Raw genomic sequence first — 54,350 nt, 5'->3', positions numbered from 1 at the left:
CATTTTTTGACAGTGCAACATCATTTGCAATAATAAGAGGAGGACATGTAGATGTTACTGTGCTAGGAGCACTTCAAGTAGATGAAAAAGGAAATCTTGCAAATTGGATGATACCAGGTAAAAAAGTTCCCGGAATGGGAGGAGCTATGGATTTAGTAGTAGGAGCTAAAAAAGTTATAATAGCCATGACACATACATCAAAGGGAAATGTAAAAATACTAAAAGAATGTAATCTACCACTTACAGCTAAAGGTCAAGTTAATCTCATAATAACTGAAATGGGAGTTATGGAAGTTACAGATAAAGGATTAGTATTAAAGGAAATAAATCCTGAATTTACTACTGATGAGGTTCAAGCAGCAACAGAAGCTAAATTAATAATTCCAGAAGATTTAAAACACATGCAAGTATAGATTAGAAAGTATATAAACAGGTACTGTCTTTATCTTCATATACAGTACCTGTTTATATTAACATAATAGGAGGGATTGATATGTTTAAAAAATTTACTAATGGATGCGTTACACTAGTACAAAAATACTTACCTGACCCATTTTTATTTGCTGTAATATTAACTTTTATAGTACTTATTTTAGGTATTTTTCTTACAGGTCAAACTCCAATGGCCATGATACTACATTGGAGTAATGGCTTTTGGAAACTTTTAGCTTTTTCAATGCAAATGGCTTTAGTTTTAGTTACTGGACACACTTTAGCTAATGCTCCAATAGTAAAAAAAGGTTTGAAAAAATTAGCAAGTATGAGTAAAACTCCAACTCAAGCTATATTTGCTGTATCACTAATTTCTGCAATAGCATGCTGGATTAACTGGGGTTTTGGTCTTGTCATAGGAGCTTTATATGCAAGACAATTAGCTAAACAAGTAAAAGGCGTAGATTACAGATTATTAATTGGTGCTGCTTATTCAGGTTTCCTAGTATGGCATGCAGGTATTTCTGGTTCAATACCTTTAAAACTAGCTACTGCAAGTGCAGATTTAGCAACTGCAACTTCTGGAGTTATTACAGAACCTATATCTACAAGTCAAACAATTTTTTCATCATTCAATTTAATAATTTCAGCTGTTATTATTCTTACACTACCTCTAATCAACAGAGCTATGCATCCTGAACCAGATAAAGTAATAACCATAGACCCTAAATTATTAGAAGATGAAACAGAAACTGCTATAACAAAAGAATTAACTCCAGCAGATAAAATGGAAAATAGTCCTATTCTCTCTATGGCAATAGGTTTCATGGGATTAATCTTTATATTTTATTATTTTTCTAAAAACGGATTTAAATTAAATTTAAATATTGTAAACTTCATATTCTTATTCACAGGAATTATACTTCACGGAACACCTAGAAGATTTCTTAATGCAGTTACTAATGCTGCCAAAGGAACTGCAGGAATTATACTTCAGTTTCCATTTTATGCTGGAATAATGGGAATGATGACAGGCACAAGTGCAGGAAGTCCATCTCTTGCAGCAGTAATTTCAAATGCATTTGTAAATATCTCCAACCAAACAACTTTTCCATTATTCACTTTTTTAAGTGCAGGTATTGTAAACTTCTTTGTACCATCTGGTGGTGGTCAATGGGCTGTTCAAGCTCCTATTATGATGCCTGCAGGAGCTCAATTGGGAGTTCCAGCTGCTAAAACAGCAATGGCAATTGCTTGGGGAGATGCTTGGACTAATATGATACAACCATTTTGGGCTCTACCAGCACTTGGTATAGCGGGTCTTGGTGCTAGAGATATAATGGGCTTTTGTGTAATAGATTTAATATATTCAGGAATTATAATAGCACTCGGTTTAATGTTTTTGTAAATCTAAAACTAAAAACCTCTACAAAAATAAGTTAAAATGTACCCTATAGATAAGAAAAAATCTTCTCTATAGGGTACATTTTACTTTTTATTTTTTAAGAGTATTGATTTTATTTGTGGAAAAGGACTTAATGCTCTTTCTAATACTCCTGTTACATAACCAATTAAAACTCCATAATTAATTATCGGCATTCCATTTTCTTTAGCTTGATTTATTCTAAATTCCATTTCCTTTGGATTAAGCATACAGCCTCCACAGTGAACAATCAAATCAAATTCTTTCATTTTCTGAGGTTCAGGATAAGCTGTACCTGAAGTCCACTCAAATTCAAGTTTTCCACCTACCATATTTTCAAGCCATTTAGGTATTTTATCCCTTCCTATATCTCCTTCTTGTCTATGATGAGTACATCCCTCACAAATTAAAACTCTATCTCCCGATTTAAGCTCTCTAATTTTTGTCAATCCTTCTACTAAAGTCTTTAAATCACCTTTATATCTAGCAAACAATATTGAAAATGAAGTTAATGGAATATCTATTGGTGTATCTTTGTCCACTCTCTCAAATGCCTGTGAATCTGTTACAACTATACGAGGTTTTTTTCCTAAACCCTTTAATGTTTCAGTTAATTCTGTTTCTCTAGTTACAACTGCAATAGCACCATGATCAATTACATCTCTTATCGTCTGCTGTTGCGGCAAAATCATTCTTCCTTTTGGTGCTGCTTTATCTATAGGTGTAACTAATACTACAAAATCATTTGGCTTTATTAAATCTCCTATAATTACTTTTTCATGCTTTCTTAAATCTGCTTCTCTTATAATAGTTTCTTTCAATTTTTCTATACCTATCTTGTTTACTGCACTTACCTTAACAAAAGGAATACTGTATTTTTTACTCCATCTATCTATTATTTCATCATCAGCTTTGTAAACATCTATTTTATTAACTACACCTATCAGAGGAATTTTCTTTTCTTTTACTCTCTTTATTATATCTTCATCAAAATCTGTAACACCATTTTTCATATTTACAACTATTATAGCAAGTTCTGTTTTATTAAGTACTTGATAAGTCTTTTTAATCCTTAACTCACCCAATTCTCCTTCATCATCAATTCCTGCAGTATCTATTATTGTAACTGGTCCTATTGGAAGAATTTCCATAGCTTTATAAACGGGGTCTGTTGTTGTTCCTGCAACATTTGAAACTAATGCAATATCTTGATTTGTTATAGCGTTTATAAGACTAGACTTACCTGCATTTCTTCTCCCAAAAATAGCTATGTGAAGTCTGTTACTCCTCGGTGTTTGCTGCATATCTTTTTTCCTCCTACTTTAATGTATTATTCGATACATTTATAAAAAATTTAGCTTTACCTTTTAAGTTTTATTTAAAAATACAAATCTCTTTCTCCTTTTTCTATTCTCTCAAGTCTTTTAATAGTTTCTACTTTTACTTTTCCATCTAATATTTTTTCAAGTTCTCTCTCTATCATCTTCTCTCCTGCTTCTCTAGTTTCTTTACTTGCATAATCTAAAAGATATTCTTTAAAAGTCAGTATTGCATTTGGCTGACAAAATTCATGTATATGTGCATCTTTAGCAAGTTCCATAAATGCTTCTCCAGTCCTTTTAGCACGATAGCAAGCTGTACAAAAACTTGGAAGATGTCCTTGTTTTATAACAGCACTAAGCACTTGATCTACATCTCTTTCATCACTCGTTTCAAATTGTGTAGCTTCACAATCTTCTTCTTCATATCCACCCGGATTCGTTTTTGAACCAGCAGATATTTGAGAAACTCCAAGTTCTAAAAGTTCATCTCTTAAATCTTTATTTTCTCTAGTCGATAAAATTATCCCCGTATATGGAACTGCCATTCTGTAAACTGCAACGATTTTTTTCAAATCCATATCTGATACTGGATAAGGTACTTCTTTAAGTGCAGAATTGTGAGCAGGTCTTAATCTTGGAATAGATATAGTATGAGGACCGACATTATATTTATTATCTAAATAATCAGAATGAATTAGTGTAGCCAGTACATCAAATTTATAATCATAAAGTCCAAGCAAAACACCTATTCCCAAATCATCTATTCCTGCTTCAAAAGCTCTTTCTAAAGCTGTTAATCTCCAATCATAATCTGATTTCAAACCCAATGGATGCATTTTCTTATATGTTTCTCTATGATATGTTTCTTGGAATATTTGATAAGTACCTATTTGAGCAGCTTTTAACTTTTTAAAATCTTCTACTGTCATTGGTGCAGCATTTACATTTATTCTTCTAATATCACAATTATCATAAATCGCTTCAACTGACTGAACAATATGATTTATATTTGTCTTTTTCTCATCTTCACCACACACTAATAATATTCTCTTATGTCCTTGATTTTGAATAGCCCTTGCTTCATTTATTACTTCTTCAACAGATAATGTCCTTCTATGAAGCTCCTTATTTGCTGCTCTAAATCCACAATAAAGACAGTTATTTGTACATTCATTACTCGTATAAAGAGGAGCAAATACTACTATTCTATTGCCATAAATTTTATTTTTAATAAACCTAGCTGCTTCAAACATTTTATCCAATAATTCATCTTCTTTTACTTGAAGTAAAACAGCTGCCTCTTCAAAAGTAATACCAAAACAATCTTTAGACTTTTCAATAATATCTATTACTTCTTCTTTTGTATAATTTTTAGCACTTTTTAAAATCTCTTCAATATAATTTTCATTGATAATTTTTGTAGTATCCAATTTAAAATACCTCCAATTTTTATATCATCTATTTTTAATGATTTTACTTCTTTGTCAACGCACTCTTTACTGTTACCCCACTTAATCTTCCAAGCTTTCCAGTCATAGCTCCTATATTATCTGTAGTACCATCAACTATTACTGAAATCACATTTACATTTTTTTCCTTATAAGGCACTCCCATTCTTCCTATTATAATTTCTGAAAATTTAGAAAGTATAGAATTGACTTCTTCAACACTTTCTAAATCTTCAACTAATATTGCCACTACCCCAATTCTTTTATCCATAGACACTCCTCCCATATATTAGTTCCAAGTTGCATGTTCCATGTTGCAAGTTCCAAGTCTTTAGGTCAATCCTTCAAGGTCTTAAAGAAATTTGTAACTCTTAACTCTTAATTCTTAACTCCTAACTAATCCTTCCCCTGCCTAATTTTACCTTGATTAAATACTTTATTTTTATATAAAAAAACTTCCCAAAAGATAGAAAAGTAATATCTTTGGGAAGTTTTAATTAACAACTGCAAATATAATAAATATATTATATTTAACTTAAAGTTATCAGCCCAATAATTGTACTTTTTCTACCTTTTGCTCAGAATAATTCCTCGCAATCAGTATATAAATTTTTTTCTTTTCCTCCTAATGAATAAAATCCATTAGTCAGAAATACAGTTTACTTTTTATTATTCACAGCATGAACATGCTACTTCTTCACTTGATGAGCAACAACAATTAGATTGTGTTGGATATATTTCTCTAGCATGATAATGAGTGTGTAGTAATTCATGTGCTTTATGACTATTTGGCTTACCTAAAAATTCATCGTAAATTTTCTTAATCATTGGATTTTGATGAGATTTTCTATAAGTTCTTAATTCATCTTCTTCATATAAAGCCTTAGCTCTTTCAACTCTCACATCTATTTCCATTCTCGTCTTAGCATCAACATGTGGCTGTCCTCCACCATTTACACAACCACCACTACATCCCATAACTTCTATGAAATGATAATCTGTTTCTCCAGCTCTAACTTTATCCAAAAGTTTAGCTGCATTTGCAGTACCGTGAACTACAGCTACTTTTATAGTCTTATCAGCTATATTAACCTTTGCTTCTTTAATGCCTTCTATACCTCTAACTGCAGTGTATTCAATTTCTTTTAAATCTTCTCCAGCTAATACATCAGCTACAGTTCTAAGTGCTGCTTCCATAACTCCACCAGTAGCTCCAAATATTACACCTGCTCCAGTATATTCTCCAAATAATTCATCAAAATCTTCATCTGGCAACTCTAAGAATTTTATTCTAGCTTGTTTTATCATTTTAGCAAGCTCTCTAGTTGTAAGAACTGCATCTACATCTTTTAATCCATTAACTCGTAATTCTTCTCTTTCCTTCTCAGTTTTCTTAGAAGAACATGGCATTATAGAAACAACAAATATCTTTTCTGGGTCTAAATTATTAAGCTGTGCATAATAAGATTTTAATACAGCACCCATCATTTGATGTGGTGATTTACAAGTTGATAAATTATCAATAAGTTCTGGGTAATAGAATTCACAGAATCTAATCCAACCTGGTGAACATGAAGTAATCATAGGCAGCTTGCCGCCATTTTGTATTCTATCAAGTAATTCATGACCTTCTTCCATAATAGTAAGGTCTGCAGCAAAGTTAGTATCAAATACTTTGTCAAATCCTAATCTTCTTAAAGCAGCAACCATTTTTCCTGTTACTCTAGTACCTATTGGCAATCCAAATTCTTCACCTAGTGCAGCTCTAACTGCCGGTGCAGTTTGTACAACAACATGCAATTCAGGATTTTCTAATGCATCCCATACTTTTTCCATTTCAGATTTTTCTCTCAATGCTGCAACCGGACATGCATTTATACACTGACCACAGTAAATACATGGTGCATCAGCCATGCTTTTACCAAACGCTGGAGCAACTTCTGTTTTAAATCCTCTATTTGTAAAATCAAGAATTCCAATTCCTTGAACATTTTTACACACACTAACACATCTACCACAAAGAATACATTTACTAGAATCTCTAACTATAGAATGTGAAAATTCATCTATAGTAGCTTCTCTTTTAGCACCTTCAAAACTTATTTCATCTATACCTAATTCTTCTGCCAATTTTTGCAGTTCACAACTTCCATTTCTAAAACAAGTTAGACATTCTCTATTATGATTTGCAAGAATTAATTCAACAGTAGTCTTTACAGCATTTCTAACTTTTTTAGTATTAGTTTTAACAACCATACCATCTCTTACAGGCAATACACATGAAGCTTGAAGACTTCTCGCACCTTCAACTTCAACTAAACAAACTCTACAAGCTCCCACTTCATTAATACCTTTAAGATAACAAAGAGTTGGTATATCTATTCCCACTTCTTTAGCTGCTTCAAGCACAGTATAATTACTTGGAACTTCAACTTCTATACCATTTATAGTTAATTTAACTTTCTCCATTTTTCACCTCTCCTTTATATGAAATATCCGACTATTTCTTGATTATAGCACCAAATGGACATTTTTCTAAACAAGCACCGCACTTAATACACTTATCTTGATCAATTTCATGTACTTTCTTAACTTCTCCACTTATCGCATTTACTGGACATGCTTTAGCACAAAGTGTACATCCCTTACATGCATCAGTAATAATATATGAAGTTAATGCCTTACAAACACCTGCTGGACACTTTTTATCATATACATGTGCTTCATATTCATGCCTAAAGTACTTTAATGTTGATAATACTGGGTTTGGAGCTGTTTGTCCAAGTCCACATAATGATGCTGACTTAATTGTATTAGCAAGGTTTTCTAATCTCTCTAAATCTTCTGGTTCTCCTTTACCTGATGTTATTTTTTCAAGTATTTCCAACATTCTCTTAGTACCTTCTCTACATGGTGTACACTTACCACATGATTCATCTACTGTAAAGTCTAAGAAAAATCTAGCTATGTCAACCATACAGTTATCTTCGTCCATTACAATCATACCGCCAGAACCCATCATTGAACCTAGTGCTATTAAGTTATCATAATCAATTGGCGTATCTAAGTGTTCTTCTTTCAAACAGCCACCTGATGGTCCACCTGTTTGTACTGCCTTAAATTTCTTACCGTTTGGAATACCTCCACCAATCTCAAATATAACTTCTCTTAAAGTAGTACCCATTGGTATTTCAAGAAGTCCTGTATTGTTTATCTTTCCACCTAAAGCAAATACTTTAGTTCCTTTAGATTTTTCAGTTCCTATACTTGCAAACCATTCTGGTCCATTTAATATAATTTGTGGAACATTTGCATAAGTTTCAACATTGTTAAGAAGAGTTGGCTTATCCCATAAACCTTTTATCGCTGGGAATGGTGGTCTTGGTCTTGGCATACCTCTTTTACCTTCTATAGACTGTAAAAGTGCAGTTTCTTCACCACATACAAATGCTCCTGCTCCAAGTCTTATTTCAAGGTCAAAATCAAATCCTGAACCAAATATGTCTTTTCCTAATAATCCGTACTCTCTAGCTTGATCTATTGCTATTTGAAGTCTTTTAACTGCAATTGGATACTCAGCTCTTATATATACATAACCTTGATTTGCTCCTACTGCATAACCTGCTATAGCCATTGCTTCTACTATTACATGAGGGTCTCCTTCAAGTATACTTCTATCCATAAATGCACCTGGGTCGCCTTCATCTGCATTACATGCAACATATTTTTGATCACCCGTAGCTTTAGCAGTAAATTCCCACTTTAATCCTGTTGGGAATCCTCCACCGCCACGACCACGAAGTCCAGATTTCTTAATTACTTCAATAACTTCTTCTGGTTTCATTTCTGTTAAAACTTTACCAAGAGCTCTGTATCCATCCATTGCAATATATTCTTCTATATTTTCAGGATTGATTACACCACAGTTTCTGAGTGCTATTCTCTTTTGCTTTTTATAAAATCCTACTTCATTTATTGATTTTATCTTATCTTCATCTACTGCTTCTTTGTGCAATAAATCTTTAACTATTCTTCCCTTTAATAAATGTTCTTCTGTTATTCTTTCAACATCCTCTAATTTAATTCGACTATAAAAAGCTCCTTCTGGATATACTATTACTATAGGACCCGCTTCACATAAACCAAAACATCCTGTTTTTACCAATTTTACTTCCTTAGTAAGTCCATGTTTCTCTAGTTCTTGTTCAAATTTCTCTAGTATAGTCATTGAGCCTGAAGAAGTACATCCTGTACCACCACATACAAGTACATGTGATCTATAAAATTCCATTATTTTACCTCCTTTTAATCTTTGGGAATTCATCCACAAATTTAAAACTGTTTTGTAAAAATTTTATTTTTCATACGCCCCTATTGTATATTCATTTACAACCTTACCGTTCACAATATGTTCCGCTATTACTCTTCTAGCTTTTTCAGGTGTCATAGCTACATAAGTTACTTTTTCTTCTCCTTCTTTGTAAACCTCTACAATTGGTTCAAGTTTACATACTCCGATACATCCAGTTTGAGTTACTTCAACATCTTGTAAATTTCTCTTTTGAACTTCTTCCATCAATGCTGTAAGTACAGGTCTTGCTCCCGCAGAAATTCCACATGTTGCCATACCTACAACTATTCTAGTACCTTTTCTTTCTTTTCTTATATCAACTTTTTTAAGAGCTTCTTCTCTTATTTTTGCCAACTCCTCTAAAGATTTCATATATTTACCCCCTTATTAAATGGTTTACTTCCCAAAATTAGTCAATACCTATAATTTACAAAAAAGTCCAGAAACGAAATTATCATTTATATCTTGTATCGTTTGTTAAATAACAGATTAACATTTTTAAAATTTTTTAGACCTTTAAAATTTTCTAACTTAATACTTCTTCAAAATGTCTGGTATATCTGATTCAACTAATTTTCCGTAAACATCTTCATTTATTGTTATAACAGGTGCAAGTCCACAAGCTCCTATACATCTTGTTGCTTGTAATGTAAATTTACCGTCTGGAGAAGTTCCACCAACTTCAATATTTAATTCTTTGCAAATTCTGTCGATTATTGCTTGTGCTCCTTTAACATAACATGCAGTTCCTAAACATACACCTATAACATAATCTCCCTTTGGTTCAAGTGAAAACTGCGAATAAAATGTCGCTACACCATAAATTTCAGCCAATGGCACATTAAGTTCTTTTGATATAACTTTTTGCACTTCTATTGTTAGTGCTCCAAATATTTTTTGTGCTTCGTGAAGTACAGGCATTAATGCTCCTTTAGTGCCTTTGTACTTTTCAATTACTTGATTCAGTTTCTCAAAATTCTCCTTAGTTAAAATGTTTTTTGCCATAGTACCTCCCCTTTTCTTAAAAATAAAAATTAAAATTAATTAAGGAAATTGCACGATTAATATTTATACTTAAAACTGTATATAATTCCGTTTAAAATATTTATGCATATTCAGTGTAAAATTTATACAGTATGCAATTTCCTCAACTGGCAATACTTTAAAATAATGATATTTGTTTTAACATAACAATATAGCTATATGATAATAGTATATTTATATGACTGCTTTGTCTATACTTTGGTTAATTTTCGCAATATTCAAATTTTATAATTCTTAGTTTTTTCTACATTTATCGACAAAGTTAGATAAATTAATACAAATTGAAAACGTTGTCAAATATTAGGAAAACATTTTCAATCAAAGCACATATCATAACATAACAACATAATTATAACATTTATTTGCAGTTTTGTGTACACTAAGTTCACATTTTTAAAGAATTTATACGATTTATAATTTTGAGAAATATTTAAATCTAACTAATAATTATTCTCCATCTGAATAATTAAGGCTTAAAAATCTCATGTTCAACTCTTCTGCTGCATTATATCCCATTTCTTTTTGACGGTGATTTCTTGCAGCTGCTTCAATTATTACTGCTAAATTTCTTCCGGGTCTTACCGGTATAGAAATTCGTGATATATTTACACCTAATATTTCCATAAAATTTTCTTCCAATCCCAATCTGTCATAAGAGCTATCACTACTATATGATTCTAATTGAACCACCATATCTATTACTTTACTATCTCTTACAGCACCCATACCATATAATTTTGCTATATCCATTATGCCTATTCCTCTTATTTCTAAAAAATATTTGATAATTTCCGGTGCAGTTCCTACTAATTTATTCTCATCAATTTTCTTTATTTTTACTGCATCATCTGCAACTAATCTATGTCCCCTTTTTACAAGTTCAAGAGCTGTTTCTGATTTGCCTATACCACTTTGTCCAAGTATTAAAACCCCTATACCGTTAACTTCAACTAAAACTCCATGAAGTGTTGTAGTTGGAGCAAGCCTATCTTCTAAATAATTTATCAATTTACTAATAAACTTTGTTGTAGATAAATTTGTTCTAAATATAGGTCTATTAAAATTTTTAGCTTCTTCAAGAAATTCATCAAAAACTTTCATACCTCTAGAAATTATAAGACATGGAATATCATATTCCATAAGTTTTCTAGCTCTACTTTTTCTTTCTTCTCCTGAAAGTTTATTAAAATAACTCCATTCTACTCTCCCTATAATTTGTACTCTTTCATATGCAAAATGCTCATAATATCCTGCCAATAATAATCCCGGTCTATTAACTTCACTCGTAGTTATGGATATATCTACTCCCTTCCATTCATTAATGACTTCTAAATTTAAATCTTTTACAAACTTATTAATAGCTATCTTCTGCATAAAATATCACCTCTGTATAAAATATATTTGTTATAACTCTCTCCTAATTAGATTGTTTTTATAAAAGTACATAATTTATAAAACATAAATTCTATCTTTTAATCAAACTCATTGCTTCTTACTATTAAAAAAGTTATATACATTTTCTGCAACTTTTTTATTCATACCTTTAACAGCTTCTAAATCTTCAACAGAAGCATTTTTAATATTTTCTATTAAGCCAAAATGCTTGAGCAGTTCAGTCTTTCTCTTTTTACCAATGCCCGGTATCTTGTCAAGAACTGACTGTATCATTGCTTTATCTCTAAGTACTTTATGATAAGTTATTGCAAATCTATGCACCTCATCTTGAATCTTTGCAATTAACTTAAAGCTAAAACTTCTCTTATCCAAAAGAACTTCTCTATTTTCATATACCAATCCTTTTGTCCTGTGCTTGTCATCTTTTACCATACCAGCTATTGGGATATTAAGCCCAAATGCTTTTAAAACATCTTTTGCTGAATTTACTTGTCCTTTTCCTCCATCTATAAATATTATATCTGGCAAAACTGAAAATTTCCCTTCTTCTACTTTAAGCCCATGTTTTTCAAGCAATTCACATTCTTCAATACCTTTTTTAAATCTTCTATATAAAACTTCTTGAATACTACCATAATCATTTGGCCCTTCTACTGTCTTTATCTTAAATTTCCTATAAGCACTATTTACAGGCTTTCCATCTTCAAAGACAACCATTGAACCGACTGAAAATACACCATGCATATTAGAAATATCATAAGCTTCTATACGCTTAGGTAATTTATCTAAATTAAGTAATTCCTTAATTTCTTGTAACGATTTTTGTAAAAATTCTCTTTCCTTATTAATCTTTTCTTCAAATTTTGCTAAATATTCCTCTGCATTTTTATATACCAATTCCAATAATTTTCTCTTTTCGCCTTTTTTAGGTTCTTTTATGATTACTTTACTTCCCTTTTTTTGTGAAAGCCACTTTTCTATAACTTCTTTGTCTTCTACTATCATTTCATCAATAATTATCTCTTTAGGTATAAAAGAAGTCCCCGAATAAAACTGCTTAGTAAATGTGCTTAAAATTTCATCTCTCTCTATATCTTCTGTTCCTTCAAGTATATAATGTTCCCTCCCAATCAGCTTACCACCTCTAACAAAAAATATCATCACACAAACTTTATCATTACTTCTAGCCATAGATATATAATCTTGATCGCCATCAGATGTAGATACTACTTTTTGTTTTTCAGATAATAATTTTAATGCATTTATTTTATCTCTATATTTAGCAGCCTTTTCAAAATTCAATTGACTAGCTGCATTATTCATCTTTTTTTCAAGTTCCCCAATCAAAATTTCTTGTTTTCCACTTAAAAATAGTATTATATCATTAATCATTTCCATATATTCATCATAATTAACATTGCCGGTACAAGGTCCTATACACTTTTTTATATGATAATTTAGACAAGGTCTATCTTTATTGTTTTCTAAATTTTTACTGCATTTTTTAAGTGGATACATTTGCTCTATAGTTTCTAACATCTGTTTAACAGCAAATACATTTATATATGGTCCAAAATACTTTGCCTTATCTTTCAATATCTTTCTAGTCATTAAAACTCTTGGATATTTTTCATTAACAGTTACTTTTATATAGGGATAACTCTTATCATCTCTTAAAAGAACATTAAACTTCGGTCTGTGTTTTTTTATCAAATTTGCTTCTAATATCAAAGCTTCAACTTCCGTATCTGTAATTATATATTCAAATTCTCTTATACTTTTTACCATAGCTTGAACTTTGGGTGGATGACTTTTTACAGCTCTAAAATAAGAACTGACTCTATTTTTCAGCGATTTAGATTTTCCGACATATATAATTTCCCCATTATCATCTTTCATCAAATACACACCGGGTTTATCAGGAAGTTTTCTAATCTGCTCTTTTATATCAAACATCATAAGCACCTCTGTTTCATTTTATCAAATTTGATTTAATCCTAAAAATTGAATATAATTACATTATCATTTAACTGATATATTTAATTTGAAAATTAGGAGTGAATAAAATGAACAACAGTAAACGCGTCATGATTTTTACAATAGCTCTCATGTCGGTAATTATTTTACTTCCTTTTATTTTAACATTTACATATACAAATAAAACAGCCTATTTACAAATTAGATATTCAAATATTTTATTTTTTTCATTTGTAATAATCTTTTCACTTGTACAATCTTTAGTAAGAATTTTTATAACATCAAAATACTATATAAAAGATAAAATCCTATTTTCTTTAAAACTGTCACCATCTAAACTATACAACAGATTGGTTTTTTATTTCCAATTAATTGCCATGTCTATTATTCCACTTATAAAAAATAACTCTTTTAATAATTTTTCATTTTCATTATTGATATTTAATTTTACTATATGGATTACAATAATTGAATTATTTTTATATATAAGCTATAAATATACAAAAGTTTACTTTATGACTGATGGAATACTAATTAGAGGCTTAGACTTAAGAATGGATTTACCTATAAATGATGACATACGAAGTCATTCTGGCTTTTATCCATATTTTGATATTGAAAATTTCACGATAAAAAATAACATTTTAAAATTACAAATATACGGAAATAGAGGATATATTGAAGTAATTATTCCTTCTGATAAAATTAAACACATTAAAACATATCTTGAATCAAAAAAAATTTACTGCAAAAATGCTCATTAATTATTTTTTGAAAATTATTAATTTTACATTTTCACTACTTTCTTTTCTACTTCATATATGATAAAATTTAATTAATAATAAAAGAATTTTGCTATCAATTATAATATAAAATTTAGGCTATTTGCCAATAGACTAATAAAAAAATATTCTTATTTTAAGGAGTGTGATTTTTTTATATGTCTAGTGACAGGCCCGTCGTCGTCTCGCCTAAAATAAAAAACTTTTTAGCATGTTTGATAGTTTTAATAGCTACTTATTTATTTCAATCTATAACTTCATCTATTTTTACTATAGGATTTAATGTGTTTAATTAATTTTTCAGTGAAATTTTTTAAGGTGACTTTTTCGTCATCTTTTTTTTTGTATATTTTTTATAAATCTTGCCTATACTCCAGATAAAAATAATTTATATAGGGGGTATAGTTTTATAATGAAAGTCAAATTTAAAATAATGATAATTTATTTATTAATTTCAATCTTTATTATATCTTCGATTTCAAGTTTTGCAGTAGATAAATGTGATGAAATACAAGTATTCTTTAAAAACATAACTTTTAAACTAAATAACAAAAATATTAAATTATCAGAAAAACCTTTCATATATAAAAATAGAATTTTTGTCCCTTTAAGATTTATTTCTGAAAAATTAGGCTTCAAAGTATATTGGAATAATAAAAAAAATATTATTTCTATTTCTACAATTGAAGATTTTCCAGAAGCAGATTATATTAACGGAGAAAAATTTATATATGGTGAAATACTTAAAATTGACAGAAAAAATAAAAAGTTAAATATTTATCAGCATATAGATGACAATTCTGCTTCCACTGAATCCAATTTAAAAATTAGTAACGATATAAAAATAATTTTCCAAAGAAATGATAAAAAAATGAACCTAGACTTTAAAGACTTAAAAATTGGAGATAATGTAGGCATTATTTTAAATAAAGAAGGTCTTATAAGAGGAATAATAGTAGGTAGTTAAAATAAAACGGATGTGATAAATATGAATCAATCTCTTACAAGTAGACAAATTGCATTTTTAATATTCGGAGCCCTAGTAGGATATGGAATATTAGTTCTTCCTAAAGTAATTGCAGAAAATTCCGGTACAGGCGGATGGCTGTCTTTAATTTTTTCGACATTAATAGCTATGTTTTTTGTATACATAATTATAACCCTAAATTGTCATCATGAAAATAAGACAATATATGAGTACAGCTATCTATTAACAGGTAAATTTATAGGAAAAATCATAATTTTTATTTATATAGTTTACTTTTTCACAGTAACAGTTGCCGAAATCAGAATAACTTGCGAAGAAATAAAATTGGCTATTCTACCTAGAACTCCTATTTTAGCAACTAGCTTACTTTTTGTTCTAACTTTATACTACATTTTAGTTAAAGGACTTAAAGTCATAGGAAGAATTTGTGTGTTATACGGTGTAATAACTATTTTACTCATACTTTTAATTCAATTTTTTATGCTTGGAAAAGGAGAATTAATAAACTTAAAACCTTTTATAGAAACAAATAAAATGATAGATTACATTAAATCTACATCAAAAATAACACTTTCTTTTCTAGGTATTGAAATTCTCGTTATAGTACCACTACATCCTAAAAACAAAAAAACAGTTTTAAAATATTCTATTTTTATGATTTTATTTATCGGTCTTCTATATATATTGATATTTGAATCCTGCATATCTGTCATGTCAGTAGAAGGAATTATTCGATATAAAGACGCTTTACTTGCAACTATAAGAAGAATAGATATAGAATTTCTTCAATTTTTTAGAAGACTTGACGGTACTTTCCTGATAAGTTGGATAATGGCTATTTTCTGTACTATATCAGTTTTCTCTTACGGATTTGTATTTTTTCTCAGTAAATGTTTTAAAAAAATAAGCTTTAACAAACTTGCATTTATTTCAATGGCAATAGTTTATATTTCCGTTCAAATACCTTCAACAAGAGAACAAGTTGAACTAATATTTGAAGATTTATCTGTTTTAGGTATTATTGTATCTGCTGTAATTCCAACAATATTACTTATAATTACAAAGGTGAAAAAAAATGCTCAAAAAATATAAATCTATTATTTTATTAATAATCTTTTCAATATTATTAACAGGTTGCTGGGATTTTGAAGATATAAGTCGAAGAAGCATATTATTGTCCATAGGAGTAGATAAAATTGAAAATAAAATAGAATTTATAACTGAAATAGCTAGTCTAACTTCCCTACTAGCAAGTGGAAAAGAAGATAAAACTCAAACAACAAATGTATACATAACTTCTTCAAAAGGCAAAGACTTTGAAGAAGCAAGACTTTACCTTAATCGAGCCATACCCTTTCCTCTATTTTTAGGAGCTACTAGAGTTGTTATATTCAGCAAAAACCTTGCAAAAGAAGGAATAGAACCATATCTAAACAGAATAGATAATATATACGATTACAGAAAAACGCTTCTACCTGTTGTCAGTCATGATGCACCTAAAGATTTATATAAATTAAAAATTATTAAAGATATTTCCGTAGGCTTCTTAATCGAAGACATCATTTATCATTTGAAGAAAAATGGAATGGCGCTATATCCAAATGTCGGTGAAGTACTTTCAAATATAGCCTTTGGAAAAATAGGTTTTCTACTTCCATACATTGGTGTAAATAAAAATACTATCGAATATCTTGGACTTGCAGTCTTTAAAAATGCTAAATTTATAGGTGTAATATCTATTGAAAAAACTGATGGAGTTTTATATCTTTTATCTAAATATCCTACTTTTGTAGAATCAATTGTATCTCCAGATGAACATAAAAACAATAAATTTTCTTTTAAAGTTAAGATAAAAAAGAGAAAATTCAAAACAAATTATTCTAAAGAAAATAAACAAATAGTCATAGATGTAGATTTAAATTTAATAGCTGAATTAAGATATAGATACTATATCCAAGATTTTTCAAAAAAATATGCTCAAACATTGGAAAAAGAAATTTCCAAAAAAGTAAAAAATGAAATAAAAGAAGTTATTGAAATGTCTCAAAAAGATTTTAAATGCGATATTTTTTCTTTTGCTAAATATTTTAAAGCTCAGCATCCGAAAATTTATGAATCAATTGATTGGGAAAAAAACTATCCAGAAATAAAATTCAATATAAATGTCAAAACGAAAATTATCAACTTAGGTTCTATTGAAAAAGAAATAAAGAAAAAAATCTAGGTGGTAAACATGAAAAAAAATCAAGAAAAAATTAATCTCTACAAAAAATTTGCAAATAAAATCAAAGAGTTTAACAATCCTCATCTAGGTATTACTATTAGAAGATTAATAATTAATAAAAAAGATATATACATTCTTTTTATACCTCAAATAACTGATAAAAATAAAATATCTAATGATATAATTAAACCTTTGATAAATCATAATGAAAAAACAAAATTAAACATAGAAAAAATGTCAAACTCTTTAATTTACTGTGAAGATATTTTTATAGATCAAGACGAAAATAAAATTATGTATTATATCTTAAAAGGTTATTCAGTTATTTTCATAACTGGAGAAAAAAAATACATTGTAGCAAATACTACAAAAATTGAAAAAAGAACAACATCTACTCCCGAACTTGAAAGTCCCCTGAAAGCTCCCAGAGATTCTTTTACTGAAAATTTTGATTCAAATTTATCTCTAATACGCTACAGAATAAAAGACCCTTCATTAAAAATTGAACACTTTACTTTAGGAAAGAGAACGAAAACTAGTGTTGCAATGATTTATTTAGATGATGTTGCAAATCCCAAATACGTAAATGAAATAAGAAGTAGAATAACTAAAATTAATGTAGATGGAATTTTAGAATCAGGTTATATCCATAAATTTATCCGCAATAATGCATTCGATCTATTTCCACAAGCTGGAATAGCTGAAAGGTCAGATTCGGCTTGTACTAACATACTTGAAGGAAAAATTTGTATTATCGTAGAAGGCAGCAACTTAGCTCTTATAGTTCCAAAAATTTTTATTGAATTTTTAGATAGTGCAGATGATTATTATGGTAATTTATATCTGGCTATATTTGCAAAATTTCTAAGAATTATTGCATTACTTATTGCTCTAACATCTTCATCACTTTATATCGCACTTGTAAGTTTTCATCCAGACATATTACCTCCAAAATATATACTAATGCTGGCATCATTTAGAGAAACTGTTCCATTTAACTCTTTTCTTGAAGCCTTAGTAATGGAAATTATATCTGAACTGTTAAGAGAAGCAAGTATAATTTTACCTAAACAAATAGGTCCTGCAATAGGTATAGTTGGAACTATAGTTATTGGCCAAGCTGCTGTAGGTGCTGGACTTGTAAGCCCTCTTTTAGTTATTGTCATAGCTCTATCAACTATGTGTTCATTTGTTGCCCCAGACTACACCATTATGAGCCCTATAAGAATAATAAAATTCTTTTTACTTTTCATAACCGGCATTTTTGGACTATTGGGATTTACGCTAGGATTAACATGCATAGTCATTAATATAATATCTCAAACATCTTTTGGTATACCATATTGTTCTCCTTTTACTCCATTTAACTTTAAAGATTTCAAAAATTATTTTCTAAGTGATATTACCCTTTCAAAAAAACGACCTAAATTTTTAATTCCTAAAGATACTAGAAGAAGTAAATAGCTGGAGTAGAGATTTTAAATCTTCGCTCCAGCTAATAAATTTTGCATCACTTTTTCAACTATTTCATGTGAAGCCACAAAACCTATATTTTCAGTAAAAATAAATTCATGCTTTACTTTTTCTCTATAAGTATTATAAAGTTCTCCATGTCTTGGCGAAATAAAATAATCTGCTATTTCTGCCATATCTAAATCTAATATAGAATCTCCAGCTGCGATAATAATCTCTCTTCCCTCCTTTTCTGATATATAAGAAAGAGATTCTCTTTTATTTACACAATTTGGTATAAAATAAAGCTTTCGTCCATGCAATACACTTCTCCAATTTTTATTTCTTAACCACTTTACAAAATCATTTAATTCATTCATAGCCATCTTTTCTCTATCAATAATATAATACAAAAATAAATCGTCTGCTTTTCTTGATTTCAAAATCCATCTATCAGATGCAATCTCTTTAAATTTATTTATAACCTCATCAATACTCAAACATTCATGTTTTATTTTATTTTTAATCTTTTTGTTCCAATTTACATCTAATCTGCCATCTTTTAATATATTACCACCATTAGTTACTATGGCATATTGGGGCTTAATTAAATTCTTAAAAACATCTATTCTTTCATATTGTTCAATAGTCCTAGTAGTAACTGGAATAAAAAGTACATTTTCACTTATACTTTTTAATTTACTTATAACTTTTTCACTCATATAAGATATAATTTTACCTTCTTTATATTCTACTGGCCTTATTTTTATTGATTTTTCAGCAAATCCTACTATAAATTTTTCCGAATAAATCAACGTTCTATCTAAATCACTTGCAAATATCATTCTATTCTCTCCTCAAATTTTTTATTATGCCACAGCAATTATAAGCCTTTAAAGGATAGACTTCAACAGGTACGTTCCTTTCTTTTGCCAAAAGCAAAATATGCTCTAAATTTTTACTGTCTTTTCTTATAAGTATTTTCCACGGAATTCTCCTCAAAAGAACTCTCGTAGTTTCTCCAATTCCGGGCTTTACAAAATTTATATTTTCTATATTAAAATCTCTCTGTATTTTTTCGACATCTTTAAGCCCCAACCAAGTTGGAGTACTATCTTTATTTAATATTTCTTTTAAATTTTCTTCAATATCTTTTAAAACATATTTAAATTTAGATGAAATAGTATCTACATAAAAATTTGACAAATCTTCATCTATTAATTCTTTATAAAATTTGGCACCATGAAAATCATCTTCTTTAATTAAATCCTCTCTATGAACTGTTCTACTCACAAGACCTGAAACTGTTGAGTTTAAACATGCACTAGGGATTAAAAAATCTTCTCTTGTTCCAAAAGTACTCACACAATATCCCGGGTCTGCTAAAACAGCTAAATCATCATTTAATTCAACTGTCCACTTCTTTTTAAAATCTTTACAAGCCATTTGAAGAACCTTTGTAATAGCTCCTTTGCCTGTCCATCCATCTATAAATTGTATTTCTTTACCTGGATGATTTAAAAGAATATATTTTATTGCACTTTCATCTATTCCCTTTCCTCTAATTATAGAAATACTGTAATGAGGTAAATCTAATTTATATTTATACTTTATATACCTCTTTATTAAAATTCCAATAGGCGTTCCCGCTCTAGCTAATGAAGCTAAAACTATATCCTTTCCCCTTTTTTTTAAAATCAACTCTCCAACTACTCCAACAGCTGTAGCAATCTTTTTATCATATTTTTTTAAAGATTCATAAAAAAGTTTTATATATTCTTCAGAAGGTCTATATTCAATAGGCAGCATTTCTGAATAATGAACTCCAGATTGTATTGCCTTTTCTCTCTCGTCATTATCTTTTTCTTCTATCATATCACTTATATCTTTTAAAAGAAAGATTACATCATTTTTTGAATAACTTCCCATAATATCAGGTTCTCTTAATGAAAATTTCTTTAAACTACTCGTCATTTCAATACTCTCCTTCTAATTTCTAGTACACATAACTACAAAAATCTTTCTAACACCTAATCTCTTTAACTGCTTTAAAATAGAATTGAGTTTATCTTTTTCTATATATCTCTCTAAAAATAAAAAAATCTCATCGTAATATCTATATGGAGCATTGTAAAAATAATTTTTAAGTTTTTCATTATTTGGACTTACAAATGAAAAAGCATTTTTTGCTCCATATTCACTCTCATCATATGGATATATAGGACTTCGAGTTGTAGATTGATAATAAACATCTTCACCAATATAAGCAGAAATCATCATAGGTATATACATAAATTCTTCTGTACCCATACACAAAATTTTTTTACCATTACAAATATTTCTCAAAAATAATCCTGCTTCCTCTATTTTATTATCTATTTTTCTTTGTAAATCTAGAGTTATTCCAAATCTACCGGTCCATTTTAAATAACTTTCATCATTGTATCTGTAAATTTCATCAAAATAAGAATCTAAATATATATATTCTACTTCTGTTTTTTCTATATTATCTATCTGGTTTTCTTCTTTTCTTTCAACACTTTTTATAGGCTGTCCAATAATCTCTATATTACCTGAAATAAGAGAAATTACTTTTATATTTACCCCTAACATATCCTCAATACTTTTAAATCTTTTCTTATCTTCATCACTTCGCCAATCTAAAATAGTAACTACATAATAATTTTTTCTCGGATAATCTTTATGAATTGATTTTATTATATTTAAAATAGTTTTTCCGGTTGTAATCTCATCATCTACAAATACTATAGGACAATTAGATTTAAAAAAGGAAAAATCTAAAGGATATACTCGATGGGAAGTAGCATGGGAATGTTCTTCTTCAAATTTAATAATATTATCAAAATCATCTATTATTTCTCTAGTAGTATGTATATAATATCCATTTCCCTCAAAACTAGCAAATACTGAATGACCTAAAGCAGTAGCTGTTTCTGCAAATCCAATGAACAAAGTTTTTTCTGGGAGTTTAAAAAGATTTCTCTTTATTTTCTTATAATTTTTTTCTGCATTTTCTCCAGTTTTCAAAGAATAAATTATATCTTTCATTTCAGGTAAACATATATCATATACCTCTTCTAAATATCTTGCAGCTAGACTCATACCACCAAGTAAAGATATATATGGATTTACTGGAATATGCTTACCTAAAATTTTACTTATAAATAAAAAACTTCTCTTTGGATTTATTCTTGCCGCCATTTTAAATAATTTTTCTTGAGGAATATCATAGGGATTTTCTTTTATCTTTACTTTAACTTTTATTTTATCTAAAAGATTATACTCTTTTTCTTCTATGTATTTCAGTCTAATTTCCTCCCTTCCTTTTCAACACTTCTACTTATTGAATTTTAACTAATAAATGTTTGACTTCACAATACAACAAAAATATTAAAATCTGTAGTCTATTTTATCAAACTAGTAAAATCTTGATTCTTATTATAAACTCCATATATCTTTGCTCTCTGCAAAATTTTCTCTGCCCAATTTTTATGAGGCTTTACTTCATTCATCTTGTTAGAGTAACTACTTTTGAAAACTCCTATTTCTCCATTATTATTATCTAAAATACTTATTGCATCTATATATTCTTCATGACTTACAGCATATAGAGAATTTACAGGTAAAATATGACTTGGATGAATAACTGTTTTTCCTATAAGTCCATTTGCTCTATCTAAAAGCACTTCATTAATAAGTCCATCAATATATTGATTTAATAACTTCGTACGTATTAATAATCCAGTTTTTCCATACTTTTGTGCAAATGGAGTAACTCTGAGCTTAGGTTTTAAAATTCTATCTCCACTTGAAAAATACTCCCATACAGGTCCAGATAAAACATAATCTCTATCTACTCTACAAAAAAAGTTTATAATATCTGTTATACAGTCTCTTATTACATGTATATCATAAACAGTAGTATCACAACTTCTTCTAATTCCAAATAAACTGGAAAAATCTGTAGCACCAATCCTTATATTTAAAACCAAATCATTATTTTCCTGTAAAATTTCATTAATTTTATATAATGTTTCTCTTCTAAGTTCTATATAAATTATATCTTCAGTTTCTAATATAGGCATTCCATATAATGTCTTTTTTAATTTTTGATTTATTTTTTTCAATTCATCAAAATATTTTTTTCCGTTTTTACAGGAAAATTTAGAAAAACAAAATCCAGTAAGCAACTTTAATAAACTCCCGCATTTATTAAAAAGTCTTAAAATTTGTTCTGAATTTCGCACCCTTACAAATATAAAAGGCACATCTTGATACTCTACTTCTCCATTTTCAATAGCTGTTTTTATTTTCTTTAAATTTTCTAAAAGAGCATTTTCTGCTTTTTCAATTTCTCTATCTCCAATTGCATCTTCAAGACATAAAACCATAGAAGTTAAACCAACATGTTTCTTTTTAATTATATCTTCTGCAATTTTTCGCTTTGTAGCAGGCATATACAAAGTAGCTCCTAATGCTCTAGCAATTACTTCTCTACTGCTGTCTCTATCAATAAATTCAGGCTGTTTAAAAAATATTTCTTTACTCTGCTCCTCATTTAAAAAATTAAAATGTTTCATAAATTCACAACCTCTTTGCTTAAAATTTATATAGGAGATGAATAATCTCATCTCCCTTTACGCAAACCTTTGAACTATATCCTTTAATGAAGTATCATTTGTTCCTTCACCGATAGCTGCAAATTTCCATTCATTATTGTGCCTATAAATTTCACCAACAAATAGTGCTGTTCTTCCACTGTATTGTTCAGTTAAATTGAACCTTACCAGTTCCTGATTGTTTGCCATATTTACAATACGTATAAATGCATTTTGTATCATTCCAAAATCCTGTTTGCGTCTTACACAATCATAAATATTTACTACAAAAACAAGTTTTTGAATATTTGCAGGAACTTTGTTTAAATCTATCATTATCTGTTCGTCATCTCCTTCGCCTTCTCCTGTAAGATTATCTCCCATATGACGAACACTTCCACATTTACTTGTCAAATTTCCAAAGTAAATTATATCATTCTTATCTTTTATCTTATCATTTGCATCTAGCATAAGTACTGAAGCATCACAGTCTATATCTGGAGCACCCCCACCAAACAAAGCTCCCAATAATCCACCGCTTCCTTTTTTAACTGGGTCCCATCCCAATCCTACCATTATTTTTGATAAACCTTGATTATCTTTTGTCAAACTTATTCTCTGACCTTTTTTTAAATTAATGCTCATAATAATTCCCCTTTCATCTTATCTGAATATTATTCTGATTCAGCATCTAAACCGTAATTTTTACAAAGAGCTGCCAATCCACCTTGAAATCCACTTCCAACTGCACTAAATCTCCATTCTCCCTTATAACGATATAATTCACAAACTACAAGAGCTGTTTCAACTGAAAATTCTTCAGTTAAATCATATCGTAGTATTTCTCTACCTGTCTCCTCATCTACTACTCTTACAAATGCATTTGATACCTGTCCGAAATTTTGTCCCCTTTTAACAGCATCATATATAGTAACTGTTATAGCTATCTTATGCACATTTTCAGGCACTTTTGAAAAGTCTATAAGTATCTGCTCATCATCTCCTTCGCCTTCTCCAGTTCTATTATCTCCAGTATGTATAACTGAACCACTTGAATGTTCTAAATTATTATAGAATATAAAGTCCTGTTCGCTTCTGACTCTACCATTTTCCCCACACAAAAATGCAGAAGCGTCAAGGTCAAAATCAAATCCTCCTGAATACTTATTTGTATCCCAACCTAATCCAATTATAACCTTTTTAAGTCCCGGATTATCTTTAGTCAAATCAACTTTTTGCCCTTTTTTTAAAACTATTGTCATATTTAATAACCCCTTTCATAAAACATAAAATATAATTTAGTTATATACTTCTAAAATTTAAATATATAAAATTTTAGCTTAACAATAAGAGTTAAGAACTCTGTTCTTAACTCTTATTGCCTAAAAATTTTAAAACAGACTATATATTTATTCCAAAGTTTCTACAAAGAGCTGCTAAACCACCTTCAAAACCACTTCCAACTGCACTAAATTTCCACTCTCCATTATGTCTATACAGCTCTCCAACTACTATAGCAGTTTCTATACTGAAATCTTCACTTAAATCATATCTGATTAATTCTTCATTTGTTTCTTCATTAAAAATTCTAATAAAGGCATTTGATACCTGTCCAAAGTTTTGATTTCTTGCCTGTGCTTCATGAATTGTTACAGTAAATGCAATCTTTTGATAATCAGCAGGTACTTTACTCAAATCAATTTTTATCTGTTCATCATCTCCTTCACCTTCTCCAGTAAGGTTATCTCCAAGATGAACAACAGCTCCTGATTTATGATTCAAATTATTATAAAATACAAAATCCTCATCTGATAATACTTTTCCATTTTCTCCTAATAAAAATGCAGCTGCATCTAAATCGAAATCATGTCCTCCATCATATTTATTTGTATCCCATCCTAGTCCAACTACTACTTTAGTAAGTCCCGGATTTGTCTTTGTCAAATCAACTTTTTGTCCTTTTTTTAAACTAACAGCCATAATATTACCTCCCAAATTAATACTTTTTATTTTATTTTTTTACAAAATAAACCAAATTAACAAGTTTACTCTGTTTCTATACCATAATTATCACACAATGCCTTCAATCCACCTTTAAAACCTCTTCCTACTGCATTAATTTTCCATTCATCTTTATATCTATATATCTCTGCTACAACTATTGCAGTTTCAATTGACAACTGCTCATCAAATCTATATGTTAATATTTCAGTTTTATTTTCTCCATCTATAACTTTAAAATATCCATCTGAAACTAAATTGAAATTTTGATTTCTTTCATCTGCCTGATCTATTGTCACAGTAAATGCAAGTTTTTGTATATGCGAAGGTATCTTATTCAAATCTAACTGTACCATCTCATCAAATCCCTCTAATAATCCAGTACTGTGGTCTGCTTTAAGGACTACACCTCCACATCTGCTTTTTAAATTATTATAGAATATAAAATCCTTTTCTTCTGTTTTATTATTTAAATTAACCATAAATATTGATGTATCGAGTTCTAATGGATATTGAGTTGTATTTTTCAAATTCCATTCTAATGCAACTAGTAACTTAGATAAATTAGGAATTTTTTGAGTAAGGCTTATTTTCTGCCCACTTCTTAACTTTATACCTTTACTTTTGTCAATATTAACTTCCTTTTTAACTTTTTTAGGTACAGCAGTTTGATAATTAAAACCTGTTTGTTTTTTTACATCATCATAAATATTTGGCTTTATACCATCTATAAACTTTATATTTGGATTTCGTCTTGTTTTTATGCCTACATCTATTGTAACTTTTGAATTTTTGTACTTACCTTCTTTAAATGGAAAGCCATCTCTTTTTCCCACATCAATTTTAATTGCCATTTATTTCAATCCTTTCAAATGGTCATTAATCTATACCTATATCTAAACCTGAAATTCTCTCAGAAGGTTGAATTATAACTATTTCACCCGGCTGTGTAAATTCAAAACAATAAGACTCTCCTGATGACTGGCCTATAAAAGTTTTCCAATTCACATCAAATTTAAACTGAGGGTCTGGTCCGGTCCAACAAACTACAGCATCAGGGTCTACTACACATGGCGTTTCAAGAACTATCGGGTTGCCTTCTGTCGTAATAACTACCTGAGGATTTTTACCTATCGCAGTTAAATTAGTAGTAAACAATCCCTTTTGAGATACAACTCCCACACCTATGAAACGAACACCATACTTACAATCTTCCGTAAATGCTAAGAGATTTTCACTTTCTACACCTATACTTTGTCCCGGCTCTAGTGTTATTACACTTATATGACGAGCCCTATTTGCCATATAATACGTTCCGCTACCACTAACCCTCATAAGCGGTATATTTTCACCCGTCAATTTTCTAGATGCCAAATTCATTACTGACCTAAGTAATCCCTGATTTCTACTGTTTGGGTCTAAAAGCACTTTTTCTGAAGTAAAATTTCCCTTATATGCTACCATAGCTCCAACTCTACAATAAAATTGACCACTTCCTTCAGCTATACAAGTTAGCTCTTGATAAACACTAAAATTAAACATTTTACCCCTCTTTTCTTTTAATAGTTCCTAACTACATGTTCCACATTCCAAGTTGTTAGTTAAAATCTCCAGTGCCTTTTAAAAATTCTTACTTTTTAATCATTTTAATTCTTTAAGCAAATAAATTTAATGCAACTCCTATAACATAGCCTAAAAATAAGATATAAATTCCAAGCATAATATATGCATCTTTTTTAGTAACTCCTTTTTCTTTTAGTAATAATAGTGCTGTCGTAAACATTGAAACTATTAAAAATATAAACGAACCTATATTTTGTCCAAAATTGGCAGGTATAGTTTTTCCTGCAATAATCATAGGCAATCCTAAACATACGCATATATCAAATATATTTGAACCTACAGCGTTTGAAATAGCCCCTTCAGCATCACCCATCCTTGACGATTTAACTGACAAAAGTGTATCTGGTATTGAAGTACAAGCTGCAATAATTATTACAGAAACTACATACTGAGGAATATTGAGAGTTGAAGATATAACTATCGCAGACTGAATAATGGCATCTATACTAATCCAAATAAAAAATATACTTATAGCAATCCACAGTACAATTGCACCATAACCCATATCTACTTCTACATCTTCTTCCTCTTCTTCTTCTAAAAATTCTTCTAATTCTCTTTTTTCCTTACTTATTTCATTTTGTGTAAGCTCTCTTCTATAACTTTGAGTATTTCTGTAGAGAACACTTATGTAAAAAACATATATTACCACAAGTACAACACCTGTAAAAGGTGTATATTTTCCTAAATAAGTAAACAATGCAAGTGCACCAATAGCTATTGTATAAAAAATCATATCTCTATATATTACTTTCTTTTCCACCTTTAGCAATAAATCTTTTCCTTTAAATGCAAAAATACTTGCCATAGGAATAAGTAAAATATTAAAGATACCTGAACCCGCTATTGTTGGCACACCTACATCAGCAAATCTTTTATAAATTAAAACTGCTATCATAGCTGTAGTAAACTCTGGAAATGATGAACTTATAGCATCAAATGTTGCTCCACGAACAGATGTAGGAATTCTAAGTTTTATTCCTAGTACATGCAGTACATCGCCTAACTTGTCGGAAGCTTTACTAACAACCCATGACATAAATATTAGTACAACCACTGCTAAACCAAAATTATTGATCCAACTAAACACTGCAATTCCTCCTATATAATTTTATTTTTTACAACACAGCAACAACGATATAACATACTTATTCTATAATATGCAAAAAAATCCTTCTATAAAAAACTTTTTTAACCTCATCTTTAACTTAAAATTTTATTAAATTTATTACAGGCATATTACATAATAATTCAGCTTCAAATTTCATGTTCTAAATTTCAAATATTAACTTCAACTTTAATATTTTTTAATTTTTAACTGATACTATATGCATATTTTCTTTTTTCTTAAAGTTTGATACTGTTTATCAATATATATGATATACTAATAATTATAATATACTGTAAATTTAAAACCTTTAAACTCTTTTGAAGGGAGGCATTAATTTTTGATAAATTACAGGAAAATTATTAATCCAATTTTATTGGAATCAAAAAATATATTAGAAGATATATTATTACCTTTACACAAAAGACAAGGCTTTATACAAAATCCAATTCCTTCAATTCCACTTTATTTTTATAGATATATAGGCATTAAAGAAAACGAAAGAGAATATTTTGATGATTTACATAATCTTGATATGAAACTTTCAAATTTAAATAATTTATATTTGAAAATTACAAACGGTCTACCCCTTCCTATAAATAATGAAATAGTAAATAAAACTATTCCTATGTGGAATAATATAAAAAATTTTGACATGACTAAAAAAGATTATATAATGACATCTCTTATAAATTTAAATACTCTGCCAAAATTTAAAGATAATCTATTAAACAACTCTGTAGTCGAAGCATTTAAAACTGTGTTTAATTTATATATTATAAGAGAACAAAATATTAATATTACAAAAATAAAAAATTTTTCTCTAAAATTACTAACTTGGATAAATAAATATACTCCTAAGCTATTTAACAATTTTGAATATTCAAATTCTAAAACTGAAATATACAACCCAAAATTGATTTTTTATGGAAATATTAAAAGACATGAAATATATTTTTTAATTTTTTTATCTCTGTTAGGATGTGACATATTATATATAAATTCTCATTCTGATGGAGATTTCGACCTAATCGACAGAAAAAAAACTTACTCGAAAGTTTTCAGACTGCCGAAAACAGCACCTTTGAAAAAATTTCCTGAAAACAGTAAAAAAGAAAATGTACTTTCAATTAAAAATAATAATATAATTAATACTTCAAATAAAAATTTAAAAATTACTGAAGAAATAAATTTTGAAAATATTATTAATACTTCTCTTAAAACATCTAATAATTTGTTTGAAGATATTACAACTCCACTTAATAAGAGAAGTGGTTTTATTTCACATCCTATACCTATTATACCTATATATTTTTATAGATATATAGGTATAAATGAAATAGAAGAAGAATATTACAATGAACTGTTTAGACTTGATAAAAAACTATCACAATTTGAAAATCTATACATAAAATTTACAGATAGAATACCTGCTATAGCCAATAATGAACTAATTAACAAAACAAATAGTATTTGGAAACATTTTGACAACTTTGATTCTTCTCAAATAGATGTATTAGTTTATCTTTTTAAAGAATCTGATGCATTTATTAAAACGAAAGATAATATACTCAACAACTCAATTATTCAAAATTTTAAATACATATTGAATTTATATGTACAAAATGAAAAAAATATAAATTTGACAAAAATTAAAAACTTCAGTCTCAAATTGTTAGGCTGGATTTATGAATACGCTTTAACACTATTCGATAATTTTAATTACTCAAATAGAGAACAAATTGATATTTATAATCCTAAAATTCTCTATTATGGTGAAATAAAAAGCCATGAAGTATACTTTTTAATACTAATGTCGAAGTTAGGATGTGATATTTTATATATAAACTCTTTTTCTGATAGTAATTTTCCTTTAATCGATAAAGATAATAAACATTCAAAAATCATTGAACTGCCTAAAAAATCGGCACTAAAAGAATTTCCAAAAAGTGAAATACTCATAAGATACGAAACTGAAGCTTTTAAAGCATCTAGAGAAATTTCAAATATTATATACAGTGAACAAGATGGACTTTATAAACCGTGGCAGTTTGAAACGTATTATATTCAGCCTGTAACCTTAAAAACAACTTATGATGAATTGAAAATTCTTTGGAATGAAGAAGCAAGATTACGAAGTGGATTTAAAATAGAAAACAACACTGTATATATTCCAAATTTATTTGCTAAAATAAGTGGAGTTTATAAAGATATTCAAACATATTGGAACGAATTTGTAAATTTCAAAAATTCAGAAAACACTTTGTTTATACCTTCTATTCCATTTACTAATAAACTTTATTCGGGTTCAGATTTATATTTTTCTAAAAGTCTATTCAATAAAGATGGTTCAGTAGATAAAAATCGTTTATTTGAAAGCAGTTTATACAAGTTTTCATATTTGAAAACTCCACTTCAAAATACTATAATCAATAAAATAAATGATTTATTTAAACTACCTATTTTTAATAAAACAATTGATTTTGAATTTAAACAAATAATTTTATTAACTATTTTAAATATGGATAAAAGATATCTAAATTTGATACAGCTATTTGACTATCCTTTTAAAATACCTAAACTCATTATATATGACAATAATGAAAATATATTTAGCCTTGAAGACTCAATTATAATTGGATTTTTGTATTTAATGGGATTTGATATTTTGATATTTACACCTACTGGATACAATAACATAGAACAGAGATTATCCGAAAAATACTATGACATTCATAAACTTGAATCTATTGCTTTTGATTTATCACTACCAGATTTTAATAATTTAAATAAAAACAAGAGAAAATCCTTTTTTGCTGACTTATTTGGTCTGTAAATTTAAAAAATTAATCAATACTGATGGGAGGAAATACATATGAATAATAACTTAAATGATACTATCAACAATAATCAGCAGGAAGAATCTTTAAGTCTTGAAAAAGTAACAAATGAAATTGCAACTAAAGTACAAAATTCACCTGAAGTCATAGCAATATCAAAACAAATAGACATTAACAATGCTGAATCAATAATGAACTTTGGACAGCAGACAGCACAAGAAATTTCTAAATTTGCCGATGAAATACTCCATGCAATTGAAACTTCTTCCGTAGAAGATTCTGGTGCTCTAATTACCCAACTCAACAAAATTATGGAAAAATTCGATATTAAAGACTTTGAAGAAAAGAAACCAAGTTTTTTTCAAAAGCTCTTAAAAAAGACAAAAAATTCTATAGACCATCTTTTTAAAAAATACCACACTATGGGCAGTGAAATAGATAAAATCTATGTGCAACTTAAACAGTATGAAGCTGAAATAAAAGAAACAAACAATATGCTAAATGAAATGTTTGAAAAAAATATGGAATATTATGAAATGCTTGAAAAATACATCCAAGCCGGTAATCTCGTTTTAAATGAATTAAAAACTAAATTTATCCCTGAACTTGAACGTAGAGCCAGTCAATCAAATGAACAAATAGACCAAATAAATTTGTCAAATGGATACCAGCTCATTGAAATGCTCGAACAGAGAATATACGATTTAGAACTTGCAAAAAATGTTGCACTTCAAACTATGCCACAAATAAAATTAATTCAAAAGGGAAATTACAATCTAATTAGAAAAATAAACTCTGCTTTTATTGTAACTATACCTATATTTAAACAGTCATTAACTCAAGCCATAACTTTAAAAAGACAATCTATACAAGCTAAAGCTATGGCCGCACTTGATGAAAAAACTAATGAACTCTTATTGCGAAATGCACAAAATACTGCTTTGCAGTCAAAACTCATATCCAAATTGTCTTCTGGTGGAGCTATTCAATTGGAAACTCTAGAAAAGACATGGGAAACTATCATGCAGGGAATTGATGAAACTAGACAGATACAAGAAGAAATGAGACAAAAACGCATAGAAGGTACAAAAAGACTTCATGAACTTCAAAATGAATTTCACAGTAAAACTAAACTCTTAAAGTCTTAAAGTCAAAAGAATAGTCATCTGACTATTCAGATGACTATTCTTTTGAAAATATCTTTTTTAAAAAAAATCCAGTATAAGAAGTCTTAACCTTTGCTACTTCTTCAGGAGTACCCTGTGCTACTATCATTCCTCCTCCATCTCCACCCTCTGGCCCTAAATCAATAATATAATCACAAGATTTTATCACATCTAAATTATGTTCTATAACCACAACTGTGTTCCCACTGTCTACAAGCTTGTTCAAAACTCCTATTAATCTATGCACATCTGCAATATGAAGACCTGTCGTAGGCTCATCTAATATATAAAGAGTTTTCCCAGTACTTCTCTTGCTAAGCTCCGTTGCCAGTTTAACCCTTTGAGCTTCTCCACCAGATAATTGAGTTGATGGCTGTCCAAGTCTTATATATCCAAGTCCAACGTCATAAAGAGTCTGAAGTTTCCTCTTTATAGCAGGAATATTTTCAAAAAACTTTAATGCTTCCTCAACTGTCATATTTAAAACTTCTGATATGTTTTTGCCTTTATATTTAACTTCCAACGTTTCTCTATTATACCTCTTTCCCTTACATACATCACACTGAACGTAAACATCTGGCAGAAAATGCATTTCTATCTTTATTATGCCATCACCTTTGCAAGCCTCACATCTTCCACCTTTTACATTAAAACTGAATCTGCCTTTTTTATATCCTCTCATTTTAGCTTCAGGCACTTGTGCAAATAAATCCCTTATATAGTCAAATACTCCAGTATAAGTAGCAGGATTAGACCGCGGAGTTCTCCCTATAGGCGATTGGTCAATATCTATTACCTTGTCTATATATTCAAGTCCTTTTATATCTATATGCTTTCCAGGCTTCTTCTTAGATTTATGCAGCTCCATAGCAGCTTTTTTATACAATATTTCATTTACAAGAGTACTTTTTCCTGAACCTGAAACGCCTGTAACACATGTAAAAACTCCTAATGGAAATTTTACATTTATCTCTTTTAAATTATTTTCACTAGCCCCTATAACTTTTATAAATTTGCCATTTGGCTTTCTTCTCTTCTCTGGTATTTCAATTTTTTTCTTTCCACTTAAATACTGTCCTGTTATTGAATTTTCATTTTCCATTATATCTTCTACAGTTCCCTGTGCTATTATTTGTCCACCATGCTCTCCTGCCCCCGGACCTATATCTATTATATGGTCAGCAGCTAACATTGTATCTTCATCGTGTTCTACAACTATCAAAGTATTTCCAACATCAGTTAAATCTCTTAAAGTTTTTAAAAGTTTCTCATTATCTCTCTGATGAAGTCCAATACTTGGTTCATCTAATATATATAAAACTCCAACTAAACCTGAACCTATCTGCGTAGCTAATCTAATCCTTTGAGATTCTCCACCTGATAAAGTTCCAGCTGAACGAGATAAAGTCAAATAATCCAAACCTACATTTTCTAAAAATTTTAATCTTCCCTTTATTTCCTTAAGAATTTGCTCAGCAATTATTTCTCGTTTTTTATCAAGTTTTAGATTATTAAAAAACTCTAAAGCCTTTTTCACTGATAAATCTGTTACTTCTGCTATATTTTTCTCTCCTACAGTTACAGATAAAGACACTTTATTTAATCTTGTCCCCTTACAAGTTTCACATGCATTTAAACTCATATATTCTTCTATCTTATCCCTAATATAATCTGAATTTGTTTCTCTGTATCTTCTTTCAAGGTTATTTACTATTCCTTCAAACGGCGCTTTATATTTTCTAAAACCATATCTGCTTTCATAAGTAAATTCAATACTTCTATCTCCCGTACCATATAAAAGTTCTGTTATAAAATCCCTTGGCAAATCCTTCACAGGCGTATCTAAATCTACTCCGTGTAGCTTTACTAATGACAATATCATTTGATGATAATAAGTTCCTTCTCCACTATTAGCTATAGGAGCTATTGCTCCTTCTCTAATTGTCAAATTTTTATTTGGTATGATAAGCTCAGGGTCAACCTTTAATAAATATCCTATACCTTTACAGTCTGGACAAGCTCCATAAGGACTGTTAAATGAAAACATTCTCGGTTCAAGTTCTTCAATTCCTATGCCGTGTTCCGGACAGGAAAATTTCGTATTAAATAATAAATCTCTTTCACCTATGACATTAATTATAACTAATCCATCAGATAATTTTAAAGCAGTTTCAATAGAATCAGTAAGTCTTTTTTCTATCCCCTCTCTAATTATCAATCTGTCGACAACTACTTCTATAGTATGCTTTTTATTTTTCTCAAGTTTTATATCTTCAAATATTTCTCTAATTTCACCATCTATTCTAACCCTTACAAATCCATCTTTTTTTATTCTTTCAAGTTCTCTTTTATGCTCTCCTTTTTTACCTCTAATTATTGGTGATAAAATCTGTATTTTTGTTCTTTCTTCGAGCTGCATAACCTTATCTACTATCTGGTCTACTGTCTGCTGGGTAATTTCAACACCACAAACAGGACAGTGCGGAATACCTATTCTTGCAAATAAAAGTCTTAAATAATCGTAAATTTCAGTAACAGTTCCCACTGTTGAACGGGGATTTTTACTAGTAGTCTTTTGGTCTATAGAAATTGCAGGAGATAATCCTTCTATATACTCTACATTTGGCTTTTCCATCTGTCCTAAAAATTGACGAGCATAAGCTGAAAGACTTTCAACATATCTTCTCTGTCCTTCAGCATATATTGTATCAAATGCCAGCGATGACTTTCCTGAACCACTCAATCCCGTTATAACAACAAACTTATCTCTTGGTATCTTTACATCTATATTTTTAAGATTATGTTCCTTAGCTCCTCTTATATATATATACTTCTTAGACATTATTTCACCTCATCATTATAAGTTCCAAGTTGTAAGCTACAAGTTTAAAGTTTTAGAAAGATTCCTCTAGGCTTTTTAAACTCTCAACTCTTAAATTCTAACCCTTAACTAATATAAAAACCTTAACCTAAGATAATTTTTCTTTAAGCTTAGCTATTTTGTCCCTAAGTTCAGCTGCCCTTTCAAATTGAAGGTTTGCCGCAGCTTCATACATCTCTTTTTCCAGATTATCAATAATTTCCAACATATCATCTCTATCTAAATTTTCAAACATATCCACTCCATATTTTACATCTTCCTCAGCAACCTTTGTAGCCTCAATAACATCTCTAATTCCCTTCTTTATACCCTTTGGAACAATACCATGCTTTTTATTATATTCTGATTGCAATCTTCTCCTTCTATTTGTTTCATCAATAGCACATTTCATTGATTTTGTTATCGTATCAGCATACATTATTACTTTGCCTTCTATATTTCTAGCAGCTCTACCTATAGTCTGTATCAGAGAAGTTTCAGAACGAAGAAAACCTTCTTTATCAGCATCAAGTATAGCTACTAATGAAACTTCTGGAATGTCTAATCCTTCCCTGAGAAGATTTATACCCACTAATACATCAAATCTACCAAGTCTTAAATCTCTAATAATTTCCATTCTCTCTAAAGTATCTATATCTGAATGCATATATCTTACTTTAACACCTACTTCTCTTAAATAGTCAGTTAAATCTTCTGCCATTTTCTTTGTAAGTGTCGTTACTAACACTCTTTGATTTTTTTCTACTCTCTTATTTATCTCTCCTAATAAATCATCTATCTGCCCTTCTACAGGTCTTACATCTATTTCCGGGTCAAGAAGCCCTGTAGGTCTTATTATCTGTTCAACTATTTTTTGACTTTTTTCCCTCTCATAAGGTCCGGGAGTGGCACTTACATAAATAACCTGATTTATAAGACTTTCAAATTCTTCAAAATTCAAAGGTCTATTATCATATGCTGAAGGCAATCTAAATCCATATTCAACTAAATTTTCCTTTCTAGAACGGTCTCCACCATACATAGCTCTAATCTGTGGAATAGTAACATGCGATTCATCTATTACTAAAAGAAAATCATCCGGAAAATAATCTATTAATGTAAATGGTCTGCTTCCCGGTTTTCTCCTTGAAATATGTCTTGAATAATTTTCTATACCTTGACAAAATCCTACTTCTCTCAACATTTCTATATCGTACTTTGTTCTCTGATATATTCTCTGTGCTTCAATTAATTTACCTTGCTCCTTAAATTCTTTAACTCTTTCCTCAAGCTCCTTTTCTATGTCTTTAATAGCCATTTCCAATTTTTCTCTTTCAGTTACATAATGAGAAGCAGGAAAAATTGCAACATGATTTCTTACGCCTATAATTTGCCCTGTAAGTGCATTTACTTCTGTTATTCTATCTACTTCATCTCCAAAGAGCTCTATTCTTACAGCATTTTCAGAAGATGAAGCCGGAAAAATTTCTATAATATCTCCTCTTACTCTAAAAGTACCACGAGTAAAGCTTACATCATTTCTCACATACTGTATCTCTACAAGCTTTTCTAATATTTCTTCTCTACTCTTTATCATTCCGGGTCTTAAAGAAAGTACCATATTTTTATAATCAATAGGGTCACCAAGACCGTATATACATGAAACACTTGCAACTATTATCACATCTTTTCTTTCAAATAATGCTGCTGTAGCTGAATGTCTTAGTTTGTCTATTTCTTCATTAATAGATGCATCTTTTTCTATATACATATCACTTTGAACTACATAAGCTTCAGGCTGATAATAATCATAATAACTTACAAAAAACTCAACTGCATTATTTGGAAAAAACTCTTTAAACTCACTGCACAACTGAGCAGCCAAAGTTTTATTATGAGCTATTACAAGAGTTGGTTTTTGAACCTTTTCTATTATATTTGCAACAGTAAAAGTTTTTCCAGAACCAGTAACGCCAAGTAAAGTTTGATGTTTTATTCCTTCTCTTATTCCCTTACTTAATTCTTCAATTGCCTTTGGCTGATCACCAGTAGGTTTATAATCTGAAACTACTTTAAATTCATTCATATACAGCACCCCTACCCCTAAACTTTTTTCAAACATTAGTTCGCTTCATTGAATAAATTATATAATTCTTTTACATTTAAGTCAATAAAATATAAATATTATATTAAATTTAATATCACAATAACTATATTTTTCGAATAAATTGATATTATACAATGGATTCGGTAGGTGAAAGTATGATAGATAAAAAAATACAATTAAATATAAGAAACGAAATAGTCGGAATCAATTGTAAAGTTCCTTTATCAAATGGTAAATATGTTACTGCTATAAATTTTGATAATGCTGCTACTACTCCTCCATTTAAAACAGTCATAAATGATATAAATAGATTTGCTCCTTGGTATTCTTCCATTCACCGCGGAACAGGTTATAAATCAAAATATTCATCAAGAATGTATGAAGAATCCAGAGAAACAATTATGGAATTTATAAATGCAAATCTAAACAGTGATACAATAATTTTCGTAAAAAATACTACTGAAGCAATAAATAAATTAGCTCATAGACTCCTACCAGAAAAAAATAAAAATGTAGTACTATCTACATTAATGGAACACCATTCCAATGACTTGCCTTGGCGAAAAAGATTTAATATAGACTATATTGAAGTAGATAGTAAAGGTCGTTTATCAATTGCTGATTTAAAAAACAAACTCAACAAATATAAAAATTCCGTTAGATTAGTAACTGTCACAGGTGCTTCAAATGTAACAGGCTATATAAATCCAATACACGAAATTGCTAAATTAGCCCACAAATATGGTGCAGAAATTTTAGTAGATGCTGCTCAATTAATATCTCATGCACCAATTGATATGAAACCTAAAAATTCTCCAGAACACATTGACTACTTAGCTTTTTCGGCTCATAAAATGTATGCACCTTTTGGAATAGGTGTTTTAATTGGTCCTAAATCAACCTTTGAAAAAGGAGAACCTGAATACTCAGGTGGAGGAACTATAGATATAGTTACCCATGATTATATTAAATGGGCAAAATCTCCCCATAAAGATGAAGCAGGTTCTCCTAATATAATCGGCGTAATAGCTCTGATTTCTGCAATAAATACATTAAGCCTAATAGGAATGGAAAATATTTTTGAACATGAAAAAAAACTATTAAACTATGTAATAAAAAGACTTAAAGAAGTGCCAGACATTATTCTGTATGGAGACACAAATAATTATAAAGACAGATTAGGTATAATTACTTTCAACATCAAAGGAATTCACCATGAAATTTTAGCCAATATCCTCTCTTATGAAGGCGGTATTGCAGTAAGAAATGGATGCTTTTGTGCTCACCCTTATATACACAGACTATTAAACATAAATAAAAAAATAATAGACGAACGTATTAAAAATCCTGATATGCCTCATCCTGGAATGGTAAGAATAAGTTTTGGTTTATACAACAATTTTGCCGAAATAGACAACCTCATAAACTTACTTAAAATAATTTCAAATAACAAAAAATATTTCATTGAAAAATACAATTCAAAATATTTTCTTATGTAAAAAAATAGTCATATGGAGATATACAAAATGCACATTCCATATGACTTAAATATAATATCATAAACAAATATTTACTGTTTTTTTACTTTTTTATTACATGTTCATCTTTAAATTAAAAATTTTTCTTTAAGCTCTTTGGTGCATCTGGCTCATAAAGCAACCACATGCTTTTAGTACTAACACCAGTCATAGCTACTAATGTTAATACACTAGCTGCTGATGTTAACAAGAATGTTTTAATTTGCTTTAGCATTCTCTATTCCCCCCCTTGCTTAAGATTCATCTTAAGTTGTTTAAAATTGATAAGTCTATATCCTAAAGGTGTTGTAAATAAAAATGCAGATACAACACCTAATAGGCTTGAAAAGATATAACTGTAATATAAACTGTTTTTGCTTAAATAAAATACAACCCCCAACCATATACTTAAAAGCAGAATAGTTTTGACTTTTATTTTTTTTCTTAAATTCTTATTTCTTATCATTTTCTTTTCTGTTCCTGCTGGAACCCATAAAACAGATGATACTACTGCAAATATATAAACTGACAAAATCGCTATATAGTTACTCTCTTGTGAAAGTTTTATAATATTTCCCAATATCCCCAACATTAAAATTAAAAATATACTTAAAAAGTAACATTTATTATATGTATTACAGTGTGTTCCACCAATTATACGTCTGAATATTATAAATGATATTAATACTATCATGGTAGTTTCAAAAGTATTTAAAAAATATGCAAAAACTGATATGCTCAATAATTTTATCGTAGTTCCAAGAAAAATTTCCAAGCCATATGAAAGTATTTCACTTTTTTCATCATTATAACCTAGTTCTTTAGATATATAATAAGCAATATTATCAGCTAACTTTTTTATCATACTTATTTACCTCACTTGGCAAAGAAATCGTAAACACAACTGTTCCTTTATCTGTATTTTTAAAATTTATAGTTCCTTCATACTTACTCACTATTTTCTTTACTATATATAGTCCATATCCTCTTCCAACAGAAGTTTGTGTAGTAAAACCTGCTTCAAATATTTTATCTTTTATTTCATCTTTTATTTTACCTGTATTTTCTATTTTAAAGATATATTTATCATATTTCTTATCTATCATAATTTTTATCCACTTTTTGCCTTCTGATGCCAAAGCAGCTTCTATAGCATTTTCTATCAAATTAGAAAACAAACTGCACAAATCCCATGAATTAATATTTTCTAGATTAATTTTATGTTTGCATTTAATATAAAATGCTATACCTTGTTCCTTAGCTAATTCCCTTTTAGTATTTATTAATGCTGTTAAAGCAGGATGTCCTAATCTAACAATTTCATTCGTAAATCTATACTCTGTCGAAATTCCCCTTAAATATTTATTTAATTCCTTATATTCTTCAAGATAGAGCATTGCACCTATAGCCTGTATATGACTTAAATATTCATGTCTCTGTGTTCGCAGTAAAGTTATTAATTCCTCTACATTTTTCATATTAGATTTCATTAGTCTAAGTTCAGCTTCCTTTTTCTCATAATCGTTTATTTCCTTAAAAGAAATAAGTATTAAAATAGTTGTTACACCAATAAATATATTAAAAAAAGGAATACTCTTTTTAAGATTAACTAATGTAGATGACCCTAATATCGATATATTATAAATAATTATTAGCAGTGTCTGAAATAACATAGTCGAAATTATAATATATTTTTTTTTATTCTCCATGATAATCCCCTTCTAACTACTTATATCGCAAAACACGATATGCCTTTTTCTCACTATCACTAATAATATAGACGATATTATCAATATAGGAATAAATAATATGACTATATTTCTTGGATTATTATATAAATCAACTAATTCTACACCTAAGATACAACTAATTATAGGTAATGAAATACTCTGCATTATACCCTGTAATAGAGAACCTATTAATACCGGAATAATTGCTTTGTAATACTTCAATTTTAAAAATAATACAATCAATAAATATAGTGATATAATCTGTATTATCGTATGAATTCCTAAATCTATATTAAGTATTCTCGTTAATAAAGCAATTATCGATTGTATAAATGCAATAATAAAAACAGTTAAATTATTAATATGTATTATATTAGAAAGGTTTAAACCTAATAAAAGTATTAATAACGTTTCCGGAAAAGAAACTAAAATCGTAATAAATACATAATTTAACATATTTTTTAATCCCCCGTAAAATAAATTAAACAACATACTTTTTTTACCATGTATATAATATCAAAATTTTTCCAAAAATATTGTTACTATTTGTCGATAAAATAAAATTTTTTTATTTTTTTTTATTTCTTGCCTAAATATATAATTTCTACAACAAAAAATACTTATTTTTATAATTAAAAAATGACAAATTACTGATGCTCATCAGTAATTTGTCATTTTACTATTGATAAACAAAACACTATATATCCAATTTTCGAGTTTTTAATTTTCTGTTTATATACCTCTCAAAAAATACTTTAATAACTGCTAATATTGGAACTCCTAAAAACATACCTATAGCTCCAAATGCTCCTCCCCCAAGTACTATAGCTAAAATTATCCAAAATGGAGTTAAACCTACTTTATCTCCCAATATCTTAGGTCCAAGCCAAAGTCCGTCAAATTGCTGAAGTGCAAGTATAAACAGTAAAACCCATAAAGCCTTTACAGGACTATAAAAAAGAGTTATTCCCACTGCCGGTATAGCACCTATAAACGGTCCAAAGTAAGGTATCATATTTGTTATGCCTACTATTATACTTAAAAGAAGCGAATAAGGAGCATCAATTATTATTAATCCAACAAAACACAATATTCCTATTATGCAAGAATCAATAAATTTGCCTATTATAAACTTTGAAAAAATTTGGTCTAGTTCTATTAAAAATCCAAATAAATTATCTACGCTTTTTTTATTTAATAAAGCATACATCATTCTCTTTATTCCTCTTATAAACTTTTCCTTATCTTTTAAAATATATACCGAAATTATTAAGGCTAAAATAATTCTTAAAAAAGTCGATGTAACAATAATAATCTTTGAAACTGCTGTGCTCAAGACATTTTTTAAATAACCACTAAGTTTTTGAATCATTGAATTTATATTTTCTTCAACATATGCAGTTACTCCATATTTATCAAGTAATTTCAAACTGTTAATTTTACTTGTTATCCACTGTTCTGTCTTATCAAAATAATCAGGTAAATCTTTTAGAATGTCACCTATATTTTTTATAATTTTAGGGAATATTATAGTAATTCCTACTGTTATAAGTCCTATTGTAAATAAATATATAATCAATATACTCCAAACCCTCTTAAGTCCAAATTTTTTTTCAAGATAAGTCATCATTGGATTAAGTAGATATGCTATGGCAAATGCCCATATAAAAGGACTTAATATAGTCAAAAAATCTCTACTAATAAATATAAAAACATCTATATGATTTATAATCCTATATAATATAAAAATAACAATAAATAATGGTATTAAATTGATATACGGAATCCTTGAATTATTGAACATATAAGACCTCCTACACTGCACAATTCATACACTAATTTCCTTATCAACAATTATATCATATTTCTACAATTTAAGACATAAATCTCTCATTATCGATAACTTATTTCTTTATAAACTTTTTAAACAAATTTTTTATAATACTCATATTATTTTGAGGTGAAACAACTGCATCTGAAAATCTCGGCACTATAATTGCTCCAAGAGAACCTATTCCATTTAAATAATCTGCATACTCTAGTACATTACTTCGTCCCTTTTCATCTATAACTTCAATCCATATAAAAGAAGGAAATTGCCTTAAAATATATAATAAATCTTCTTTTTCGTCAATAACATAATTGTTTACTTTCCAAATTATATCTCCCGATTTTATTCCCATTTTTTCAGCAACACTACCTCTTTTTACATCTAAAACAGTAATTCCCTTAGGAGGATTTTTGTATATAGGTCTTCTTTTCTTCTCTTCTCTTTGACTGTATATAATTAGCCCTTCATGAGCAATTGGAGCAAATAAAGATGCAATATATTTAAATATATATATATGACATGATATTGCAGCTAAAATCAAAAGTAATATACTATATAGAGCTAATCTAAATGAAGATTTTTTAACTTTTTCTTTTGGACTACTACTTATTGCTATATCTCCATATCCTAAAGCAGCAACAATAACAGTTAATTGAAGAGTTATATTATTTACATCTAATCCCTTCGGTATAAATAAAGGCCACCAATCTGGAAGATTAATATTTGTTGCACCTTGAAGTTTTGCTAATATAACTAATATAACTGCAAATGGAATTGGCCAAAATCTTTGAAGAGTAAATCCTCCTACTATACCATATATATCATGTCTTATAAAAATAGGAGTTGGATGTCTATATCCATCTATCCTTATCAAAATGCTTTCTATAAGATGTAAAACTGCAACTATTGCGATTATACTAGAAACGTTTACTTTTGGAAATCCAAATATAAGACTAAAAAGAGAAATTATTCCACCTGCATATGAAAAGCATAAATACCTTATATTTATCATCATAAGTATTATAGCAAGCGGCAAAATATATCTAAAATCTTCTAACTGTACTGTTACACCTAAAACCGTCATCAATAATGTTCCCAATACCCCTCCTAAAATCCCTACACCAAAAGAAGAAAAAACTCTCTCCTTTGCAGTAGCTTTTTCTTCCCCTAAAAGAGAAATTTCCATTCTAGAAACCTTTTTATATTGCGTATATATTAAAAATATAATCAGCCAAAAAAAAGGATTGAAAAGTATTGTAAAAATAGATTGAAAAGAAAGTACAAGTAATTTTAACCACTCCATAAACTATCCACCTTTATATAAATATTATTGAACCCGGGATACTCCCGGGTATAAAAATTATTTTATCTTATTTCTCAATACTTCTAAAGCTTTTTGAAGTTGGACATCTTCTTCATCACTTAATTCAATCTTACCTTTTAATTCTTCAGGCAAATCAATTACAATATCTGGCTTTATACCTGTACCATGAATATAATTGCCATTTGGAGTAAAATATTGAGCTATTGTCAATCTAAATCCTGTACCGTCAGGCAGTTCATCAACCATTTGAACTAATCCTTTACCAAAAGTCGTTGTACCTATTATAACCCCAGATTTTGTATCTTTCACTGCACCAGTCAATATTTCAGAAGCACTTGCACTTCCGCCGTTTACTAATATTACAAATGGATAATTAACTTTCTTTTTATCATCTGAGTACTTGTATTCCTTCTTACCTGTTCTATCTTGAGTATAGACAATAATTTGCTTTCCTAATAATTCATCAGCTATTTTTACACATTCATTTAAAGAACCACCCGGATTATTTCTCAAATCTATTATCAATCCCTTAATATTTTTTTTCTCTAAATTTCTCAAATGTTTTTTAAAATCTTCTGATGTCTTTTCATCAAACATAGTTATTTTTATATAACCTATATTATTATCTATAATTCTAGATTTAACAGTTTTGAGTCTAATTTTTTCCCTCTTTATAGATACATGTATAGGTTCTTTGTTATTAGGTCTTATAAGTGTTAAATCCACAGTAGTCCCCGGCTTACCTTTCATCATAGCCACAGCTTCTTCAAGTTTATCTGCAGTTACCTCTTTATCATTAACTTTAACTATTTTATCTCCCGAAATAATCCCTGCTCTTTCACCTGGCGTATCTTCAATAGGTGCAACTACAGTAATGTAACCATCCTTACCGGGACTAACTATTACTCCTATACCTCCATAAATTCCTTTAGTTTGCGTTTTAAAACTATCAAACTCTGACTTTGTCATATATACTGAATAAGGGTCTCCTAAAGATTCAAATAAACCTTTTATAATTCCATCAGCAAAAATTTTATCATCTACAGGTTTATAATAATATTTTTTTATAAATTTTTTAAGTTCTAGCATTTTTCCTAAGTCTTTTTGAAGTTTTACCATATAATCATAATCTTTTTTAGTTATTACTACCTTATCACCTAATTTAATTGCTATCATGTTATCTGCAATACTTGTAACAAACATTGTAAATACAATTAATATAATTGCTCCAAAAAATGCTGTTCTTTTTTTAATCATAAACTTTCACCTCTAATCCTATTTAATCAAAGACAAAAAACCTTGCTATCTTATTCTATTAAATTTCATTATTCATTATACCATCTTTGCCAGTTTTAAACAAAGTTTTTGCAAAAAATATAATAAGCTGTTATTAGTTATCAGTTCTCAATTCTCTACAAGGTACAAATGCAGGTTACAAATTAACTAAAAAATCCGGATAACTGCTAAATATTTAGCAGCTATCCGGATTTTCCTTATAGACCTTTTATTTCAAATTATTAATCTAAAATCTATTAAATTTTATCCTCTACTCAAATTAATTTTTTCAATATCTATTACTCTCAATGCATCTTTAATACTCTTTTCAATCGCTAATTTACCATACTTATCTACTTCGCTACGGTCTTTTGGTCCATGATGTATTGAAGCAGCTCCACCTATACATCCACCTACACAAGCCATTCCTTCAATAAAATTGCCATTTAATTTGCCAAACTTTGTAAGTTTCAAAGCTTTATCACATTCAGATAATCCATCACAACTTATAGGTTTAAAATCTATATTTAATTTTTCCTCTTTTATTACATGTTTTATAGCTTCTATTAATCCACCAGCTCTAGCAAATATCCTTCCAAAGAAAGATGCATTATTTAAAGGTTCTTCTTCACATTCTTCAAGTTTTATTCCTGCTGCATCAATCATAGCAGTTAATTCCTCAAAAGTTATTACATAATCTGTACTTCCTTTTATGTCTTCTTCATTTATTTCTTGCTTTTTAGCTATACATGGTCCTATAAAAACCACCTTTGCCTTGTCATCTATTTGTTTTATCAATCTAGATATAGCTATCATAGGAGATACTGAAGTTGAAACTTTATCTTTCAATTCAGGATAATTTTTCTCTATATAAGAAACAAATGCTGGACAACATGAACTTGTCATTACCTTCTTGTCAGCTATTTCTTTTTCAACTTCTTTTGCTTCATGAAAAGCAACCATATCTGCTCCTAAAGCAACTTCTACTACGTCATGAAAACCTAATTTCTTTATCCCATTTACCAACTGACCTATCTTCACATAGGTAAATTGACTCGAAATAGCTGGAGCAATGATAGCATATACATTAATATTATTCTTTTTAGAATCTCTTAAAAGATTAATCACATTCACAATATAAGATTTATCCATAATTGCACCAAAAGGACACTTATACACACATGCACCACACTGTACACATTTTTCATCGTCTATTACAACTTTTTTTTCTTTATCAATAGAAAGTGCACCTGCTTCACATGCCTTTATACACGGTCTTTTAACATCTGAAATGGCATTATATGGGCATACCTGTCTGCATTTACCACATTCAATACATTTTTGAGTATCAATATACGCTCTATTACCTACAAAATATATAGCATTTACAGGGCAAGTCTCTTGACACCATCTAGCTAAACATCCTCTACAAGCTTCTGTAACTGTATATCTATTTATAGGACATTCATCACATGCAATGTCTATAACTTCTATAACATTTTTTATATCTTTATTGCCCCCCATAGCCATTTTTACTCTTTCCTCAATTATTGCTCTCTCTTTATATACACAACATCTCGTTCTTGGCTTAGGTCCCGGACTAATTTTTTTAGGAATTTTCAAATACCCTTCTTCAAGTTTATTTTCCATAGCTAATTTAGATACTTCCTTCAAAACTTCATATTTAATCAACTGCACATCATTTTCAAATCTTCTCATATTTTCCACCCCAATATTAAACATATTGTAGACTTACTTTTTTTCCTAATTTTTTCATTAAATCAACTAATTCATTGACTACTTTTAACTTTATACTTAAATCCATAGGAAAATCTGGATTCTGATGAGCCGGATTTATAGCTTTTCCAACCCAAAAATTTATATGAGTACATTCCTCTATAAGTAATTTTGCAAGCTTTGAAGCACCGTCTTCTTTGTATATACTATCTTTTGTATAAATTTCACTATAAGAGTCCATAAAATATTTTATTTTTTCTACTGTTTTGCTCAATGTGAGAACTCCCTCTGTAACTAAATCTATCCCTTTTATTTCAGCAGTTGGAGGTACTTCTTTATCAATATAATTTATATTCGTTACTAGCTCCTCGCCTATTTCTCTTGCTACTATCTTTGCTGCAGTTCCACCACATACTACTTTCCTTCCCTTGCTATTCATAAACTCTTTTACTACAAAAGGGTCTTTTTCTGGGTTTTCAGGTGGTCCCGTAAATATATTTAATACCTCTGGTTTTCTTATCTTTACAGTTACTACTGTTGTATCATCACCCGGTTTATCCATATATAACCTCTTACATGTATTTACCAGTGCCTTTGAAATATTCTTTGCACTTTTTTGTTTTCTTGATAATTTCTCCAAATATTCTGCTACATTATCCCACTGCCAACCTAAATTTAAAATACCTCCTATACCTGCATGTATAACCCCATCACTAACTACTGTAAGTACATCTCCTTCCTTTATTTTAAACCTGCTCTCTTTAATCAACTTTCCATTGATATTCTGACTTATCTTGTAGTTATTTACTATTTTATTATCCCTTATAAAAAAAATAGGAGGATTATCACATTCTATAATATATACCATACCATCATTATATATATTTATTATTGTAAATGTTGAATAAGCAAGTTTTCTAACTTTACATACAGGTAAAGTATGAATGATTGTATCTACTGTTTCTGATATAGTCGAACCCTCTTTTAACATAGTTGCGGCAATTTTAGCAGTCAAAGTAGCAAGTATATTTGCTTTTACTCCACTACCAAGTCCATCTGCTAGCACAATGATTATACTATCATCTGAATATTTTATTTCTACTTTGTCACCGCAAAGTTCTTCACCATATTTATTAATACTGTCATGTGCTATATCAATAAAATATTCCACTATATATCACCCTCTTCTTCAAGTGCTATTTTCTTGAGCTTAGTAAGGGTGCTTTTAGTTTCTGCAGTAGTTTCTCCAAGTAAACTCGCTATTTCTTGTGCTACTCTCATCTGTTTATCTATTACATTCTGAGCTGCTTTTACTGCATTTTCTTTTACTTTTTTAAGTTCAGCTCTATGCTTTTCTTCTGAAGTAATATTAGTCATAATAGCTAAAAGTACATTTTGACTTTTGAGATGTAAAATATTCCCAAGTAATGTAACACCATACTTTGGACATTGAATTTTCTTCTTTATAATATTTTTTCCTGTAACTAAAACATTAATAAAATCCGAATCATCTATTAAAGTTGATATAGGTTTATTCTTAATATCTTCTTCTTTTATCTTGAATATTTTTTCAGCTGTAGGATTAAATTCCAATACCTCTAACTTTTCATTCAAAGCAAATACTATATTTGGTGTATATTCAAACATAATATTTGATATACTTTCTGCTTTATTTCTCATAAAAGGCAAACATATACTGAGCTCTGCTTTTCCTTCAAATACTGCTTGTGCTTTATCTCGACATGTATTAAATCCACATCCACCGCAATTGAGTTCATCTTCTTTTTTAAATTTCCCCATAGCTCTTAGTATAGCTGTTATTTCTTCTTCTGTAGCTATCTGTCTTGGAATACTCTTATCAAAAAATTTTTTAGAAAAATCTATTTTACTAATTATTTCTTTTATATCATTATAAACTTTATCATTTTTTTCTCTTTTCTTGTTTACATATTCTTCTATTTTATTTTTTGCTATATAATAACATTCTGAATTATCACTTGAACCCGGTCCGCCTATACAGCCACCTCTGCATACACTAAGTTCTAATAGTACATTGTTTATTTTACCTTCTAACATACAGTCTAAAAATGTAATACAATCTTCTATACCGGTAACATGTATTAATTTATACTTTTTTTCACTGCTTTCTTTAACCAAATTTTTAATTATATTTCCGCTTATAGGAAATCCACTTCCTGTTTTAAATGATGTTTTATTAAAACTATCCTTCTCTAATGCAGTCAAATCTATATTTTGTTCTTCAAGCCACTGATCTAATTCTTGAAATGTAATTACTGCATCAATTGTTCCTTCATGCTGAAATTCATTTGCTTCGTACATCTTACTTATACACGGTCCTATAAAAACTACATAGCTATCTTTTCCATATACTTTTTTAATAACTTTTCCATGAGCTAACATGGGGGATACTATAGGTATCATATATTCTCTCAATACAGGATAATATTTTTCTATTAGTAATGTAGCAGATGGACAACAAGTTGTTATCAAATTCTTTTTAGAAGTTTTTTTAATATAATCTCTATATAATTCCGTAACTATTTCTGCTCCTACAGCTGTTTCCTCAACTGCAAAAAATCCTATTTTTTTTAATCCTGCTACTAACTGTCCAGCATCATCAAATTTAAAATTACCAACAAATGAAGGTGCTATACTTGCTACTACTTTTTTTCCATTTTCAATAGCTTCCTTAACACTCTTTAAATCACTTTCCTTTTTTATAGCTCCTTGAGGACATTCTTTAAGGCACTGACCACAGTATATACAAGTATCACTTACCATGTGTGCTTGTTCATTTTCTATTTTTATTGATTTAATAACACAACTTCTGAAGCATTTATAACAATTTCTACAATTTGCTTCTGAAATATTTAATAATTTCACCATTATAACCTCCCTAAAAGGTGAGTTTCAAAAAATTCTTCTACTGTATCTTCTCTTACTGAAAAAACTTCTCCATCATCTATTTTTACTGATACTGCTTTAGTACATTCTCCTAGGCAAAATGCAGCTTTTATTTCTATCTTGTCTTCTAAGTTTCTTTCACGTAATATCTGTTGAAGTTTATTTATTACATTGTAAGAACCTTTTAAATGACATGCACTGCCTATACACACATTAACAGTAATCATATATATCCCTCCAAAATTAAATAAAATATATCATATACAGTATACTATTTTGTTATTTTTTTATCAATTGTCTACAAAAAATAATTTTCATTATTTTGAAATTATTTCCATTGTTATAAAATCTTTATAAAAACTATAAGAGCCCATGATTATCAAAAATCACAGGCTCTATTAATCAAGAAATATTTCTATTTTTTAATAAAATATTTATTAAATTTTAATATTAAGTTTTTTAGTTAATTTAACACCAAGTATACCACCTAATATTAATGAAGGCATAAATACCCATCCTGATAGTGACATATTAGATAATCCAGAATATAATGCTCCTACATTACAACCTAAAGCTATTCTAGCACCATATCCCATTAATAATCCACCTATCGCATAGAAGAAAACATCTTTTAGTCTAAAATCTTTCTTGAATGAAAAATGTCCAGCTAATAATGGTGCTATTAAAGCTCCTATTATTATTCCCATGTTTCTCATTGAACCCGGATGATTAAAAAATCCGCCTCTTATAGCATCCATTCTTCCTGAGAACCATCCCCAGTCTGAAACGTCTACTATTCCTAATGCCTGATAGAACCAAGCAGCCCAATGTGCAAATACAGCTGTTACTCCCCAACTTGTTCCTGTTGTAACTAATATTGTTACAAACATAATCATTATAAATACTGCACCAGTATAATAAGACCATCTTTTAACAAAAAACTTATGATAAGTTTCTTTACTAAAGAATTTATATTCTTTTGGCTGAGGTAATTCTTTCTCCCAATCGGCATATTTCTCTAATTTTAATGTATTTTCTCTTCTTCTCTTATCTTCATATTTTTTAGCAATAACATAAATTAATAAATATCCTAACAGAGAAAGCACAATAGTTCCCATATATCCAAAGGCATCCGGTAAATAAAGTCTTTTGTGTATTTTAAAGAATATACTCTGTGTCCACCAAGGCATGTCATGTGCTCCCCATAATGCTCCTGTTGAAAAGAAAAATAATACAATAAGTCCTCTTCCTTCACCTTCTCCAGCATCTGTAAGTGTTCCTGAAGCACATCCGCCTCCTAACATCATACCAATACCAAATAATATTCCTCCTATTATAGTAGCTAAGTTAGCTGGTTCTACATAATCTGAACCCGGAATTACTGCTGCACCTGACTTAACAGCTCTATAATATACATCTGCACCTTTTACAAATGCTCCATAATGTATTGCTGCTGTTGCTAATAATGTAATAGAAAATAAAAACATTAGTGCTTTTGTTAAACTACTATCTCCAGTTAAATACAACTTTCTGATAGCTCCTGCAAATCCAAATCTTGACCTTTGCATAACATACCCAATAGTCAATCCAATAATTAAATGAAGTGCTAATCTATAATCTTTAGTATATTGAAATGCTGCAAATACACCCATAGCTACTACAAGTGCAAACCCAATAAAAACTTGAGTCTTATTTATTTCGTTCGACCTTAATTTATCTGGTTTCACTATTATTACCTCCCTATTGTCATTTTTTTCACGTTTATTGCCACAATTATCCCTTGATAAATATTATCAAATTATCAGGGGCTTAAACGCCCCCTTAATTTTTATTCAAAATTATACTCTGTTACAATCATCTTTCTGCCAGTTGTCTTATCATTGAAATATTCATAAAAACATAATCCCATAAATCCAGCAGATATATTATAAACATTTTTGAATCCTAAATTTTGAAGTGCTAATACTGCATTATAACTTCTTTGTCCACTTCTACAATGTAAGTAAACAGGCTTGTCTTTAGGTATTTCATCTAATCTTTCTCTTAACTCACTAAGTGGTATGTTTTTAGCTCCTATTATATGACCTTGTTCATATTCATTTTTCTCTCTTACATCTATTATACAAGCTCCACTTTCTACTAAATCTCTTACATCTGATGAATGTACTTGTTTAAATGCACCATGCAATAAGTTAGAACCTACATATCCTGCAAGATTAACTACATCTTTAGCAGTTCCAAATGGTGGAGCATAGCACAATTCTAAATCCCTTAAATCATTTACAGTTGCACCAAATTTAATAGCTGTAGCAATTACATCTATTCTCTTATCTACATTACCTTTACCAATTGCTTGAGCTCCTAATACTCTTCCTGTTGGTATTTCATAGATTAATTTGAAGTGAACTGATTCACATCCAGGCATTAATCCAACCTTATCTCCAGGAATTATTTTAACTACATCGTATTTTATATTTAAATTAAGAGCTTTTATTAACCCTTCATTTAAACCTGTAGATGCAGCATTATAATTAAATACCTTTATAACTGATGAACCAATAAATCCTGTATTATTTATTTGCATTCCATTTATGTGGTCTGCTACTCCTCTTGCTTGTTTTTGAGCTGGTCCAGCTAAAGGTAATTTAGTATATGAATTAGTTAATGCATGATATACTTCAATAGCATCTCCTACTGCATATATATCTTCATCATTAGTTCTATAATTTTGATCTACTTTTATAGCTCCTGTTTCTCCTAGTTCTAATCCTGCTTTTACCGCTAACTCAGTTTCTGGAACTACACCAATTGCCATAACAACTACCTGAGCCTGAACTTTCTTTCCTGATTCTAGGATAACTGTATCTTTTTCAAAAGAACTAACTTTATCTCCTACTATTAAATTTACTCCATTATCATATAATTCTTTATGTAAAATTTGTACCATGTCATAATCAAATGGCTTCATAATTTGAGGCATAGCTTCAATTAAAGTTACATTGTATCCTGCTTCTTTTAAATTTTCAGCAGCTTCAACTCCGATAAATCCTCCACCTATTACTACTACATCCTTAGTTTCCATTGATTTTACAAACTTATTCAATTTATCAATATCTACAACATTTCTAATTGAAAATACATTTACATTTTCAATTCCCGGAATAGGTGGAACTATTGGTCTTGCTCCAGGTGATAATATTAATTTGTCATATGATTCTTTGTACTGTTCACCAGTCAATAAATTCTTAACAGTTATTTCTTTGTTTTCTCTATCAATAGATACTACTTCATTGTTTACTCTAGCCTCTATGTTGTACTGCTTCAAAAACTTTTCAGGACTCATAAGAACTAAACTGTCAGCATCTTCTACTATACCGCTTAAATGATATGGCAAACAGCAATTTGAAAATGATACGTGAGGTCCTTTTTCAAACATAATTATTTGGTCTTCCTCACTTAATCTTCTCAATCTCGCTGCTGCAGATGCTCCACCGGCAACTCCACCAACTATTAAAATTTTTCTACCCATTTTTATCCCTCCAATATTTGATTTAAATTTACAATTTATTATTTAATATTTAACTTTAAACTTATTTATATTCTTAATGACAAAAATAAACATTGCCATTATATTTACAAAGCCTACTATAAACATTAACAAATCTACTGCATTAAATATTACATCAAAATTTGAAATACTAAGTATTCCCGATAAAGTTATTAAACTTATATAAAATATAATTTTTTTATTCTCACTCATATTCATAGTTGTATTAAGAAAATGAAATGAACCTAATACTGTTGTTAGCCCTGATAAGATAAAAAAAGTTATTATAATTCCCAATCCAAAATTACCAGTTACAGAAGCTGCACTAGCTAAATATCCTGCAATTCTCTCAAATCCATTTCCACTTAATCTCACATTAGCAAAATTATATCTTCCATATGTAAATACATACGATGTTATTACAACAGCTATAAATATAGTGATAATAGTTGATATAGTTTGTAATAAAGCTTCCCTTCTTGGAGAATTTTCTGCATTAGAACTTGCTAATGCACTAGTACCTAGAGCTGTTTCACTTATCTGAATAATTCTTTGAAATCCTATAATAAGACCTATCGGTATTCCAATAGAAACTGATTTAATATTTGTAAAATCATTCCAAATATAATGTATATACTTTGGAATAAATCCTCTTGTCAAAAATATAAACGATATAAAAAATACCATATAAAACAGAATTATTATAGATACCATAGAACCTAAAGTATTTATAAAAAGTTTATGATTTTTTGTTATAACTATAATAGACGCTATTATAATAAGAGGTATTATTATATAAAACAACAAACCACTTTGCGTAAATTCATAGTTAAAACTTTGTTTAAAAAATATTTTTATAACACTTTGAATTCCTGTTAACTGAAAACCAACAAAACCAAATGAATATAATATAACTAAACAAATAGTATATAAAAATCCTGCTCTTTTATTTATGTTATAATTAATAAAATCTCTAGGCGTTTTTCTTGTTATCTGAGAAAATAATACCTCTGAATACGTTAAAGGAACTAATGCAAACATTCCTATAAAAACCCATAAAACTATACTTTCTCCACCTACACCATTATCTGATGTCTTCCACATAGCTGTTAAAACTCCAATAATAGCACCTGTTCCAATCTTAGATGCCAAAGATATAGAAAGAGAAGTTTTAACCTTAGAAAATTCCCACTTAGTTTTGTCTTTATCACTTATGCTATTAATAAAACTCCATGTTCTATATGTTATAAATCCTCCTAATAATATAAGAAGCGGTAAAAAAATATTCCATAAATAATAATT

At 29.0% G+C, this 54,350-nt stretch carries 45 protein-coding genes; 10 read left to right on the top strand and 35 right to left on the bottom strand.

What is annotated here, in order from left to right:
- Positions 1-413: CoA-transferase (locus BUA90_RS07670; RefSeq protein ID WP_278302347.1), on the top strand; the 413-nt coding region annotated here is incomplete at its 5' end.
- Positions 414-493: 80 nt separating this feature from the next.
- Entirely contained in the window at positions 494-1,840 is a 1,347-nt protein-coding gene (locus BUA90_RS07665; protein WP_072967266.1) for a TIGR00366 family protein, read from the top strand.
- An 80-nt stretch (positions 1,841-1,920) separates the two neighbouring features.
- On the opposite strand, the gene hydF is transcribed toward BUA90_RS07665, so the two are convergent.
- From hydF to uvrC, 9 genes are all read right to left on the bottom strand, one after another.
- Positions 1,921-3,159: a [FeFe] hydrogenase H-cluster maturation GTPase HydF gene (gene hydF / locus BUA90_RS07660; protein ID WP_072967264.1), complete on the bottom strand. Its 1,239-nt coding sequence runs from the start codon at positions 3,157-3,159 to the stop codon at positions 1,921-1,923.
- 74 nt (positions 3,160-3,233) lie between these two features.
- Entirely contained in the window at positions 3,234-4,607 is a 1,374-nt protein-coding gene (hydG, locus tag BUA90_RS07655) for a [FeFe] hydrogenase H-cluster radical SAM maturase HydG (RefSeq protein WP_072967262.1), read from the bottom strand.
- A gap of 43 nt (positions 4,608-4,650) precedes the next feature.
- The gene (locus BUA90_RS07650) at positions 4,651-4,896 is read right to left on the bottom strand and encodes a TM1266 family iron-only hydrogenase system putative regulator (protein ID WP_072967260.1); all 246 of its coding nucleotides are present in this window, start codon (positions 4,894-4,896) and stop codon (positions 4,651-4,653) included.
- 398 nt (positions 4,897-5,294) lie between these two features.
- Positions 5,295-7,094 (bottom strand): NADH-dependent [FeFe] hydrogenase, group A6, encoded by a 1,800-nt coding sequence (locus BUA90_RS07645; RefSeq protein WP_072967259.1) that lies wholly within the window; start codon positions 7,092-7,094, stop codon positions 5,295-5,297.
- Positions 7,095-7,125: 31 nt separating this feature from the next.
- Positions 7,126-8,916, bottom strand: coding sequence for an NADH-quinone oxidoreductase subunit NuoF (gene nuoF / locus BUA90_RS07640; RefSeq protein WP_072967257.1), 1,791 nt, complete (start codon positions 8,914-8,916; stop codon positions 7,126-7,128).
- A 63-nt stretch (positions 8,917-8,979) separates the two neighbouring features.
- Entirely contained in the window at positions 8,980-9,348 is a 369-nt protein-coding gene (locus BUA90_RS07635; RefSeq protein ID WP_072967255.1) for a (2Fe-2S) ferredoxin domain-containing protein, read from the bottom strand.
- A 159-nt stretch (positions 9,349-9,507) separates the two neighbouring features.
- On the bottom strand, positions 9,508-9,981 hold the full coding sequence (gene nuoE / locus BUA90_RS07630) for an NADH-quinone oxidoreductase subunit NuoE (protein WP_072967253.1): 474 nt from the start codon (positions 9,979-9,981) through the stop codon (positions 9,508-9,510).
- A 486-nt stretch (positions 9,982-10,467) separates the two neighbouring features.
- A complete protein-coding gene (gene hprK, locus BUA90_RS07625; protein ID WP_072967251.1) occupies positions 10,468-11,394 on the bottom strand; it encodes an HPr(Ser) kinase/phosphatase in 927 nt (308 codons plus the stop codon).
- A gap of 108 nt (positions 11,395-11,502) precedes the next feature.
- Entirely contained in the window at positions 11,503-13,371 is a 1,869-nt protein-coding gene (uvrC, locus tag BUA90_RS07620) for an excinuclease ABC subunit UvrC (protein WP_072967249.1), read from the bottom strand.
- Between the two features lie 110 nt (positions 13,372-13,481).
- On the opposite strand from uvrC, the gene BUA90_RS07615 reads away from it, so the two are divergent.
- The 5 genes from BUA90_RS07615 (at position 13,482) to BUA90_RS07595 (ending at position 18,850) form a co-directional block, all read left to right on the top strand.
- Positions 13,482-14,156 carry a hypothetical protein gene (locus BUA90_RS07615; RefSeq protein ID WP_120240110.1) on the top strand — a complete coding sequence of 225 codons (675 nt, stop codon included), beginning with the start codon at positions 13,482-13,484 and terminating at the stop codon, positions 14,154-14,156.
- Between the two features lie 430 nt (positions 14,157-14,586).
- Positions 14,587-15,141 (top strand): copper amine oxidase N-terminal domain-containing protein, encoded by a 555-nt coding sequence (locus BUA90_RS07610; RefSeq protein ID WP_072967245.1) that lies wholly within the window; start codon positions 14,587-14,589, stop codon positions 15,139-15,141.
- Positions 15,142-15,162: 21 nt separating this feature from the next.
- A complete protein-coding gene (locus BUA90_RS07605) occupies positions 15,163-16,254 on the top strand; it encodes a GerAB/ArcD/ProY family transporter (RefSeq protein ID WP_072967243.1) in 1,092 nt (363 codons plus the stop codon).
- The gene (locus BUA90_RS07600) at positions 16,238-17,386 is read left to right on the top strand and encodes a Ger(x)C family spore germination protein (protein WP_072967241.1); all 1,149 of its coding nucleotides are present in this window, start codon (positions 16,238-16,240) and stop codon (positions 17,384-17,386) included. Before BUA90_RS07605 ends, BUA90_RS07600 begins: the two co-directional genes overlap by 17 nt.
- 9 nt (positions 17,387-17,395) lie before the next feature.
- On the top strand, positions 17,396-18,850 hold the full coding sequence (locus BUA90_RS07595; RefSeq protein WP_072967239.1) for a spore germination protein: 1,455 nt from the start codon (positions 17,396-17,398) through the stop codon (positions 18,848-18,850).
- Between the two features lie 14 nt (positions 18,851-18,864).
- Here the strand turns inward: BUA90_RS07595 and BUA90_RS07590 are convergent, their stop codons facing one another.
- The 10 genes from BUA90_RS07590 to BUA90_RS07545 all read right to left on the bottom strand — a co-directional run bounded on the left by BUA90_RS07590 (position 18,865) and on the right by BUA90_RS07545 (position 28,171).
- Positions 18,865-19,683, bottom strand: a complete 819-nt coding sequence (locus tag BUA90_RS07590) for an HAD family hydrolase (RefSeq protein ID WP_072967237.1) — start codon at positions 19,681-19,683, stop codon at positions 18,865-18,867.
- 1 nt (position 19,684) lies between these two features.
- The gene (locus tag BUA90_RS07585; protein WP_094756798.1) at positions 19,685-20,812 is read right to left on the bottom strand and encodes a cysteine protease StiP family protein; all 1,128 of its coding nucleotides are present in this window, start codon (positions 20,810-20,812) and stop codon (positions 19,685-19,687) included.
- A 15-nt stretch (positions 20,813-20,827) separates the two neighbouring features.
- On the bottom strand, positions 20,828-22,060 hold the full coding sequence (locus BUA90_RS07580) for a phosphoribosyltransferase family protein (RefSeq protein WP_094756797.1): 1,233 nt from the start codon (positions 22,058-22,060) through the stop codon (positions 20,828-20,830).
- A gap of 203 nt (positions 22,061-22,263) precedes the next feature.
- The gene (locus tag BUA90_RS07575; RefSeq protein ID WP_072967233.1) at positions 22,264-23,439 is read right to left on the bottom strand and encodes an HpcH/HpaI aldolase/citrate lyase family protein; all 1,176 of its coding nucleotides are present in this window, start codon (positions 23,437-23,439) and stop codon (positions 22,264-22,266) included.
- Between the two features lie 57 nt (positions 23,440-23,496).
- Entirely contained in the window at positions 23,497-24,102 is a 606-nt protein-coding gene (locus tag BUA90_RS07570; protein ID WP_072967231.1) for a TerD family protein, read from the bottom strand.
- 29 nt (positions 24,103-24,131) lie between these two features.
- On the bottom strand, positions 24,132-24,719 hold the full coding sequence (locus BUA90_RS07565) for a TerD family protein (protein ID WP_072967229.1): 588 nt from the start codon (positions 24,717-24,719) through the stop codon (positions 24,132-24,134).
- Between the two features lie 139 nt (positions 24,720-24,858).
- On the bottom strand, positions 24,859-25,437 hold the full coding sequence (locus tag BUA90_RS07560) for a TerD family protein (protein WP_072967227.1): 579 nt from the start codon (positions 25,435-25,437) through the stop codon (positions 24,859-24,861).
- 65 nt (positions 25,438-25,502) lie between these two features.
- The gene (locus BUA90_RS07555) at positions 25,503-26,312 is read right to left on the bottom strand and encodes a TerD family protein (RefSeq protein ID WP_094756796.1); all 810 of its coding nucleotides are present in this window, start codon (positions 26,310-26,312) and stop codon (positions 25,503-25,505) included.
- Between the two features lie 25 nt (positions 26,313-26,337).
- Positions 26,338-27,000: an AIM24 family protein gene (locus BUA90_RS07550; RefSeq protein ID WP_072967225.1), complete on the bottom strand. Its 663-nt coding sequence runs from the start codon at positions 26,998-27,000 to the stop codon at positions 26,338-26,340.
- 112 nt (positions 27,001-27,112) lie between these two features.
- Positions 27,113-28,171 carry a sodium:calcium antiporter gene (locus BUA90_RS07545; RefSeq protein WP_072967222.1) on the bottom strand — a complete coding sequence of 353 codons (1,059 nt, stop codon included), beginning with the start codon at positions 28,169-28,171 and terminating at the stop codon, positions 27,113-27,115.
- Between the two features lie 358 nt (positions 28,172-28,529).
- On the opposite strand from BUA90_RS07545, the gene BUA90_RS07540 reads away from it, so the two are divergent.
- Positions 28,530-31,025, top strand: a complete 2,496-nt coding sequence (locus BUA90_RS07540) for a YceG family protein (protein ID WP_072967220.1) — start codon at positions 28,530-28,532, stop codon at positions 31,023-31,025.
- A 39-nt stretch (positions 31,026-31,064) separates the two neighbouring features.
- Positions 31,065-32,177 carry a toxic anion resistance protein gene (locus BUA90_RS07535; protein WP_072967218.1) on the top strand — a complete coding sequence of 371 codons (1,113 nt, stop codon included), beginning with the start codon at positions 31,065-31,067 and terminating at the stop codon, positions 32,175-32,177.
- A 34-nt stretch (positions 32,178-32,211) separates the two neighbouring features.
- Here the strand turns inward: BUA90_RS07535 and uvrA are convergent, their stop codons facing one another.
- Together uvrA and uvrB are read right to left on the bottom strand one after the other, a co-directional pair.
- A complete protein-coding gene (gene uvrA / locus BUA90_RS07530) occupies positions 32,212-35,037 on the bottom strand; it encodes an excinuclease ABC subunit UvrA (protein ID WP_072967216.1) in 2,826 nt (941 codons plus the stop codon).
- Between the two features lie 127 nt (positions 35,038-35,164).
- A complete protein-coding gene (uvrB, locus tag BUA90_RS07525) occupies positions 35,165-37,141 on the bottom strand; it encodes an excinuclease ABC subunit UvrB (protein WP_072967214.1) in 1,977 nt (658 codons plus the stop codon).
- 176 nt (positions 37,142-37,317) lie between these two features.
- Here uvrB and BUA90_RS07520 point away from each other — a divergent pair, with 176 nt between their 5' ends.
- Positions 37,318-38,661 (top strand): aminotransferase class V-fold PLP-dependent enzyme, encoded by a 1,344-nt coding sequence (locus tag BUA90_RS07520; RefSeq protein WP_072967212.1) that lies wholly within the window; start codon positions 37,318-37,320, stop codon positions 38,659-38,661.
- A gap of 112 nt (positions 38,662-38,773) precedes the next feature.
- Here BUA90_RS07520 and BUA90_RS07515 read toward each other — a convergent pair whose 3' ends face one another.
- The 14 genes from BUA90_RS07515 to BUA90_RS07450 form a co-directional block, all read right to left on the bottom strand.
- On the bottom strand, positions 38,774-38,914 hold the full coding sequence (locus BUA90_RS07515) for a cyclic lactone autoinducer peptide (protein WP_072967210.1): 141 nt from the start codon (positions 38,912-38,914) through the stop codon (positions 38,774-38,776).
- Positions 38,915-38,917: 3 nt separating this feature from the next.
- A complete protein-coding gene (locus tag BUA90_RS07510) occupies positions 38,918-39,544 on the bottom strand; it encodes an accessory gene regulator ArgB-like protein (RefSeq protein WP_072967208.1) in 627 nt (208 codons plus the stop codon).
- Positions 39,525-40,388, bottom strand: coding sequence for a sensor histidine kinase (locus BUA90_RS07505; protein WP_072967206.1), 864 nt, complete (start codon positions 40,386-40,388; stop codon positions 39,525-39,527). Before BUA90_RS07505 ends, BUA90_RS07510 begins: the two co-directional genes overlap by 20 nt.
- A 12-nt stretch (positions 40,389-40,400) precedes the next feature.
- Complete coding sequence (locus BUA90_RS07500; RefSeq protein WP_072967204.1) at positions 40,401-40,865, bottom strand: hypothetical protein; 465 nt, start codon at positions 40,863-40,865, stop codon at positions 40,401-40,403.
- Positions 40,866-41,106: 241 nt separating this feature from the next.
- On the bottom strand, positions 41,107-42,213 hold the full coding sequence (locus BUA90_RS07495; RefSeq protein WP_072967202.1) for an AI-2E family transporter: 1,107 nt from the start codon (positions 42,211-42,213) through the stop codon (positions 41,107-41,109).
- A 100-nt stretch (positions 42,214-42,313) separates the two neighbouring features.
- A complete protein-coding gene (locus BUA90_RS07490) occupies positions 42,314-43,543 on the bottom strand; it encodes a PDZ domain-containing protein (protein ID WP_072967200.1) in 1,230 nt (409 codons plus the stop codon).
- A gap of 57 nt (positions 43,544-43,600) precedes the next feature.
- Entirely contained in the window at positions 43,601-44,821 is a 1,221-nt protein-coding gene (locus tag BUA90_RS07485; RefSeq protein ID WP_072967198.1) for a S41 family peptidase, read from the bottom strand.
- Positions 44,822-45,103: 282 nt separating this feature from the next.
- Positions 45,104-46,558: a 4Fe-4S dicluster domain-containing protein gene (locus tag BUA90_RS07480; protein ID WP_072967196.1), complete on the bottom strand. Its 1,455-nt coding sequence runs from the start codon at positions 46,556-46,558 to the stop codon at positions 45,104-45,106.
- 16 nt (positions 46,559-46,574) lie between these two features.
- On the bottom strand, positions 46,575-47,747 hold the full coding sequence (locus tag BUA90_RS07475) for a PP2C family protein-serine/threonine phosphatase (protein WP_072967194.1): 1,173 nt from the start codon (positions 47,745-47,747) through the stop codon (positions 46,575-46,577).
- Positions 47,747-49,480: a [Fe-Fe] hydrogenase large subunit C-terminal domain-containing protein gene (locus tag BUA90_RS07470; RefSeq protein ID WP_072967284.1), complete on the bottom strand. Its 1,734-nt coding sequence runs from the start codon at positions 49,478-49,480 to the stop codon at positions 47,747-47,749. The genes BUA90_RS07475 and BUA90_RS07470 overlap by 1 nt, the downstream gene beginning before the upstream one ends.
- Before the next feature lie 2 nt (positions 49,481-49,482).
- Positions 49,483-49,755, bottom strand: a complete 273-nt coding sequence (locus BUA90_RS07465; protein ID WP_330390699.1) for a (2Fe-2S) ferredoxin domain-containing protein — start codon at positions 49,753-49,755, stop codon at positions 49,483-49,485.
- A 183-nt stretch (positions 49,756-49,938) separates the two neighbouring features.
- Positions 49,939-51,228 (bottom strand): YeeE/YedE family protein, encoded by a 1,290-nt coding sequence (locus BUA90_RS07460; RefSeq protein WP_278302320.1) that lies wholly within the window; start codon positions 51,226-51,228, stop codon positions 49,939-49,941.
- A 101-nt stretch (positions 51,229-51,329) separates the two neighbouring features.
- Entirely contained in the window at positions 51,330-53,030 is a 1,701-nt protein-coding gene (locus BUA90_RS07455) for an FAD-dependent oxidoreductase (RefSeq protein WP_072967190.1), read from the bottom strand.
- A gap of 42 nt (positions 53,031-53,072) precedes the next feature.
- Positions 53,073-54,206 carry an alanine:cation symporter family protein gene (locus tag BUA90_RS07450; protein WP_465220308.1) on the bottom strand — a complete coding sequence of 378 codons (1,134 nt, stop codon included), beginning with the start codon at positions 54,204-54,206 and terminating at the stop codon, positions 53,073-53,075.
- Positions 54,207-54,350 lie beyond the last annotated feature (144 nt).

Origin of the sequence: Caminicella sporogenes DSM 14501 (genome assembly GCF_900142285.1) — a bacterium.
GTDB classification, from domain to species: domain Bacteria; phylum Bacillota; class Clostridia; order Peptostreptococcales; family Caminicellaceae; genus Caminicella; species Caminicella sporogenes.
The sequence above is the reverse complement of the archived record's forward strand: the minus strand, read 5'-3'. Positions and strand labels throughout refer to the sequence as shown.

Coding starts and splice junctions, on each gene's coding strand:
- BUA90_RS07495 (WP_072967202.1), bottom strand. CDS start 42,213: ATGTTCAATAATTCAAGGATTCCGTATATCAATTTAATACCATTATTT.
- uvrC (WP_072967249.1), bottom strand. CDS start 13,371: ATGTTTGATATAAAAGAGCAGATTAGAAAACTTCCTGATAAACCCGGT.
- BUA90_RS07605 (WP_072967243.1), top strand. CDS start 15,163: ATGAATCAATCTCTTACAAGTAGACAAATTGCATTTTTAATATTCGGA.
- hydF (WP_072967264.1), bottom strand. CDS start 3,159: ATGCAGCAAACACCGAGGAGTAACAGACTTCACATAGCTATTTTTGGG.
- BUA90_RS07645 (WP_072967259.1), bottom strand. CDS start 7,094: ATGGAGAAAGTTAAATTAACTATAAATGGTATAGAAGTTGAAGTTCCA.
- BUA90_RS07575 (WP_072967233.1), bottom strand. CDS start 23,439: ATGAAACATTTTAATTTTTTAAATGAGGAGCAGAGTAAAGAAATATTT.
- BUA90_RS07565 (WP_072967229.1), bottom strand. CDS start 24,719: ATGACAATAGTTTTAAAAAAAGGGCAAAAAGTTGATTTGACTAAAGAT.
- BUA90_RS07590 (WP_072967237.1), bottom strand. CDS start 19,683: ATGATATTTGCAAGTGATTTAGATAGAACGTTGATTTATTCGGAAAAA.
- BUA90_RS07455 (WP_072967190.1), bottom strand. CDS start 53,030: ATGGGTAGAAAAATTTTAATAGTTGGTGGAGTTGCCGGTGGAGCATCT.
- BUA90_RS07550 (WP_072967225.1), bottom strand. CDS start 27,000: ATGTTTAATTTTAGTGTTTATCAAGAGCTAACTTGTATAGCTGAAGGA.
- BUA90_RS07490 (WP_072967200.1), bottom strand. CDS start 43,543: ATGGAGTGGTTAAAATTACTTGTACTTTCTTTTCAATCTATTTTTACA.
- BUA90_RS07480 (WP_072967196.1), bottom strand. CDS start 46,558: ATGAGAAGATTTGAAAATGATGTGCAGTTGATTAAATATGAAGTTTTG.
- BUA90_RS07500 (WP_072967204.1), bottom strand. CDS start 40,865: ATGTTAAATTATGTATTTATTACGATTTTAGTTTCTTTTCCGGAAACG.
- BUA90_RS07650 (WP_072967260.1), bottom strand. CDS start 4,896: ATGGATAAAAGAATTGGGGTAGTGGCAATATTAGTTGAAGATTTAGAA.
- BUA90_RS07515 (WP_072967210.1), bottom strand. CDS start 38,914: ATGCTAAAGCAAATTAAAACATTCTTGTTAACATCAGCAGCTAGTGTA.
- BUA90_RS07665 (WP_072967266.1), top strand. CDS start 494: ATGTTTAAAAAATTTACTAATGGATGCGTTACACTAGTACAAAAATAC.
- uvrB (WP_072967214.1), bottom strand. CDS start 37,141: ATGAATGAATTTAAAGTAGTTTCAGATTATAAACCTACTGGTGATCAG.
- BUA90_RS07595 (WP_072967239.1), top strand. CDS start 17,396: ATGAAAAAAAATCAAGAAAAAATTAATCTCTACAAAAAATTTGCAAAT.
- BUA90_RS07615 (WP_120240110.1), top strand. CDS start 13,482: ATGAACAACAGTAAACGCGTCATGATTTTTACAATAGCTCTCATGTCG.
- hprK (WP_072967251.1), bottom strand. CDS start 11,394: ATGCAGAAGATAGCTATTAATAAGTTTGTAAAAGATTTAAATTTAGAA.
- BUA90_RS07585 (WP_094756798.1), bottom strand. CDS start 20,812: ATGACGAGTAGTTTAAAGAAATTTTCATTAAGAGAACCTGATATTATG.
- BUA90_RS07555 (WP_094756796.1), bottom strand. CDS start 26,312: ATGGCAATTAAAATTGATGTGGGAAAAAGAGATGGCTTTCCATTTAAA.
- uvrA (WP_072967216.1), bottom strand. CDS start 35,037: ATGTCTAAGAAGTATATATATATAAGAGGAGCTAAGGAACATAATCTT.
- BUA90_RS07600 (WP_072967241.1), top strand. CDS start 16,238: ATGCTCAAAAAATATAAATCTATTATTTTATTAATAATCTTTTCAATA.
- BUA90_RS07485 (WP_072967198.1), bottom strand. CDS start 44,821: ATGATTAAAAAAAGAACAGCATTTTTTGGAGCAATTATATTAATTGTA.
- BUA90_RS07610 (WP_072967245.1), top strand. CDS start 14,587: ATGAAAGTCAAATTTAAAATAATGATAATTTATTTATTAATTTCAATC.
- BUA90_RS07520 (WP_072967212.1), top strand. CDS start 37,318: ATGATAGATAAAAAAATACAATTAAATATAAGAAACGAAATAGTCGGA.
- BUA90_RS07505 (WP_072967206.1), bottom strand. CDS start 40,388: ATGGAGAATAAAAAAAAATATATTATAATTTCGACTATGTTATTTCAG.
- BUA90_RS07580 (WP_094756797.1), bottom strand. CDS start 22,060: ATGGCGGCAAGAATAAATCCAAAGAGAAGTTTTTTATTTATAAGTAAA.
- BUA90_RS07635 (WP_072967255.1), bottom strand. CDS start 9,348: ATGAAATCTTTAGAGGAGTTGGCAAAAATAAGAGAAGAAGCTCTTAAA.
- BUA90_RS07510 (WP_072967208.1), bottom strand. CDS start 39,544: ATGATAAAAAAGTTAGCTGATAATATTGCTTATTATATATCTAAAGAA.
- BUA90_RS07570 (WP_072967231.1), bottom strand. CDS start 24,102: ATGAGCATTAATTTAAAAAAAGGTCAGAGAATAAGTTTGACAAAAGAT.
- BUA90_RS07535 (WP_072967218.1), top strand. CDS start 31,065: ATGAATAATAACTTAAATGATACTATCAACAATAATCAGCAGGAAGAA.
- nuoF (WP_072967257.1), bottom strand. CDS start 8,916: ATGGAATTTTATAGATCACATGTACTTGTATGTGGTGGTACAGGATGT.
- nuoE (WP_072967253.1), bottom strand. CDS start 9,981: ATGGCAAAAAACATTTTAACTAAGGAGAATTTTGAGAAACTGAATCAA.
- BUA90_RS07560 (WP_072967227.1), bottom strand. CDS start 25,437: ATGGCTGTTAGTTTAAAAAAAGGACAAAAAGTTGATTTGACAAAGACA.